The sequence below is a fragment of the Enterococcus sp. HY326 genome, from assembly GCF_026157065.1.
GTDB lineage: Bacteria > Bacillota > Bacilli > Lactobacillales > Enterococcaceae > HY326.
Window position 1 is genome coordinate 288358 of record NZ_JANLGQ010000003.1, and the last position, 57671, is coordinate 346028.

51 protein-coding genes and 1 tRNA gene (2 of these 52 only partly in view) are annotated in these 57671 nt (G+C 40.2%); 41 read left to right on the forward strand and 11 right to left on the reverse strand.

Annotated features, from left to right (window positions below):
• From nagB to ORH16_RS09215, 3 genes are all read left to right on the forward strand, one after another.
• Positions 1 to 426, forward strand: the 3' portion of a protein-coding gene (gene nagB, locus ORH16_RS09205; RefSeq protein ID WP_265458233.1) for a glucosamine-6-phosphate deaminase. The gene continues 276 nt to the left of window position 1, outside the view; the window shows 426 of its 702 coding nt (coding positions 277-702); the start codon falls outside the window, past its left edge; the stop codon is at positions 424 to 426.
• 132 nt (positions 427 to 558) lie between these two features.
• Complete coding sequence (locus ORH16_RS09210; protein WP_265458234.1) at positions 559 to 1269, forward strand: MgtC/SapB family protein; 711 nt, start codon at positions 559 to 561, stop codon at positions 1267 to 1269.
• A 19-nt stretch (positions 1270 to 1288) separates the two neighbouring features.
• The gene (locus ORH16_RS09215) at positions 1289 to 2038 is read left to right on the forward strand and encodes a tyrosine-protein phosphatase (RefSeq protein ID WP_265458236.1); all 750 of its coding nucleotides are present in this window, start codon (positions 1289 to 1291) and stop codon (positions 2036 to 2038) included.
• 155 nt (positions 2039 to 2193) lie between these two features.
• Here ORH16_RS09215 and ORH16_RS09220 read toward each other — a convergent pair whose 3' ends face one another.
• Positions 2194 to 3012, reverse strand: a complete 819-nt coding sequence (locus ORH16_RS09220; protein WP_265458238.1) for a DUF92 domain-containing protein — start codon at positions 3010 to 3012, stop codon at positions 2194 to 2196.
• 97 nt (positions 3013 to 3109) lie between these two features.
• Here ORH16_RS09220 and ORH16_RS09225 point away from each other — a divergent pair, with 97 nt between their 5' ends.
• The 5 genes from ORH16_RS09225 (at position 3110) to ORH16_RS09245 (ending at position 8041) form a co-directional block, all read left to right on the forward strand.
• Positions 3110 to 4234 (forward strand): AI-2E family transporter, encoded by a 1125-nt coding sequence (locus ORH16_RS09225; RefSeq protein WP_265458240.1) that lies wholly within the window; start codon positions 3110 to 3112, stop codon positions 4232 to 4234.
• On the forward strand, positions 4224 to 4790 hold the full coding sequence (locus tag ORH16_RS09230; protein WP_265458242.1) for a glycerol-3-phosphate responsive antiterminator: 567 nt from the start codon (positions 4224 to 4226) through the stop codon (positions 4788 to 4790). The genes ORH16_RS09225 and ORH16_RS09230 overlap by 11 nt, the downstream gene beginning before the upstream one ends.
• Before the next feature lie 191 nt (positions 4791 to 4981).
• Entirely contained in the window at positions 4982 to 6445 is a 1464-nt protein-coding gene (locus ORH16_RS09235; protein WP_265458244.1) for an NAD(P)/FAD-dependent oxidoreductase, read from the forward strand.
• Positions 6438 to 7700 (forward strand): NAD(P)/FAD-dependent oxidoreductase, encoded by a 1263-nt coding sequence (locus ORH16_RS09240; protein ID WP_265458245.1) that lies wholly within the window; start codon positions 6438 to 6440, stop codon positions 7698 to 7700. The genes ORH16_RS09235 and ORH16_RS09240 overlap by 8 nt, the downstream gene beginning before the upstream one ends.
• Entirely contained in the window at positions 7697 to 8041 is a 345-nt protein-coding gene (locus ORH16_RS09245) for a DUF1667 domain-containing protein (RefSeq protein ID WP_265458247.1), read from the forward strand. Before ORH16_RS09240 ends, ORH16_RS09245 begins: the two co-directional genes overlap by 4 nt.
• An 88-nt stretch (positions 8042 to 8129) precedes the next feature.
• Here ORH16_RS09245 and ORH16_RS09250 read toward each other — a convergent pair whose 3' ends face one another.
• Positions 8130 to 8837: a GntR family transcriptional regulator gene (locus ORH16_RS09250; protein ID WP_265458249.1), complete on the reverse strand. Its 708-nt coding sequence runs from the start codon at positions 8835 to 8837 to the stop codon at positions 8130 to 8132.
• Between the two features lie 136 nt (positions 8838 to 8973).
• On the opposite strand from ORH16_RS09250, the gene ORH16_RS09255 reads away from it, so the two are divergent.
• The 3 genes from ORH16_RS09255 to ORH16_RS09265 are packed head-to-tail and all read left to right on the forward strand — an operon-like array spanning position 8974 to position 13166.
• Complete coding sequence (locus ORH16_RS09255; protein WP_265458250.1) at positions 8974 to 10860, forward strand: beta-glucoside-specific PTS transporter subunit IIABC; 1887 nt, start codon at positions 8974 to 8976, stop codon at positions 10858 to 10860.
• A gap of 26 nt (positions 10861 to 10886) precedes the next feature.
• Positions 10887 to 12311, forward strand: a complete 1425-nt coding sequence (locus ORH16_RS09260; RefSeq protein ID WP_416207850.1) for a 6-phospho-beta-glucosidase — start codon at positions 10887 to 10889, stop codon at positions 12309 to 12311.
• Between the two features lie 21 nt (positions 12312 to 12332).
• On the forward strand, positions 12333 to 13166 hold the full coding sequence (locus ORH16_RS09265; RefSeq protein WP_265458252.1) for a Cof-type HAD-IIB family hydrolase: 834 nt from the start codon (positions 12333 to 12335) through the stop codon (positions 13164 to 13166).
• A gap of 72 nt (positions 13167 to 13238) precedes the next feature.
• Here the strand turns inward: ORH16_RS09265 and nrdF are convergent, their stop codons facing one another.
• The 4 genes from nrdF to nrdH all read right to left on the reverse strand — a co-directional run bounded on the left by nrdF (position 13239) and on the right by nrdH (position 17170).
• Entirely contained in the window at positions 13239 to 14204 is a 966-nt protein-coding gene (nrdF, locus tag ORH16_RS09270; RefSeq protein ID WP_265458254.1) for a class 1b ribonucleoside-diphosphate reductase subunit beta, read from the reverse strand.
• A 225-nt stretch (positions 14205 to 14429) separates the two neighbouring features.
• Positions 14430 to 16589, reverse strand: a complete 2160-nt coding sequence (gene nrdE / locus ORH16_RS09275) for a class 1b ribonucleoside-diphosphate reductase subunit alpha (RefSeq protein WP_265458255.1) — start codon at positions 16587 to 16589, stop codon at positions 14430 to 14432.
• Positions 16570 to 16947, reverse strand: a complete 378-nt coding sequence (nrdI, locus tag ORH16_RS09280) for a class Ib ribonucleoside-diphosphate reductase assembly flavoprotein NrdI (RefSeq protein ID WP_265458257.1) — start codon at positions 16945 to 16947, stop codon at positions 16570 to 16572. The genes nrdE and nrdI overlap by 20 nt, the downstream gene beginning before the upstream one ends.
• 1 nt (position 16948) lies before the next feature.
• Positions 16949 to 17170, reverse strand: a complete 222-nt coding sequence (gene nrdH / locus ORH16_RS09285; RefSeq protein ID WP_265458259.1) for a glutaredoxin-like protein NrdH — start codon at positions 17168 to 17170, stop codon at positions 16949 to 16951.
• Positions 17171 to 17612: 442 nt separating this feature from the next.
• On the opposite strand from nrdH, the gene ORH16_RS09290 reads away from it, so the two are divergent.
• The 8 genes from ORH16_RS09290 to ORH16_RS09325 all read left to right on the forward strand — a co-directional run bounded on the left by ORH16_RS09290 (position 17613) and on the right by ORH16_RS09325 (position 26160).
• On the forward strand, positions 17613 to 18086 hold the full coding sequence (locus tag ORH16_RS09290; protein ID WP_265458261.1) for a ferrous iron transport protein A: 474 nt from the start codon (positions 17613 to 17615) through the stop codon (positions 18084 to 18086).
• Positions 18083 to 20230: a ferrous iron transport protein B gene (feoB, locus tag ORH16_RS09295; RefSeq protein WP_265458263.1), complete on the forward strand. Its 2148-nt coding sequence runs from the start codon at positions 18083 to 18085 to the stop codon at positions 20228 to 20230. The genes ORH16_RS09290 and feoB overlap by 4 nt, the downstream gene beginning before the upstream one ends.
• Positions 20230 to 20361, forward strand: a complete 132-nt coding sequence (locus ORH16_RS09300; protein WP_265458265.1) for a FeoB-associated Cys-rich membrane protein — start codon at positions 20230 to 20232, stop codon at positions 20359 to 20361. The genes feoB and ORH16_RS09300 overlap by 1 nt, the downstream gene beginning before the upstream one ends.
• Positions 20362 to 20608: 247 nt before the next feature.
• A complete protein-coding gene (locus ORH16_RS09305) occupies positions 20609 to 21229 on the forward strand; it encodes a DUF5067 domain-containing protein (protein ID WP_265458267.1) in 621 nt (206 codons plus the stop codon).
• Positions 21230 to 21287: 58 nt separating this feature from the next.
• Positions 21288 to 21911: a hypothetical protein gene (locus tag ORH16_RS09310; RefSeq protein ID WP_265458269.1), complete on the forward strand. Its 624-nt coding sequence runs from the start codon at positions 21288 to 21290 to the stop codon at positions 21909 to 21911.
• Positions 21912 to 22214: 303 nt separating this feature from the next.
• Complete coding sequence (locus ORH16_RS09315; RefSeq protein WP_265458271.1) at positions 22215 to 23180, forward strand: serine hydrolase; 966 nt, start codon at positions 22215 to 22217, stop codon at positions 23178 to 23180.
• Between the two features lie 212 nt (positions 23181 to 23392).
• The gene (locus ORH16_RS09320) at positions 23393 to 24703 is read left to right on the forward strand and encodes a PTS sugar transporter subunit IIC (protein WP_265458272.1); all 1311 of its coding nucleotides are present in this window, start codon (positions 23393 to 23395) and stop codon (positions 24701 to 24703) included.
• 14 nt (positions 24704 to 24717) lie between these two features.
• Entirely contained in the window at positions 24718 to 26160 is a 1443-nt protein-coding gene (locus ORH16_RS09325) for a glycoside hydrolase family 1 protein (RefSeq protein ID WP_265458274.1), read from the forward strand.
• An 83-nt stretch (positions 26161 to 26243) separates the two neighbouring features.
• Here the strand turns inward: ORH16_RS09325 and ORH16_RS09330 are convergent, their stop codons facing one another.
• The gene (locus tag ORH16_RS09330) at positions 26244 to 27011 is read right to left on the reverse strand and encodes a MurR/RpiR family transcriptional regulator (RefSeq protein WP_265458276.1); all 768 of its coding nucleotides are present in this window, start codon (positions 27009 to 27011) and stop codon (positions 26244 to 26246) included.
• Between the two features lie 400 nt (positions 27012 to 27411).
• Between ORH16_RS09330 and ORH16_RS09335 the strand changes: the two genes are divergently transcribed.
• Genes ORH16_RS09335 through ORH16_RS09350 form a run of 3 tightly spaced genes read left to right on the forward strand, consistent with a single transcriptional unit; the run spans position 27412 to position 31574 of the window.
• Positions 27412 to 27906 carry a complex I 24 kDa subunit family protein gene (locus ORH16_RS09335; RefSeq protein ID WP_265458751.1) on the forward strand — a complete coding sequence of 165 codons (495 nt, stop codon included), beginning with the start codon at positions 27412 to 27414 and terminating at the stop codon, positions 27904 to 27906.
• A gap of 17 nt (positions 27907 to 27923) precedes the next feature.
• Positions 27924 to 29807, forward strand: a complete 1884-nt coding sequence (locus tag ORH16_RS09345) for an NADH-quinone oxidoreductase subunit NuoF (RefSeq protein ID WP_322597296.1) — start codon at positions 27924 to 27926, stop codon at positions 29805 to 29807.
• A 12-nt stretch (positions 29808 to 29819) separates the two neighbouring features.
• Positions 29820 to 31574: an NADH-dependent [FeFe] hydrogenase, group A6 gene (locus ORH16_RS09350; RefSeq protein WP_265458278.1), complete on the forward strand. Its 1755-nt coding sequence runs from the start codon at positions 29820 to 29822 to the stop codon at positions 31572 to 31574.
• Between the two features lie 47 nt (positions 31575 to 31621).
• Here the strand turns inward: ORH16_RS09350 and ORH16_RS09355 are convergent, their stop codons facing one another.
• Both ORH16_RS09355 and ORH16_RS09360 read right to left on the reverse strand, forming a co-directional pair.
• Positions 31622 to 31849, reverse strand: coding sequence for a hypothetical protein (locus ORH16_RS09355; RefSeq protein ID WP_265458280.1), 228 nt, complete (start codon positions 31847 to 31849; stop codon positions 31622 to 31624).
• A gap of 42 nt (positions 31850 to 31891) precedes the next feature.
• A complete protein-coding gene (locus ORH16_RS09360; protein ID WP_265458281.1) occupies positions 31892 to 32167 on the reverse strand; it encodes a hypothetical protein in 276 nt (91 codons plus the stop codon).
• A 387-nt stretch (positions 32168 to 32554) separates the two neighbouring features.
• On the opposite strand from ORH16_RS09360, the gene ORH16_RS09365 reads away from it, so the two are divergent.
• Both ORH16_RS09365 and nifJ read left to right on the forward strand, forming a co-directional pair.
• Positions 32555 to 33004, forward strand: coding sequence for a flavodoxin (locus tag ORH16_RS09365; RefSeq protein ID WP_265458283.1), 450 nt, complete (start codon positions 32555 to 32557; stop codon positions 33002 to 33004).
• Positions 33005 to 33249: 245 nt separating this feature from the next.
• Complete coding sequence (nifJ, locus tag ORH16_RS09370; protein WP_265458285.1) at positions 33250 to 36780, forward strand: pyruvate:ferredoxin (flavodoxin) oxidoreductase; 3531 nt, start codon at positions 33250 to 33252, stop codon at positions 36778 to 36780.
• Between the two features lie 121 nt (positions 36781 to 36901).
• On the opposite strand, the gene ORH16_RS09375 is transcribed toward nifJ, so the two are convergent.
• Positions 36902 to 37783, reverse strand: a complete 882-nt coding sequence (locus ORH16_RS09375) for an SPL family radical SAM protein (RefSeq protein WP_265458287.1) — start codon at positions 37781 to 37783, stop codon at positions 36902 to 36904.
• A gap of 159 nt (positions 37784 to 37942) precedes the next feature.
• On the opposite strand from ORH16_RS09375, the gene ORH16_RS09380 reads away from it, so the two are divergent.
• The 6 genes from ORH16_RS09380 (at position 37943) to ORH16_RS09405 (ending at position 44437) form a co-directional block, all read left to right on the forward strand.
• On the forward strand, positions 37943 to 38671 hold the full coding sequence (locus ORH16_RS09380) for an ATP-binding cassette domain-containing protein (RefSeq protein WP_265458289.1): 729 nt from the start codon (positions 37943 to 37945) through the stop codon (positions 38669 to 38671).
• Positions 38655 to 40313, forward strand: a complete 1659-nt coding sequence (locus ORH16_RS09385; protein ID WP_265458291.1) for a hypothetical protein — start codon at positions 38655 to 38657, stop codon at positions 40311 to 40313. The genes ORH16_RS09380 and ORH16_RS09385 overlap by 17 nt, the downstream gene beginning before the upstream one ends.
• 124 nt (positions 40314 to 40437) lie before the next feature.
• Positions 40438 to 41292, forward strand: coding sequence for an ROK family protein (locus ORH16_RS09390; RefSeq protein ID WP_265458293.1), 855 nt, complete (start codon positions 40438 to 40440; stop codon positions 41290 to 41292).
• A gap of 70 nt (positions 41293 to 41362) precedes the next feature.
• Positions 41363 to 42472 (forward strand): 5-methyltetrahydropteroyltriglutamate--homocysteine S-methyltransferase, encoded by a 1110-nt coding sequence (locus ORH16_RS09395; RefSeq protein ID WP_265458295.1) that lies wholly within the window; start codon positions 41363 to 41365, stop codon positions 42470 to 42472.
• A 57-nt stretch (positions 42473 to 42529) separates the two neighbouring features.
• The gene (locus ORH16_RS09400) at positions 42530 to 43015 is read left to right on the forward strand and encodes a GNAT family N-acetyltransferase (RefSeq protein WP_265458297.1); all 486 of its coding nucleotides are present in this window, start codon (positions 42530 to 42532) and stop codon (positions 43013 to 43015) included.
• 147 nt (positions 43016 to 43162) lie between these two features.
• On the forward strand, positions 43163 to 44437 hold the full coding sequence (locus ORH16_RS09405) for a diaminobutyrate--2-oxoglutarate transaminase (RefSeq protein WP_265458299.1): 1275 nt from the start codon (positions 43163 to 43165) through the stop codon (positions 44435 to 44437).
• A gap of 102 nt (positions 44438 to 44539) precedes the next feature.
• Here ORH16_RS09405 and ORH16_RS09410 read toward each other — a convergent pair whose 3' ends face one another.
• Complete coding sequence (locus ORH16_RS09410; RefSeq protein WP_265458301.1) at positions 44540 to 45370, reverse strand: C39 family peptidase; 831 nt, start codon at positions 45368 to 45370, stop codon at positions 44540 to 44542.
• 340 nt (positions 45371 to 45710) lie between these two features.
• On the opposite strand from ORH16_RS09410, the gene ORH16_RS09415 reads away from it, so the two are divergent.
• The 11 genes from ORH16_RS09415 to ORH16_RS09465 all read left to right on the forward strand — a co-directional run.
• On the forward strand, positions 45711 to 46091 hold the full coding sequence (locus tag ORH16_RS09415) for a MerR family transcriptional regulator (RefSeq protein ID WP_265458303.1): 381 nt from the start codon (positions 45711 to 45713) through the stop codon (positions 46089 to 46091).
• 414 nt (positions 46092 to 46505) lie between these two features.
• Entirely contained in the window at positions 46506 to 47585 is a 1080-nt protein-coding gene (locus tag ORH16_RS09420) for a helix-turn-helix domain-containing protein (RefSeq protein WP_265458305.1), read from the forward strand.
• A gap of 105 nt (positions 47586 to 47690) precedes the next feature.
• The gene (locus ORH16_RS09425; RefSeq protein ID WP_265458306.1) at positions 47691 to 48923 is read left to right on the forward strand and encodes an MFS transporter; all 1233 of its coding nucleotides are present in this window, start codon (positions 47691 to 47693) and stop codon (positions 48921 to 48923) included.
• Positions 48924 to 48950: 27 nt separating this feature from the next.
• Positions 48951 to 50963 carry a beta-galactosidase gene (locus tag ORH16_RS09430; protein ID WP_265458307.1) on the forward strand — a complete coding sequence of 671 codons (2013 nt, stop codon included), beginning with the start codon at positions 48951 to 48953 and terminating at the stop codon, positions 50961 to 50963.
• A 111-nt stretch (positions 50964 to 51074) separates the two neighbouring features.
• The gene (locus ORH16_RS09435) at positions 51075 to 51983 is read left to right on the forward strand and encodes an ROK family protein (RefSeq protein ID WP_265458309.1); all 909 of its coding nucleotides are present in this window, start codon (positions 51075 to 51077) and stop codon (positions 51981 to 51983) included.
• A gap of 277 nt (positions 51984 to 52260) precedes the next feature.
• Positions 52261 to 52333, forward strand: a tRNA-Lys gene (locus tag ORH16_RS09440).
• A gap of 382 nt (positions 52334 to 52715) precedes the next feature.
• Positions 52716 to 53678, forward strand: coding sequence for an ABC transporter permease (locus ORH16_RS09445; protein WP_265458311.1), 963 nt, complete (start codon positions 52716 to 52718; stop codon positions 53676 to 53678).
• Positions 53679 to 53691: 13 nt separating this feature from the next.
• Complete coding sequence (locus tag ORH16_RS09450) at positions 53692 to 54615, forward strand: carbohydrate ABC transporter permease (protein ID WP_265458313.1); 924 nt, start codon at positions 53692 to 53694, stop codon at positions 54613 to 54615.
• 32 nt (positions 54616 to 54647) lie between these two features.
• The gene (locus ORH16_RS09455; RefSeq protein WP_265458315.1) at positions 54648 to 56114 is read left to right on the forward strand and encodes an ABC transporter substrate-binding protein; all 1467 of its coding nucleotides are present in this window, start codon (positions 54648 to 54650) and stop codon (positions 56112 to 56114) included.
• 324 nt (positions 56115 to 56438) lie between these two features.
• A complete protein-coding gene (locus tag ORH16_RS09460; protein WP_265458317.1) occupies positions 56439 to 57053 on the forward strand; it encodes a YesL family protein in 615 nt (204 codons plus the stop codon).
• Positions 57046 to 57671, forward strand: partial view of a sensor histidine kinase gene (locus ORH16_RS09465; RefSeq protein ID WP_265458319.1) — the 5' portion only. The gene runs 1099 nt beyond the window's last position; 626 of the gene's 1725 nt are visible here — the first part of the coding sequence; it begins with the start codon at positions 57046 to 57048; the stop codon falls past the right edge of the window. The genes ORH16_RS09460 and ORH16_RS09465 overlap by 8 nt, the downstream gene beginning before the upstream one ends.

The window sequence follows — 57671 nt, forward strand, 5'->3', positions numbered from 1 at the left end:
TTTGTACCAAACGGTAAAGCTGAAAATCTGCAAGCTGAATGCACCCGTTACGATCAAATCATTGCAGAACATCCAATTGATTTACAAATTTTAGGGATTGGTCAAAATGGTCATATCGGTTTTAACGAACCGGGAACAGCCTTTGATAGCCAAACTCATCTAGTTGATTTAACGGAATCGACAATTAATGCCAATAAACGTTTCTTTGATAAAGTGGAAGACGTACCAACCCAAGCCTTATCAATGGGAATCGGTTCGATTATGAAGGCTAAAAAAATTATTTTGATGGCCTATGGCGAAAATAAACAGGCTGCGATTAAAGGTATGATTGATGGTGAGGTGACAGAAGCCTTACCAGCGAGCGTTTTACAAAATCATCCTAATGTAGTTGTGATTGTTGATGAGGCTGCAGCAGCAACGCTTTAAATTTTTTAACTAGCTGAATAAATTTTTTAGACTGCGATGAAAGCCAACCAAGCTTTTCTTGCAGTCTTTTTACGACTTTCAGTTTTTCTTTTGCAGGGAAAATGCTATAGTTAAGAAGGAGGCGGTTACTTAATGACAGCAACAGCAGATTTAACAATTGTTGAAATAATTTTTCGTTTGCTTTTAGCAATGGTGATTGGCGGCTCAGTCGGTTATGAGCGACAATATGCCAATCGACCAGCTGGTATGCGCACGCATATCATGGTCTGCATGGGGGCAACGATTATCGCATTAATCCAAGTGGAAATTGCTGCCCAGGCATTAAATGATGCTTTGGCCAATCCAGAATTGTCGGGGGTCATTCGTTCTGATCAGGCCCGCTTGATTGCCCAAGTTGTCAGCGGTATCGGTTTTTTAGGCGCTGGTACGATTATTGTGACCAAACAAAATGTCTTAGGCCTAACCACAGCAGCTTCATTATGGGCTGTCGCCGGTGTCGGGATTGCGGTTGGCATGGGCTATTATGCGATTGCCATCAGTTCTTTTGTGGCAATCATCATTGCGCTGACATTAATTAAACGGATTATCAAAGTGCCAACCCGTAAGAAATTGGAAGTCCGCTACATTCATCGGGAAGAGACCAAGGAATTTATTACCGACTATTTTGATACACACAAAATCGAAATTGAAGATGTCAATTTTACGGTAACGTTTAATGAAGATTACCGCTTGTACACGAACATCTATACGATAGATTTGCCTAGCGGAATGACTTATACAGATGTGATTGAGGATTTATCTATTTATAAAAATATTACTGAATTACGGTTAGTGACAATTTAAAGTAAAAGGAGGAATTTTTGTGGATTTAGCGAATTTTCGTGAACTAGGTGGGTTAAAAAATAAAGAGGGGCAGTTGGTGAGCCACAATCGCCTATTACGCTCTGGCGAATTGTATCAAATTGATGCCGAGGCCAAAAACTTATTAGCTAATCATCAATTAGCGACGATTGTTGACCTGCGGGGAGAAGATGAAATCGCTGGTCATCCGGACGATATTTTTCCAGCCGTTGACTACGTGTGGATTGATATTATGAAGGAGGTTCATAATTCCGGCAGTCTTAATGATTTAACAAAAGTTGGCGATGTCGATGGAGTGGACCAGCATATGTTGGGGATTTATGATAATTTGGCGATGAATGCTGGGGCGCAGGCTGGTTACCAGCGCTATTTCGAAGAGCTGTTGCGAACAGAAGATGGTGCAGTATTGTTCCACTGTTATGCTGGTAAAGATCGAACTGGTGTTGCTGCGGCATTAACTTTAGATTTATTAGATGTTCCGCGGGAGACGATCTACCAAGATTATTTGAAAACCAACGAGCTGAGAAAAGCGCCGAATGAATTGCTTTTTGATGAGATGCGGAAAAAAGGGTTAACGGATGATCAGTTGGCAGGGATGAAGGTTGCCTTAGAAGTGAAGCAAGAATATTTAGAGCGGGTTTATCAGCTATTAGATACAAATTACGGCGGTGTGGCTGGCTACGCCAAAGATGCTTTGAAATTAAGCCAAACAGATTTAGCGGATTTGAAAAAAATGTATTTAGATAAATAAAAAAGTCTGGAGTTGTATGCAGGCTGTCTGGAAGAGTTGATTTTCAACAAGTGAGACAGTCCTGTAATACAGCTTCAGTTTTTTTGCTCTTTATCAATAAAGACTGAAGAATCAAAATTGATTCTTCAGTCCCATAAATTATCGAGCCGTTCTTTTTAGAGTATTGTCAAAAATAGACTGAGGAAGACGGTTAGTAGACCAGTCAGAAAATTAATCATATCGTTATTGGCCCATTGATAGCCTTTGACGAGGTTAGTCGCCTGTTGGTGATGGACTTCTTTTTCAGTGAGCTGTTTGCAAACAACGCAGCGATAAAGAGCCTGAATCGTTGCACCTAAAAAACTGTCAATAACGGAGCCGCTGATGCCAACCAAAAAAGGAATGAGCAGAAATTCCCACGGCGGCAGCTGGAAGCCGTGACTCATACTTAAAAAAAGAAAGAAACTTGCAGCAACTAAAAATGAACCTATGATGGATGCGGCTGTTCCTAGCAAACTGATGGCACCAGATTGTCCATTTAATAATGGTTTTAAAGTTAAAATTGAGCGGGGCGGCTTTGCTGAAAGCATGCCGACTTCTGATGCCCACGTGTCGGCAGTAGCTCCGGCTAGACTGCTGACAAAGGCGATGAGAAAAATAATATCTTTGGTGACAGCATAAAACAGCAACGCAAAAAAAGCTGGCAGTGTATTGGCTAAAACCTGCTGTTGGTCCCGCTGACTGCCTTTTTCAATAATTTGTGATTGTTCATTTTTATGGAAGGCTTGTTTTAAGAATGAAATTATGGCGGAAGTCCCAAAGAGCAAGCCAATCAGAATAATTGCATACCAGGGCCCCATTGCAATCACCAGACTGCCTAAAAGGATGCTGGCAATCATACCTGACAGGGTTAGGAGATTTAATAAATAGGCTAAAAAAGCGATACTGCCGGACAGCAGCAGCCCAATCAGCAATTGATACAAGAAAATGACCATAACAAACACCTCGCAGTTAAATTTTACCATATTTTTCAAAATTAACCCTTTTCAAAATAATCTTTGGTAAAATGAGGAGAGGAAGGGGGAAATTTTTTTGGGAAAAAATTGGAAACAATCTAAATTACTTTATTGGACGATTGAAATCGTTTTAATTATTGTCGGCATTTTTTTCGTATTGCAAATGCCGAATGTCTTCCGACCATTTTTAACGATGCTGTCGGCAATCTTTTTACCGCTTTTAGTCTCGGGTTTCCTCTATTATATGTTGGACCCGCTAGTGTCTAAAATGGCGGCTAAGGGCTTACCACGAATCTTTGGTGCAATTATCTGCTTGGCAATTTTGATTTTATTGCTGGTCTTAGGGGTGATGAATATTATTCCTCAGTTGGCTCATCAAGCAGTTCAGCTATCGCAAAGCTTGCCAACTTATTTGCAGGAAACGGGGCGCTGGTTAGAAAGCATCGCCCGCCATCCAGATTTGCAGGGACTAGATTTAACAAACGAATTGCAATCGGCTAATCTAACCCTCAGTAATTTACTGAATGTGGTCTTGGTCAATGTCACCAACAGTCTGACGACTATTTTTAGTTTTCTGATGCAATTTTTTGTCATTCTGTTCACAGTGCCGTTTATCCTCCTCTTTATGTTTAAAGACGGTGATAAATTTTCCGGTGCTTTAGGCAAGTTTTTTTCGGCCTCGATTCGCAGTGAATTACAGGAAACTGTCAGAGAAATGAATGACACTTTATCGGCGTATATCAGCTCGACGATGATTGATGCGGTAATTATCGGCGTCATGTCCTTTGTGGCGATGACCTTACTAAATCAGCCTTATGCACTTTTATTAGCAGTCGTCTGCGGCGTGACGAATATTATCCCTTATGTGGGACCGTTTATTGGAGCATTGCCGGCGGTGATTGTCGGACTATTTATTTCTCCCTGGCAAGCGTTGTATATCGGCCTTTCCATTTTGGTTATCCAGCAATTGGACGGCAATGTGATTAAGCCGTTATTATTCGGCAAAAATTTAAATATCCATCCATTAACGATTATTTTAGTCTTAATCGCCGCCGGCAGTGTAGCCGGAGTTGTCGGGATGCTAATTTGTATTCCAGTTTACGCTGTAATCAAAACGTTAGTCTTAAATATCCGAAAAATTTGGCAGCTGCGCAATCGCCGCCTCGTCAGTGAAGGTGAGGAGATGTCTGATGAATCGTAAATTATATCAAGCCTTAGAAAATTCACCGATTATCGCTGCTATTAATAACAGCAGCGAACTAACAGCTGCCTTGGCAACTGATGTAGCAGTCGTGTTTGTACTTCATTCTAATTTGATGGAGCTGGCGAAGCTGTCAAAAGCCATTAAAGAAAGCGGAAAATTAGGCTTTTTACACGCTGATTTAGTCAAAGGCTTATCCACCGATGACATGGCGATTGAATACATCAGCCGTCACAGCGGATTTGACGGCATTATTTCGACAAAGCCGGCGATGATACGCTCTGCTAAAAAGCATCAGCTGCTAACTGTTCAGCGCTTCTTTCTTTTAGATTCCACCGCCTTGGCAAATGTTGAACGGCAAATTTCTTTAACCGAGGCTGATTTGGTGGAGGTCTTGCCAAATGTTTCACCCAAAATTATTAAAGGCGTTCAGCAAAAAGCAAAGCGGCCTTTAATCGTTGGTGGGTTAATCAAAGACAAAGAGGATGTTTTTGCCACTTTGGGAGCTGGTGCCTTAGCGATTTCGACAACGAGTCAGCAGGTGTGGAATAGCTGAGTAGCTTCACAAAGAAAACCAAATCTCAAAAGCATGAAAACGCTATTGTAGCTTTTTCTGTGAAATGATATAATAACAATAAGTAAATATCTGCTAGAGAGATGAGAGTATAGCGGCATTCACCAAAAAAACTTGGTGTTTGTTAGCTGTACTCTTTTTTTCGGATATTTTTAAGACAGGGGGAAGGAAAAATGTACGATGTAATAATCATTGGCTGCGGAATTGTCGGCGCTTCAACCGCCTATGAATTAAGTAAGTACCAGTTGAAAACTCTAGTCCTAGAAGCTGAAGATGATATTAGTTTAGGTCAAACGAAGGCCAATAGTGCAATTATGCACGCCGGCTATGACCCAGAGCCGGGAACGTTGATGGCTAAGTTAAATGTTGAAGGTGCTGAGCTTTGTAAAGAGTTGTGTCAAAAATTATCAGTTCACTATCATCAAATCGGTTCTTTAGTTGTTGCCTTTGCAGAAGATGAACTGCCTACCTTACAGGAATTGTTGGAGCGGGGCCAGCAAAATGGTGTCAAAGATTTACGAATTATTGACCAAGCAGAATTGCGGGAAATGGAGCCGAATTTGTCACAGGAAGCATTAGCCGCTTTGTGGGCACCGACTGCAGCCGTGATTAATCCTTGGGAATTGTGTATTGCCTTAGGAGAAACGGCAGTCGTTAATGGCGTCGAGCTGTCCTTAAACCAGCGGGTACAAAATATTGAAGCAATAACTGGTGGCTACCGCATCACAACGGAAACAGATAGCTTTGAAACGCGTTTTGTTTTTAATGCTGCGGGTGTCCATTCTGATTTGATTCATAACTTAGTGGCCGAACCTAGTTTTAAAATCACACCGAATCGCGGGGAATATTTTTTATTGGATAAATCAGAAGGGAATGTCGTCAATACTGTCGTCTTCCAATGTCCTTCAAAGGTCGGCAAAGGCGTGTTGGTTTCTCCGACGGTTTATGGCAATTTAATTGTCGGGCCTAACTCAGAAGCGGTCCCGACGGAAGAATTAGATACTGGCCTAGATACGGCCAATACAGCGGCCGGCATGGAACAAGTAGCGGAGCTGGCAAAACGCTCTGTACCGGATTTAAATCTGCGGCAATCGATTCGCAATTTTTCTGGAGTCAGAGCGAACAGTACCGCCAGCGATTTTATTATTCAAGAAGCGGCACCGGGCTTTATTGATTTGGCCGGTATTAAATCCCCCGGCTTAACTTCGGCTCCAGCGATTGCCAAATATGGCATAAACTTGTTGGAAGAAGCTGTCGGAGAACAATTTGTTGAAAAGGCTGGATTTATCGATGAACGGCAACATGTGATTTTCCAAAATCTGACCTTGGCTGAAAAAAATCAATTGATTAAGGAACAACCAGATTACGGTCGGGTGATTTGTCGCTGTGAAACGATTACCGAAGGAGAGATTAGAGCAGCGGCTCATTCGCCGATTCCCCCGGTTTCTGTTGATGGGATTAAACGCCGCTGTAATACTGGTATGGGGCGCTGTCAGGGTGGATTCTGCGGGCCTCGTGTGGTAGAAATTTTAGCGGATGAATTAGGTGTCTCGCCATTAGATATTTATCAAGATCGAAGGGGCAGCTTTATTTTAGAAGCAGCCACCAAAGAAGCGGAGGTGACTGAGCATGCATGATTTAATCGTGGTTGGCGGCGGGCCCGCTGGGTTAGCAGCAGCTTATGCAGCCTATCATAAAGGATTGAAAGACATTGTAATTATTGAACGGGATAAAGAATTGGGCGGCATTTTGAATCAATGTATTCATAACGGCTTTGGCCTTCACCAGTTTAAAGAAGAATTGACCGGCCCTGAGTACGCCAATCGGTTTATCGAGATGATTGCGGCAACTGAGGTGGAAGTTTTGACGGATACGATGGTTTTAGAAGTCACACCGGAAAAACAAGTCCACATTGTCAATCAAAGCGGTGGCTATCAAATTTTAGAAGCGCAGGCGATTGTGCTCGCGATGGGCTGCCGGGAACGAACTAGAGGTGCCATCGGCATTCCTGGAAGTCGACCAGCCGGCATTTATACCGCCGGTGCCGCTCAACGCTATGTAAATATGGAGGGCTACTTAGTCGGGAAAAAAGTAATGATTCTCGGTTCTGGCGATATCGGTTTGATTATGGCTCGCCGGATGACCTTAGAAGGGGCAGAGGTGTTGGCCTGTGTTGAAGTGATGCCTTATTCCGGCGGCTTAACTCGAAATATTGTTCAATGTCTGGATGACTATGATATTCCGCTCTTTTTATCCCACACAATTACTGATATTCGTGGAAAAAATCGTGTGGAATCTGTTGTAGTGGCGGAAGTCGATGAAAATCGCCAGCCAATTGCTGGCACCGAACAAGTCTTTGAATGTGACACCGTCTTATTGTCAGTTGGCTTAATTCCAGAAAACGAGTTAAGCAAAGGTGCCGGTGTGGTTTTAGATCGCCGAACCAATGGTGCTATCGTCTATGAAAATATGGAAACCTCGATTCCCGGTATTTTTGCCTGCGGAAATGTAGTGCATGTTCATGATTTAGTCGATTTTGTGACAGAGGAAAGTATCAAGGCGGGGGATGCTGCTGCCGATTATGTCTTAAATCAGGGAGACAGCGCTGAAGGCGAATTGCTCACCATTAAAAATGGTGAGCATGTGACCTATGTCGTGCCGCAAAAAGTTCGGGCAGATCAAGTTGATAAGCGGGTGGAGTTGTCCTTTAGAGTCAATAAAGTTTACGATGACAGCCTGATTACGATTCAGTCTGATGGAGAAGTCTTGGCGAAATTCAAACGGACCTATATCGTACCTGGAGAGATGGAGAAGGTTAAATTGAGCCGCAAAGTCATCGACAAAATTCACAACGGCGAAGTTGAGATTTGTGTAGAGGAGGTCCAAGTATGAAACAGTTTATTTGTATCATGTGCCCAAAGGGATGTCATCTTTCCGTCGATGAGCAAAATGATTATGCGGTGACTGGCTATAGCTGTGCCAAGGGCATTAAATATGGCAAGGCGGAGGCGACAAATCCTGTGCGGGTAGTGACGTCAACTGTGGTTGTCGAAGGTGGTCAACGCAACCGTGTACCGGTTAAAACAGCAGATGGCATTCCGAAGACCGAAGTGATTGATGCTATGAAGGTCATCAATCAAGTTCATTTAAAATCGCCGGTTCACATTGGCGATGTCGTGGTCAAGGATTTACTGGGAACTGGCATCGATGTAGTGGCAACTGCAAATATGTAACTAAAAAGTGTCAGAGCCCAGCTTGTAAAGCGCCCCAATAAAATAATTAGGGCGCTGCCTGTTACAAGTTTAGCTACTGACACTTTTTTTATATTTTTCCATTACTCTGCAGGAAAAATTGCGAATGCTCGTAGTGGTAATAATTTTTGGCGAAGTCAAAGGGGTCGCCATTATTGGCATAATAAATTTCTTCAATTAATAACATCGGCGAGTTTTCCGGCAGTTCTAAATGCTGGGAAATTTCGCCTTTTGTTTTGTGAACGCTCAAGTAACGGTCGGAAAAACCGATTTGAATGTTCAAGCCATCCACCAAATATTGAAAAATCGAGCCCTCGGCAATCGACTTACTCATAAAGGTCACGACGCTTTTTTTATAATAGGACTCCTCCACACATAAAATTTGGCCATTAATATATTGGACCCGCTTAATTTGATAGACCTCATCAGCTGTGGTGCAGTGAAGATTATTGGCCACCTCTTCTGGTGCTTTGATAACTTTCACACTTAGAACTTTCGCCTGCATCTCAGCATAATCTAAGTCACCGGAAAAGCCTTGATTTTCTAAAAGAGTCAAGTAGCCAATCCGTTTTTTGCGGCGCACAAAAATGCCGCTGCCTTGGACTTGATAAATAAAGCCTCGAGATTCCAAAACTTTCAGAGTCTGTAAAATGGTGTTTTTGCTGACCTGATACTCTGTGACCAATTCGCCAACGCTCGGTAATTTGGTTCCCTGTTCTAAATCTTTTTCAATAATTTTGGCTTCAATTTGCGAAGCCACTTCTTGATATTTCAACATAATTTTCGCTCCAGATATTCAGTGAATTTATTTTAACAGAAAAAAAGGTCCTTGACAAAGTGTATGGTTACATTTATATTGTACCCATACAATATAAATTGTAAAGGTATAATTTATAAATAAGGGAGTTTTTCGATTGAGTGAGAAGGTTAGAGATTACAACAAACTTGCCAAAGACATCTTAACGATTGTCGGTGCAGAAAATGTCAGCAGCGTTTCCCGCTGTGCGACCCGTTTGCGTTTGGTATTAAAAGAGAGCAGTTCCGAAATGAAAGAGCAGCTGAGTGAATTAACGGGTGTTATCACTGCTGTTGAATCTGGCGGCCAGATGCAGATTGTTATCGGCACCCATGTGGGAGAAGTCTACGATGCGTTTGTCGGACTGGGAAATATGGAAAGTCTCTCCAGCGATGATGATGCGCCGAAGGGTTCGATTTTAAATCGGCTAATTGCTACGATGTCGGCGGTTTTTGCCCCCTTTATTTACGTCTTAGCAGCGGCTGGGATTTTGCAGGGGATTTTAATTTTAGTGACGTTGGCTTTTCCAGAATTTGCAGCGACGGGCACGTATCAGGTCTTTAGTTTTATTTCGTGGGCGCCCTTCACCTTCTTACCAATTTTTATTGCCATTACCGCTTCTCGGCATTTCAAATCCAATATGTATATTGCGATTGCTTGTTGTGCGGCCTTGGTATCGCCAACTTGGGCGGAGATGGCCGCTTCAATTTCAACCGGTGAAGTGATTACCTTCTTTAATATTCCTTTATCTGAAACGGTTTATACATCATCCATTTTACCGCCATTATTATTGGTTTGGCTTTTGTCTTATTTGGAACATTTTATTGAAAAAAGAATTCCAAGTGTGGTCCGTTCTTTGTTTGTTCCATTAATTTGTTTAGTTATTATGGTGCCGTTAACGATTTTAATCATCGGCCCGGTTTCAGCAGGTGCTGCAACAGCGATTGCCAATGGCTATAACTTCTTAGCAGAAACAGTTCCGGCTGTTGCTGCGGCAATTATCGGCGGTGTCTGGTCAGTCTTTGTTATTTTCGGAGTTCACTGGGGCGTGACGCCGATGGTCTTGGCTAATTTTGATATGTATGGCCGAGATTCCTTCCAAGCCTTTCAAACGATTGCGGTTATCGCTCAAGTGGGTGCGGCTTTGGCGGTCTTCTTGAAATCACGGAATAAAGAAATGAAGGGTGTGTCACTGTCAGCTTTTATTACCGGGATTTTTGGGATTACTGAGCCGGCGATTTACGGGGTGACATTGCGCTTGAAGCGGCCGTTTATTTACGGCTGTATCTCTGGGGCAATCGGGGCGATTGTTGCTAGCTTCTTCAATCCTTACTATTATGCTTACGCTGGCTTACCTGGACCATTGACAGTTGTGAATGGAATCAATGCTGACAATCCAAGCTCATTTATCGGTATTTTAATCGGGGCGGCAATTGCGTTAATCGGTCCAGTTGTCTTAGTCCAGCTCTTTGGTTCTGGCGAAAGCTTAGCCGACGACCAAGAACTAAATCAAGAATTAGCAGATAGCGAGCATTTGATTGCTGTTGACGGCTTGAAAACGCCAGTCTTGGCTCCTTTAGCTGGTGAAATTTTACCATTGAGTGCTGTACCTGATCCCGTCTTTTCTTCTGGTGCGATGGGTAGTGGGGTTGCAATTGAACCAAGTGATAATCAAGTCTATGCACCGTTTTCTGGCAAGGTAACGGCTGTCTTTGATTCAAAACATGCGGTCGGCTTAACTTCAAATGATGGCGTAGAACTTTTAATTCATGTGGGCTTAGATACCGTTAATTTGAAAGGGGAAGGCTTTGAATATTTTGTAAAACAGGATCAAGAAATTCAAGCCGGTGACCTGCTCTTGAGCTTTGATAGCGATGTGATCAAAACAGCCGGTTATCCTACCACAACAATTGTAGTGATTCCCAATAGTGCAGAGTTAGACGATGTGCTGGTAACTGAAAAAGCCAGCGTTTTAGCGAATGAACCAATTTTAGAATTTAATTAAAAAAATTTTCAGTGGAGGCTATACAAATGGTACAAAAAGATTTTCTATGGGGTGGCGCCTTAGCTGCCCATCAGTTTGAAGGTGGCTGGGATGCAGCCGGTAAAGGCCCTAGCGTGATTGATGTGATGACAGCAGGTGCCCACGGGGTGGCCAGAGAAATTACGGCCACAATTGAAGAAGATAAATTTTATCCGAATCAAGTGGCGATTGATTTTTATCATCAATACAAAACAGACATCGCTTTGTTTGCAGAAATGGGTTTGAAATGTCTACGGACCTCAATAGCTTGGACGCGGATTTTTCCAAAGGGAGATGAAGCAGAACCCAATGAAGCTGGCTTACAATTTTATGATGATGTTTTTGATGAGTTAATCAAAAACGGCATTGAGCCAGTGATTACCTTATCCCATTTTGAAATGCCTTTACACTTAGCTAGAGAATATGGCGGCTTCCGTAACCGCCAAGTCATCGACTTCTTCGCAAAATTTGCTAAAGTTGTCTTTGAACGCTATCAAGATAAAGTTAAATATTGGATGACCTTTAACGAAATCAATAATCAAATGGATGTTAACAATCCGATTTTCCTTTGGACTAATTCTGGCGTTTTAGTTGAAGAAGGCGAAAATGCCAAAGAAGTTATGTATCAAGTGGCTCATAATGAATTAGTGGCTAGTGCCAAAGCAGTGATGATTGGCAAAGAAATCAATCCAGATTTTCAAATTGGCTGTATGATTTCCCATGTGCCGATTTATCCGTATTCCTGTAATCCAGCTGATATTATGGCTGCCGAAGAAGCTAATCGCCAACGCTTTTTCTTTGCCGATGTCCATGTCAGAGGGAAATATCCGAATTATGCTTTAAAAGAATTTGAAAGAGAAGGCTACAATTTAGATATTCGTTTAGAAGATTTAGCAGTCTTGAAAGCCGGCACAGTCGATTACGTTGGTTTTAGTTACTACATGTCCACAGTGGTTAAAGCTGATGCAGAAAATTCTGTCGATAATAATGTGGTTAACGGCGGCTTGGCAAATGGTGTTGATAATCCTTACATTCAATCAACTGACTGGGGTTGGGCGATTGATCCAGAAGGGTTGCGCTTTACTTTGAATCGCTTATATGACCGCTACCAATTGCCATTATTTATCGTAGAAAATGGCTTTGGTGCAATTGACCAGCTAGAAGACGGTCAAGTTCATGATCCTGAACGGGTGGATTATTTAACTAAACATATTCAAGAACTACAAAAAGCTGTTGATTACGATGGCGTTGAGCTTTTAGGTTATACTCCTTGGGGAATTATCGATTTAGTTTCATTTACTACTGGCGAAATGAAAAAACGCTATGGTATGATTTATGTAGATCGTGACAACGAGGGTAACGGAACAATGAAACGCTATAGAAAGGACTCATTCGACTGGTATCGTCAAGTCATCGAAAATAACGGACTATAATTTTCTGATAAGGAGAAGCGAATGAGTAAAGTAATTTTTCTAGATGTTGACGGCACCTTGGTGGATTATGAAAATAATTTACCGGAATCAGCGGTGGCAGCGATTAAGCAGGCCCAAAAAAATGGCCATAAGGTGTATATTTCCACCGGCCGCAGTAAAGCTGAGATTTACGATGATATCTTAGCCATCGGATTGGATGGGATTATCGGCGGCAACGGTAGCTATGTTGAAGATGGCGGTGAAGTGGTTATGCACCAATTGATTTCAGCCGAGGATAATCGGGCTGTCGTTGATTGGCTGGAGGCCCGCAACTTGGAATTTTATTTAGAAAGTAACAACGGCCTGTTTGCCAGCAAAAATTTTGCCAAGCGGGGTCAACCGGTGATTCAAGAATACAGCAAACGCAAAGGCGGTCCAGCAGATAAAGAAATGACCGTGCATGATGCGTTTCCAGACATGATTTTTGATGGCGACTTGTACCGCGATGATGTTAATAAAATTAGTTTTATTCTAGATAGCTATCAAGATCATCTAGATTCGATTGAGGCCTTTCCTAATTTAAAACCCGGCACTTGGGGTGGCAAAGGGGAAATTGCTTTGTTCGGTGATTTAGGTGTCAAAGATATCACTAAAGCCCACGCCATTGATGTTTTGTTAGACCATATCGGCGCTAAACAAGAGGACACTTTGGCTTTTGGCGATGCCAAAGTCGATATCCCAATGTTAGAATACTGTGCAGTTGGTGTCGCCATGGGCAATGGCGGCGATGAAATCAAAGCGATGACTGATTACATTACTGATGGGGTTAATGAAGACGGCTTGGCCAATGCCTTTAAGCATTTTGGGTTGATTTAGAGTCAGGGCATATATGTAAATTCATACTACAAAAAAACCTTAAAGCGGAAATTTCGCTTTAAGGTTTTTATTTTATTCCAACCCAATCAAATAATCATCATCCTGCATAGCTTCAACTTCACCCAGCAAATAGCCATTTCCGACTTGTGAGAAAAAGTCGTGGTTACTAGTGCCGGTGGAAATGCCGTTCATAACAATCGGATTCACATCGTTGGCTGTGTCAGGGAACATCGGGTCCATTCCAAGATTCATCAAGGCTTTGTTGGCGTTGTAACGCAAGAAAGTTTTGACTTCCTCAGTCCAGCCTAATTCATCATATAATTCTTCTGTATAGCGTTCTTCATTTTCATATAATTCATACAACAAATCGTACATCCAATCCTTTAAGGCTTCTTGTTCGCCTTCTGGCAGCTCGTTGTAGCCTAATTGGAATTTATAGCCGATATAGGTGCCGTGGACAGATTCATCACGAATAATTAATTTAATGATTTCCGCAACATTGGCTAATTTATTGTTGCCTAAATAATAGAGCGGTGTGTAAAAACCTGAGTAAAAAAGGAAAGTTTCTAAAAAGACACTGGCAACTTTTTTCTCAAGGGGTGTGCCGTTTTTATAAATTTCATTGACCCGCTCGGCTTTTTTCTGCAAATAAGGATTGGTATCCGTCCAGTCAAAAATTTCGTCGATTTCCTTTTTGGTATTTAAGGTTGAGAAAATCGAAGAATAACTTTTGGCGTGAACAGATTCCATAAATTGAATATTGTTTAAGACGGCTTCCTCATGAGGGGTTCTGACATCGTTTCTCAGCTGTTCCATGCCGCTCTCAGATTGGACAGTATCTAATAGGGTTAAACCGCCGAAAACGTGGCCTACAGTTAATTTTTCTAAGGGACTTAACGTGCGCCAGTCATCTAAATCATTGGATAAGGGGATACGAGTATCCAGCCAAAATTGTTCTGTCAATTTTTCCCAGGTGGACTTGTCAATCAAATCTTCAATTTCATTCCAGTTAATTGCTTTATAATAAGTTTCTGCCATAATGGGGACCTCCTTTAGTCAATTGCTTAAGAAAGGAGCCTGTGACAGTAGTTTTTAACAGCCGAAATCCCGAACTATATTGTATTTGCTTCTGCGGTCCCGGTAGGTCCGAATCACAAATGAACAATACAACAATACCTAATGATTTTCACTAGATGTCCTTCGTAAAGTTCGGCTTTGTTCTAACTAATGTCACAGCCTCTTCAGTTTGTTTTTTCAAAAAGTCTAAATCACACAGCTTTCACATTGGTTGCTGCCGATTTCTTCAGCATCATCCGTAAAGGTCCGCACATAGTAAATGGACTTGACTTGCTTATTAAAAGCGTAATGACGCAAAATATTTAAATCACGGGTCGTTTGTTTGGTATTGGTTTTCCACTCGTATAAACCACGAGGGATATCAGAGCGCATAAACAAGGTCATGCTCATACCTTGATCGACATGTTGTTGGGCAGTAGCGTAAACATCAATCACCTTGCGCATATCCATATCATAAGCAGAGGTGTAATAAGGTAAGGTATCATTACTCAAATATGGAGCTGGGTAATAAATTTTACCGATTTTCTTTTCTTGACGTTCTTCAATCATGCGGGTGATTGGATGAATGCTGGCACTAGTATCATTAATGTAAGAAATAGAACCATTTGGTGCTACTGCTAATCGATTTTGGTGGTACAAGCCGTCTTTTTGAACGGCTGCCTGTAAATTCTGCCAGTCTTCAGCGCTTGGGATAAAGACTCCTTCAAACAAAGCTTTGACTTTATCAGATTTTGGCTGGAATTCACCAGTTGTATATTTATCGAAATAGCTGCCATCCGCATATTTTGATTTTTCGAAGTTATGGAAAACTTCGCCACGTTCCTTCGCCAACTGATTACTTTCCATCAGAGTCCAGTAATTTAAGAGCATAAAATAAATATTTGTGAAGTCTAAGGAATCCTCAGAGCCATAAACCATTTGATTTTTTGCGAAATAAGTATGCAGACCCATCGCACCTAAACCGATTGTATGGTTCAATTTATTGCCGTTTTGAATGGAAGGAACCGCATCAATATTGGAGGCGTCTGTAACAAAGGTCAACGCTCTGGTCATCGCCCGCACAGATTTACCAAAATCTGGGCTGTCCATCAAATTGACAATATTGGTAGAACCTAGATTACAGCTAATATCAGTTCCCATCACGTCATATTCTTGAGCATCGTTTAATAAAGACGGCTCTTGGACTTGTAAAATTTCAGAACAAAGATTGCTCATGATGATTTTACCAGCGACGGGATTTTGCTTATTGGCGGAATCAATATTAATGATATAAGGATAACCAGATTCCTGCTGTAATTTAGAAATTTCATTTTCTAAATCCCGAGCCTTGATTTTCGTTTTGCGAATATTTGGATTGTTCACCATATTGTCATATTCAGCGGAAATATCAACGTAGGAATAGGGCACGCCGTATTCTTTTTCAACGCTATAAGGACTGAATAGGTACATATCGGCATTTTTACGGGTTAATTCATAAAATTTATCCGGCACTAAAACACCAAGGGACAACGTTTTGACACGAATTTTTTCATCGGCATTTTCTTTTTTTGCAGATAAAAACATTTCGATATCTGGATGGAAGACGTTTAAGTAAACCACGCCGGCTCCTTGCCGCTGACCTAATTGATTGGAGTAGCTGAAGCTATCTTCAAATAATTTCATCACCGGTACAACACCGCTCGCTGCGCCTTCATAGCCTTTAATTGGAGCGCCGGCTTCTCTTAAATTGGATAAAGTGATACCCACGCCGCCGCCGATTCTTGACAATTGCAATGCTGAATTGATTGACCGACCAATACTATTCATATCATCGGTGACTTGGATTAAGAAACAAGAAACCAATTCCCCCCGACGTTTGCGGCCGGCATTTAAAAAGGACGGTGTCGCTGGCTGATAACGCTGATGAATCATTTCATCGGCTAAGGTTAACGCCAATTCTTCATCTCCATCGGCAAAATAGAGGGCGTTGAAGGCAACACGGTCTTCATAGGTTTCCAAATATTCTGTGCCATCATTAGATTTTAAGGCATACTGGGAATAGAATTTGTAGGCTGCCATAAAGGATTTAAATTGGAAATTTTGTTCCGCTAAAAATTGATATAATTTTTCAATAAAGGCTGGTGAATATTTTGCGATAAATTCAGCCTCCAAGTAATCATTGTCAATTAAAAACTGAATTTTTTCATTCGCAGAAGCAAAAGTTCGAGTATTCGGTTCGGCATTTTCTTTGAAGAATGCCGCCAAGGCTTCTTTATCTTTATTTAAAGGGATTTGTCCGTTAACAGGACGATTAATCTCATTATTTAATTTAAAATAGCTGACATCTTTAAGCTCTTTTAGACTCAAGTTCCATCACAACCTTCTGAAAATTTTGGACGTCTTCATTCGTGCCGCTAAACTCAAAGGCGAACACTAAGGGGACGTGGTAATCACGAGCAATATCTTTGGCGGTGTAGACAAATAAATCGGCAAAATTGCGATTGCCTCCGCCGGCAACGCCCAGCATCTGGTGGGCATTGTCTTTAAAATCAAGAAAGTCGTTCACTACCTCTGTCATTTCAATGTCATAGGTAGGAACAACTAATACAAAGGGCTCATTTATCTCAAAAAAAGGATTTGCTGGCTCAATTTCGTAAGCGGGCAAATCCAATTTTTTTATAAAACGCCGAGTTTGACCAGTTATTGAATAGTAGACAATCTTCATCTTAGCTAGCCAATGATTTTAATTGGTCAGGACGGAAACCGATAATAGCTGTGGCATCTTTAAAGGTTACCGGCACACTTTGGAAACCTTGGCCCTTTAAGAAATCAACTGCTTCAGGTTGCAAATCGATATTGATTTCTTCAAAATCAATATGGTTTTCGCTTAAAAAACGCTTAGTCATCTTGCATTGCATGCAATTATTTTTAGAATAAATTTTCACCATTTTGAAAAACCTCCACTCATTTAATGTCATATCTTAGTATAAATTCTTCTGGAAAAAAGTCAATGGAAAAACACTATATATTGTGGTGTGGATAAGTCGGAATACTAAGTTTTGTGGTTTTTCTGTTTTTTAAAGCCCCTTACATTCACGCCAATCAAGGCTTCTTCACTTTTTTCTCTGTTCATTGATTCCCTGAAAAAATTTTTTATCCACAATTTTTACCCACAAGATGTAGAAATGCCGCTTGAAAGGATAAAAAAATTTAAAAGCTGTGCACTTTTAAACTAGTAAGCGCTTTAGTATAATTAAAATCCGCTAAAATCAAGCTTAGAAATTGTACGAAATGCACAAATTAGATTGACAAAGTGAAGAAAAAAGCATAATCTAAAAGTAATTACTGAGAACGATTCTCATTATCGGATTTTGACAGGAGTGATTAATCATGAATGCTTTATTAGATATGAAGGAAAATACTACATGTCGCGTCAAAGAAATTCAGTTGGACGACAATACAACGCGCCATCTCAAAGAGTTAGGAATTGTGAGGGGCAGTAAAATTGTTATCACAAAATTGTCAAAGGATAATGGCATCGTCCTCTCACAAAATGCGCGACTGGCAATGAGTCAGCAAATTTTAGCTGGCATCATGGTGGAGGAAGCACCGACAGAAGAAACTAGCCTGCATTCCTTAGACATGCTGGCAATCGGTGAGAAGGCCAAGGTCGTACGAATTTACGGCAGCGGTGCAGTCAAGCGCCGACTGATGGATATGGGCTTAACTAGAGGCACAGAAATTTTAGTCAGAAATTTAGCACCTTTAGGCGACCCAATCGAAATTACACTACGGGGCTACCAATTGAGCCTGCGGAAAAATGAAGCCGCCCAAGTCTTAGTCGAAAGAGAGATTGGCCAATGAGAGAGATTGCTTTAGTCGGAAATCCTAATTCTGGAAAAACAAGTCTATTTAATTTAGTAACTGGTTCCAATCAAAGAGTCGGCAACTGGCCGGGGGTAACGGTTGACCGTAAAGAAGGCTTTTGGAAGGAAGACAAAGAGCTTAAAATTCAAGATTTGCCGGGAATTTATTCTTTGTCACCTTATACACCGGAAGAAATCATTGCCAGAGATTATTTATTGGCCCGTCAGGCTGATGCCATTCTAAATATTGTCGATGGCACGAATTTAACCCGCAATTTGTATTTAACTACCCAACTTTTAGAAACGGGAATTCCTGTGGTAATTGGGTTAAACATGATGGACCTAGCAGAAAAAAATGGCCAGCAAATCAATGCAGATAAATTGGCGTATGCGTTAAATACACCTGTTGTTCCAATGAGTGCCTTGAAAAATCGTGGTGTCAGTAAGGCGTTGAAAGAAGCCAACCAAGTGGCCTATCACGAGGATGCTTATCCAGTTTATAGTGATCGTCTAGAGGCAGCCTTGGGAGAAATTGCTACCATTTTAGGACAAACGGTAGCTGAGCGACAAGCCCGCTGGTATGCAATTAAATTATTTGAACGGGATATTCGCGTAAGCCAAGAATTATCCCTCAGCCAGTTTCAAACCAAAGAAATTGAAGAAATTATTGCGATTACTGAAAAGATTTTTGATGAAGACAGTGAATCTATTTTAATTAATGAACGCTATAGTTTTATTGAAGGCGTTGTAAAATTATGTTACAGCGAAGAAGCTGACATCAAAGCAACCCTGAGTGATCGGATTGACCGGATTGTTACCAATCGTATTTTAGCACTGCCGATTTTTGCCGGCGTGATGTGGCTAGTTTATTATTTGGCGATTCAAACAGTGGGTGCGATGGGGACGGACTGGGTCAATGAGGTTCTCTTTGGCGATTGGGTGCCCAACTATTTAGCCGCAGGTCTAGAGGCTGTCAATGTAGCACCGTGGCTGCAAAACTTAATTTTAGATGGTATTGTGGCTGGAGTCGGCGCTGTCTTAGGTTTTGTCCCGCAACTATTAGTTTTATTTTTCTGTTTATCAATTTTAGAAGATTGCGGCTATATGTCGCGGATTGCCTTTGTGATGGACCGGATTTTCCGCAAGTTCGGCTTGTCTGGTAAATCCTTTATTCCGATGCTTGTCGCAACTGGCTGCGGAATTCCTGGGGTAATGGCTAGCCGAACGATTGAAAATGAAAAAGATCGGCGAATGACAGTCATGCTGACTACCTTTATGCCTTGTTCGGCAAAACTGCCAATTATTGCCTTGATTGCCGGCGCTTTTTTCCCAACTAGCTCTTGGGTTGCACCTTCTGCTTATTTTATTGGTATGACTGCGATTGTGTTGTCTGGCATTGCTTTGAAGAAAACCCGTTTATTTGCAGGAGATCCGGCACCCTTTATTATGGAATTGCCAGCTTATCATCTACCGATTTTTAAAAATGTGTTGCGGCAGACTTTTGATCGTGGTTGGTCATTTGTTAAAAAAGCCGGCACAATTATCTTTGTCTCTAGTATTTTGATTTGGTTTATGATGACCTATAATTTCCAACTGCAGGAAGTGGCAGAAGGCGATAGTATTTTAGCCAGCTTAGGCCGTGTGATTGCACCGATTTTTGCACCATTAGGTTTTGGTAATTGGCAGGCGGCTGTTGCAACGATTTCTGGTTTAATTGCCAAAGAAAATGTGTTAGGAACTTTTGGAATTCTCTTTAGAAATATCAGCGAGGTCTCTGAAAATGGTCAAGAAGTATGGGGAGCATTACAGGCCGCCTATACACCAGTCGCTGCCTATGCCTTTTTAGTCTTTAATCTGCTTTGCGCCCCATGTTTTGCGGCAATCGGCGCCATTCGCCGAGAAATGGGCGATTTCAAATGGACGATGATTGCAGTTGGCTATCAAACTGGCTTAGCCTATATTGTGAGCTTGATTATTTATCAATATGGCCACATCATCTTTGAAGGCGGCAGTTTCAATCTGATGACAATCGTGGCAACCGGTTTATTCTTAGCCATGCTATATCTGATTTTCCGCAAAGAAAGAAAAGTGCCTCAAGCCATCATGAATATGGAAGACATTATTGTAGGGAGTGAAAAATAGTGGCAACTTTTATCATCGCAGCCGGTATTTTCGGTTTCGCCGGATATGTCGTCTATAAAAAAATTAAAGCTCCGAGCGATTGCGGCGATTGTCACTGCGATTGTGCGGTTAAACCGCAGGAGAAAAAATAGAAAATTGCCAGTAATCCTTGGCAGTTGAAAAAAGGAATTGAGGAGCATTTCCTCGATTCCTTTTTTGTTCTTTTGTTTTGTTTAGGTAAAGAAAGGATATCATCATAGTTAGCTAAGAGGTTGGTTTCTATAAGATAGAAATATCGATTGTTTTTTATCTTTAAAATATAAAAAATTGATTTATTTAGCTTAAAAAATTATAATATAATTTAATGTATTAAACTTATTGGGGAAGGATATATAATTTATGAAAAATAGGTGGTTTGAATTTTACAATAATCATAGAAAAATCTTTTTTTTAGGCTTGCTGATTGTTATTGGTTTGCTAGCTTTTGCTTCGGGCTGGTCGCTTCGTTATCTCCAACCGGCGACACAAGAAAATGAAGTTCAGGCAACGGTGGATGATCAAGATTATTCTCAATATAATTTATCGTTTACTGAGGATGATTTAGTTTTCGAGGACGAGGCGATGAAAATTACGCTGTTAGGTGCTGATATCGATAGCTATAAAGATTTAGATGATAATGAAAAACAAATAGCTGTACTCTTTTTTAAAGTTTTGAACAAAAGCGAGCAAGAAAAAATCAATATGTATAACGAAGTGTTACCACATTTTCGTCTAACTCAGGAGAACGATTCCACTGCGACGGCTTTATCTACGGCCTATTTGACTGCAGATAACCAAGACAAATACAGTGATATGGCGAGTGAATCAACTGAAAGAAAATTGAATCCTAACGGAGAAGGTTCTATCATAATTCCCTATGAATTGATTGACAGCAGCTTGCCACTATTCGTAACAGTTGAGGATGACATTGGAGAAGAAATAGCCTCTAAAGAAATAGACATAGCTGCGGATGATAATTAAGTTGTACTTTTTTTAAAAGGTTGAATTACAATAATGGGAGCGAAAAAGGGAGCGAATTATGAAAAAAAGGATACAAAATTTTTATAAAAATAATAAGAAGGTCAGTCTAATTGGATCTGTGTTGCTTGTGGGAATTATTTTTTTTACTTTAGGTTGGTATTCGTATGGGAATAGTTCAACTGCTGCTTCAGGAATTTCTATAAGAAAAAGCCCAACAGGTTATGAAGATTTAACAATTGATAATGAATATGAGAACTCCTTTGTTGACGATGATTTAGTCTACGAGGATGAAGATATGACGATTACTCTTCTGGGAGCTGATTTGTTTGACAGTCAAAATGAGGAAGGTCAAGCTGGATTAGTGCTGGATTTATATTTCAATGTCGAAAATAAAAGCAGTAGTCAAAACCTTCGCATGAATTCAGAAATTACCAAGCATTTTTTAGTTCAACAGGAAAATGGTGACTATACTGAACCTTTGGAATTTCCAGACTTAGCTACGAATGATGTTCATTTCGATATCTTTTTTGAAGAAGTTTATGCTGATTTGAGCCCAGATTCACAAGGCCAGACTATGGTAAGTTATGGATTAAATGGCACAACATCACCTTTAGAAATAAGCATAAGGGATAACAACTATAAAGAAATGGAGAGCCGGACCATTGATATCATTGGTGAATGATATCAATAGCATAGTGCGGTCTTGCTCAAATTTTCTGGGAAGCTCGGAAGTATGAAGCAAAAAATTCTCTCTGGTTTTGTGAAATACATCAATTTTATACTGATTTTTTACTATTAAATGAGGTTCAACCTGTTGGTAAAATCCAATAATTTTTTGTAGTCCATTTAGATGGAAAGGAGTCGTTATTGGCTCCTTTTTCATTTTGAAACTAGATTGTAATATTTCCTTTATTGAATCTCACAGTAAATTTTGCTAAGGTAAGACAGAATCCATTTTGGATAATGAGTATGAAGGAGAATGACTGTGAAGAATTTTTTAGCTAAATTGAAAAATTATCAGATCGCAATCAGTGTGCTGGCAATTTGTCTACTCACGCTTTTTTTCTGGTATCTCAATGAAATCAATGCTGAAGCAGTCAACACCAATGCTGCCACCGATTCCAGTCAACAGCTTACAGATACTACAAGTGAAGCTACCACTGAAAGCTCTGCGACACCCCTATATTCAAGTGAACAAGCGGCATTTTATCAACAATTAAAAGAAATTTTGACGAATACCGCTGCCGATATTGACGGAGAAATCGGCATTACTTATTTAGACTTAAGTACCAATAGTAAAATTTCTGTTAATGGTAGCCAAGAATTTGTCGGCGCTAGTACGACGAAGGTTCCGCTAGTCATGTTAATCAGCGACCAAGTAGTTGCAGGGGATTTACAGTGGGCCCACTCGCTGACTTATCAAGAAAGCGACTTTGAAACTGGCACTGGCAGTATTCAAAATGATATTCAAGAAAAATATAGTATTGCCCAACTTGCTGAAGTGGCCATTACTAATTCAGATAATATTGCAAAAAATATGTTGTATGATGCATTAGGCGGTAGTGAAACCGGAATTAATCAATGGTACCAAGCTTATCTTGGCAAAAGCGGGAACGGTGAAAATCTGATTTCTTCAGACGGTGCGGCTACTATTTTAGCTTATCTATATCAAAATCAGTCCACCAATGCCGGCTACCAAACATTAATTAAAAATATGACCAACACTATCTATGATGACCGTTTAGTAACTGACACCACTAGCGGCCAAGTTGCCCATAAAATCGGTAGCAATGAAAGTTATCAACATGATATCGGGATTTTCTTCAATGACCATCCCTATATCTTAACTATTTACACCAATACTGATGATATTGACGCTGCTAGAGACTTGATCAGCAGCCTGTCAGATACTGTTTGGAATTTGACCGAGAGTGAGTATCCGGGAGAATAAGTTCTTATTTAAAACCTCTTTACTATTCGCAGTAAAGAGGTTTTATTTGTGCTGTAAAATTTTTAGAAAAAAGACTATCCATGTATAAAACACTACGAAATACCAGCAAATTTTAAAATCTGGAAATTTTTCTTCATTTTGAAATTATCAAAAAAGTGAGAAATTTTTATTTTATAATGAAAGCGCAAACAAAGATGTGAGGAGTGAAGTGCATGGATAAATTAAGTAATGTTGGCGATTTTTTTGGGAAATTTGCTGTAAAGCTAAATCAAAATCGTTATCTATCAGCTATTAAGAATTCTTTTATTGCGATTATTCCCTTTACAATTGTCGGTTCAGTAGCAGTTTTGTTCGGCAGTGTCATTTTTGGCTCTGCAATGCTAGGTGGTGTCTCTGGACTAGAATTTTTGCAAGACCTAGCACCAATGTTTACCTCAATTAATTATGGAACGATGAACATTATGGCTTTAATGGTTGCTTATTACATCGGCAAAAATCTGGCTAGTGAGTTCCAAACTGAAAATACTGTTTATGCTGGTATTGTTTCGCTGGCTAGTTTTGTGATTTTGAGCCCGACCCAGCTTAACACTGAGATTGATGGTGTCAGTCAAGTTATCAGCAATGTAATCTCAGTTGACTCAAGTGGTTCTAAGGGTCTATTTATTGCGTTAGTAGCAGGTTTGATCAGTACGCGAATCTATATTGGATTAATGAATGTAGAGAAACTAAAAATTCGCCTACCGGAGCAAGTTCCACCTAATGTTTCAAAATCTTTTACTTCTTTGATTCCTACTCTTTTCGTTTTATTCATTATGGGTATTTTAGGTTTTGTTTTTGAAAAGATAACTGGTATGACACTTTCAAGTTTCATTACGGCATTTTTACAAATTCCTTTAGAAGCTATGATGCAACATCCGTTGGGAATTGTCGGGGCAACCTTATTTGCCCATTTCCTCTGGTTCTTTGGGATTCATGGTTCTTCAATCGTTAACGGACTAACTGACCCGATGCTTCTATCTGCATTAGCAGTTAATACTGAGCTAGTAGCTCAGGGGTTAGAACCAACAGAAGTAGTTACTCGGCCTTTTTGGAATATGTATGCGACATTGGGAGGTTCAGGGTGTACCATAGCATTATTAGTGGGAATTTTATTAATCAGTAAACGAGCTGACGAAAAGGCGATTACTAAGCTTTCTCTTGGACCAGGCTTATTTGGTATTAATGAGCCAGTCATCTTTGGGATTCCAATCGTTTTGAACCCAATTTATGCAATTCCTTTTATCCTGGCACCGACAGTTTCTGTCATCATCGGTTACGTGGCGACTTCGATTGGTTTTGCCTCGCCAGCGTTTGTTAGTATTCCTTGGAGTATGCCACCGATTGTCAATGGCTTTATTGCTACCGGGGGCGATATTGGCGCTGTTGTGACTCAAATTATCTGTCTAGTTGTGACATTTTTCATCTATTTACCTTTTGTAAAAATAAGCAGCAATCAATATCTAAAATCACTGGAGCAATCCTAGGAGGAGAAACAATCATGAAGTTTCCAAAAGAATTTTTATTTGGTGGAGCTACTGCCGACTTTCAATTTGAAGGAGGATTTGCTGAAGATGGGCGTGGACTAATTACCCATGATTTTGTCACTACTGGTGATGTTTCCACACCTCGAAGAATAACCTATCAAACACCGGATGGTAAGACTGGAGCAGTCGATTGGAAAAAAGAGTCCATGCCACCGGAAGCAGTCGGTTATTTTGATGAAACAGAAAAATATCCAAGTCACTATGGAGTTGACTTCTATCATCGTTATCAGGAAGACATTAAACTTATTGCCGATTTGGGAATGAATGTCTTTCGGTTTTCAATCTGTTGGAGTAGGATTTTTCCAACCGGAGAAGAAACTGTGCCAAATGAGCAGGGCTTATTATTTTATCAAAAGGTGATTGATGAGTGTCAAAAATATGGGATTGAACCTTTGATTACTATTTGCCACGATGAAATTCCAGCAGAGTTGGCCAATAAGTATGATGGCTGGTCTAGCAGAAAAACAATTACAGCATATCTACGTTTATGCCAAGTCTTATTTGAAAGATTTGGTAAACAAGTTAAGTACTGGTTAACTTTTAATGAAGTGAATGTTTTAAGAGGTTATTCAATGTTGGGGACCAGAAGTGTTGATGAGCAAACCTTTTATCAGGCAAGTCATCATATTTTTATCGCTAGTGCTTTGGCAACTAAGATGGCTCATGAAATGTTGCCTGAAGCGATGCTAGGGACGATGTATGCGTTATCTCCAGTTTATCCATTAACTTGTAAACCAGAGGATGTTTTCTCTCAGGTAACAGCACGGCGAAAGACATTATTTTTCAGTGATGTTATGATACGTGGCACTTATCCGAATTATCAAAAGAAATATTTTGAAAAAGAAGGCATTAAAATTGTAATGGAGCCAGGAGATCTTGAGACTTTAAAGAATCATACGCTAGATTATATTGCTTTTAGTTGTTATCGTTCCACAACGGTAAATCAGGAATCACAATATGACATTATGGTGATGGATCCAAATCCGTATTTACCGAAAACTAAGTGGAATTGGACCGTTGATCCAATGAGTATTCGCTATGTTCTAAATGAGGTGTACGACCGGTATCAAGTTCCAGCTTTTATTGTTGAAAACGGTATGGGGGAAATCGATCGCTGGGATGAAAACTTTTATGTTGAAGATGATTACCGAATTGATTACCTCAATAATCACTTCAAAGAAATAGCTAAAGCAATTGAAGAGGATGGGGTGCCAGTCTTAGGCTATACGATGTGGGGAATCATTGATTTAGTTTCCCTATCGACTGGTGAGATGGCAAAACGCTATGGTTTAATCTTTGTAGATATGGATGATTTTGGTAATGGCAGCTTAAACCGTTATCCGAAGAAATCTTATTTTTGGATGAAGGACTTTTTAGAAGCCTTCCATGAAAAATAATTAACAAAAAGAGTATCTGAACTATGACAAGTAAGGCTGTCGCAAGCGCCTGTACTTGAAAACTGTCATAGTCCAGATATTCTTTATTTTCTTTGATAGCAAGCTAATGCAATCAAATTGGTTAAGAGAATAAAAGGAACATGGTCTGTTGAATAGTCATTTTTAGTTCGCAGTTGAATGATTAAATCATAGAGCTCTTTATGGAGAGGCGTTTCGTTGTTGGTTAATAAGACCAGCTTTGTTCCCGCTTGCTTTTGTAGAAATTGTTTATAGTTGTAGCGGGTTAAAAGGATTCCAGAGAGGGAGAAAATCAAAATCAAGCAATTTTCTTGAGGTATCTCAAAAAATTCTTTTTGCTTTTGTGGCGAGGTGATGACTTGGGTGACAATATCAAGTTGTAGCAAGGTTGCCTGCAATAGAATTGCTGGTGTGGTCGATTGCAGGTTCCCCATCAGAACAATCTTTTGGTATTGGCACAGGTATTTGGCTAACCGGTGTACCTGAGCTTCTTGATAATGTTGCTTAAAAGAACCTAATTCCTTCAACTGCAAGTCGATATAATCTTGATGTGAAATGAGCTTGGCATCATATCCTTCAATAGAAAACTTATCCCGTCTTCGATGAATAAATTTATTGATAAGATAGCGTAGCTCAAACATTCCCTCAAGGCCAATTTTTTTGCAAAATCTTGAAATAGCAGATTTTGAAACATTACAGAGACTTGATAGTTCCTCAATAGAGGTGTTTTCCAGCTGGTTTAGCTGGTTGAAAATAGTTTTAGCGATATGACTGTCAGTAGTATTTGTTTCATTATCGATAAAGCTGATGAGGATAGTATGAATATCTTCCATCCTAAATCCCCCTTTACTAAAAATTTAAGATAAGTAGCATCTATTATAGTGAATATTTTTTGAAAATTAAAGGGTTTCAAAAAAAGTATTACTTTCTCCTTGCAAATATGAAGAATTGTCATAAAGTATGAACACAAAAAATTTTCTGATTCACCTAGTTATTTATAATCATTTTAAATAAAATCGTTGAAAACGGATTCTAAAACCAAATTTAGCAATTTTTTTCAATAATTATTGTAAAAAACTTGATTTTAGCCTTCCGAAAACGGAAATTTTTGCTATAATATTTGTAGTTAAGAGGTAAGCGTTACCATTTGATTACATTTGTGAACAATTGAACTTGTCATTTAATGCTTTAAAAATAAATTAAATCAAGAAACGATTAGGAGGCTGCTGGGTGATGGAGACACAATTTGCATTTATTGAAACAGAGAGTCAAGAAGCGGAATTTCAAGCAAGTTTAACCGAGCTGAAGGGACAGCCGGGGGGACAAATGCCGGCTTTGCAGGAAGCTCAAAGAATTTATGGGTATCTGCCAATTGAAATTTTGGAACGGATTTCTGAAGAACTAGAATTTCCTTTGGAGGAGCTTTACAGCACGGCGACATTTTATTCGCAATTTTCTTTTGTTCCGAAAGGAAAATACACAATCAGTGTTTGTATGGGAACTGCCTGCTACGTCAAAGGGGCAGGGGACATTATCGATTCCTATGCAACTGAGTTGAAAATTCAGCCGGGGGAAACGACCACTGACCGTAAATTTAGTTTGGAATCTTGTCGCTGCATCGGAGCTTGTGGGTTAGCGCCAGTTCTGACGGTTAATGAAGAAGTTTATGGACGCTTGACTAAGAAAAAAGCCGACAAAGTGCTAGTAACCTATCAAAAAGGTGAATAGGGGGAAGGAGCAGCTACATGGAGAATTGGACAGAGTTAAGTCAATTAAAAGACCAGTACCGGCAAAAGGTGGCCATTCGTTTAGAAGATGCGCCTGAAGCAGAAAAGACGGATCATTATGAAAAAGAAGTCTTGGTCTGTGCTGGAACAGGTTGTATTTCGTCAAAGAGTGGCGAGTTTGTGACAGCTTTAAAAGAAGAGTTAGCTAAAAATGACTTGACGGATAAAGTGAATATTGTGCAAACTGGTTGTTTTGGCTTATGTGCACAGGGCCCAATTGTGATTATTTATCCTGAAGGTGTCTTTTATCATCAGGTGCAGGCCAAACACGCTAAAAAAATCGTGAGTGAGCACATTATGAAAGGTCAGTTGGTAGAAAAATTATTGTACCATGACCATCAAACCGAAGAAATTATTGACAAGCTGATGGATACACCGTTTTATCACAAACAAAAACGGGTTGCCTTAAGAAACTGCGGACGCATTGATCCAGAAAAAATTGAAGAGTATATCGCATTCGATGGGTATCAAGCGTTAGCTAGAGTGGTCAATGAATACAGCCAGGCAGATGTGTTAAATGTTTTAGAAAAATCCGGCTTAAGAGGACGCGGCGGTGCCGGCTTCCCAACCTTTATGAAATGGTCTTTTGCCAATAAGAGTGTCTCTGATCAGAAATATGTTATCTGTAATGCAGATGAGGGCGATCCCGGGGCATTTATGGACCGGTCAGTTTTAGAAGGTGACCCTCATGCGGTTATTGAAGCGACGGCGATTGCCGGTTATACTATCGGCGCCAATCAAGGCTATATTTATGTGCGGGCGGAATATCCGATTGCCGTAAATCGGTTGCGGATTGCCATTAAGCAAGCCCGTGAAGTTGGCGTATTAGGAAAAAATATTTTCGGTTCAGGCTTTGACTTTGATTTAGATTTAAAACTGGGCGCCGGCGCATTTGTCTGCGGCGAAGAAACAGCTTTACTAGAAAGTATTGAAGGTCATCGGGGCGAACCTCGACCACGGCCACCGTTTCCAGCAGTCAAAGGACTTTTTGGCAAACCAACGATTGTAAATAACGTAGAGACCTATGCCAATATTCCGCAGATTATTTTGAAGGGTCCTGACTGGTTTGCCGGCATGGGGACTGAAAAATCTAAAGGAACCAAAGTATTTGCCCTCGGTGGCAAAATTCAAAATACCGGTTTGGTGGAAATTCCCATGGGGACGACCTTAAGAGAAATCGTCGAAGATATTGGTGGCGGGATTCCTGACGGCAAGAAGTTTAAAGCGGCTCAAACCGGTGGACCTTCTGGTGGTTGTATCCCAATTGAACATTATGATGTAGCAATTGATTATGATAATTTAATTGAGATTGGTTCCATGATGGGTTCTGGTGGTTTAATCGTTATGGATGAAGGCAACTGTATGGTGGATATTGCTAAATTCTTCTTAGAGTTTACGGTGGAGGAAAGCTGTGGCAAATGTATTCCTTGTCGGGTCGGCACCAAACGCCTCTTAGAAATTTTAGAAAAAATCACTTTGGGTAATGGTACTTTGGCTGATTTGGATAAAATGGAAGAACTCTGCCATCACATTTCAGAAAATTCTCTCTGTGGTCTCGGTCAGACGGCACCAAATCCGGTGCTTTCCACCTTACATTATTTCAGAGAAGAATATTTAGCTCATATCGAAGAACGCCGCTGTCCTGCGGGAGTTTGTAAGAACTTGATTCGTTATGAAATTGAAGAGGATGCCTGTACTGGCTGTACAGCCTGCGCCAAGCAATGTCCGGTGGCGGCTATCTCAGGAGAAATCAAAAAACCTCATGAAATCGATCAAGCTGTCTGTATCAAGTGTGGTCTATGTTTGGATACTTGTCGGTTCCATGCCATCACAGTGAGTTAGGAAGGTGTAGTTATGAAAGAATTAACGATTAAGATTAATGGAAAAGTTTGTACTGCACCAGAAGGCTCAACGATTCTGGAGGCAGCAAGGCTCAATAATATTGAAATTCCCACCTTATGTTACTTAAAGGAAATTAACGAAATCGGTGCCTGCCGCATGTGTGTGGTGGAGGTTAAAGGGGCTCGTAATTTAGCCACTTCCTGTGTGCATCCCATTGCAGAAGGGATGGAAATCACCACCGATTCGAAAAAAGTTTTCAAATCGCGTAAAGTCAATTTAGAATTAGTGCTTTCGACCCACGAACGAAAATGTCTTTCTTGTATTCGTAGTGGCAATTGTGAATTGCAGCGCCTATGTAAAGAATTTAACGTTGATGATGAAGACTATTACAACGGCGAAAACTGCGAATATGAATTCGACGATACTGCCGTGCATATGACCCGCAATAATAATAAATTTATCCTATGTCGCCGCTGTGTGGCTGCCTGTTCAAAATGGCAGTCAGTTGGCGTAATTGGCCCTAATAGCCGCGGATTTAAGACCCATATCGGTAGTGCTTACGAGCAAAGTTTAGGGGATGTGCCGTGTATTTCTTGTGGTCAATGTATCGTTGTCTGTCCGACCGGTGCTATCACTGAACGGGATCAAACAAAAGAAGTATGGCAGGCCTTATCTGATCCAAGTAAATATGTTGTCGTTCAAACGGCTCCTTCAACACGGGTGACATTAGGGGAAGCCTTTGGGATGCCAATTGGCTCAAATGTCGAAGGCAAAATGGTCGCAGCATTACGGCGGCTCGGTTTTGACAATGTCTTTGACACTAACGTAGCGGCCGACTTTACGATTATGGAAGAAGCGACTGAATTTTTAGAACGGGTCAAAAATGATGGACCGTTCCCAATGTTTACCTCTTGTTCACCTGGCTGGGTAAAATATTGTGAATCTTATCATCCAGAATTAATTCCAAATTTTTCCAGCTGTAAATCACCACAGCAGATGTTTGGTGCGATTGTTAAGACTTGGTACTCGGAAAAAATTAATGTTCACCCGAAAGATATTTTTGTGGTGGGAATTATGCCATGTACCGCCAAGAAATTTGAAGTAACCAGAGAAGATGAAGCAGCAGCTGGCTATCAAGATGTTGATGTGGCTTTAACAACCCGTGAATTAGCTAGAATGATTGATAAAGCGGGGATTCGCTTTACTGAATTAGAAGATGAAGCCTTTGATAATCCATTAGGTGATGCGACCGGCGCCGGCTATATTTTTGGAGCAACCGGCGGTGTAATGGAAGCAGCCTTGCGGACAGCCAGCGATATCTTATCTGGCGGCGAAGCTAAGACGGTTGACTTTGGTGAAGTCCGCGGCATGAGTGGCATCAAAGAAGCAACTTATGAAATGAGCGGCAATACGATCAAAGTTGCGGTGGCTTCCGGTATCAGCAATGCTAAAAAAGTCATCGAAAAAATTGAGTCTGGTGAAGAATTCTATCACTTTGTAGAAATCATGGGCTGCCCTGGTGGCTGTACCAATGGTGGTGGACAACCAGTTCAGCCAGCATCAGTACGTAACTTTGTTGATTTAAAGGCGAAGCGGGCGGCAGGTCTTTACGCTGAAGATAAAGATCGTGGCCTGCGGAAATCCCACGAAAATCCAATTCTCCAGCATATTTACAAAGAATACATTGGAGAACCTGGTGGCTTGAAGGCCCATCACATGCTGCATACAACTTTCCGTGATCGTGTACATGCAGCAAATCAAAAATAGACCAATGAAAAAGGCGCCGCCTGTGGCGACGCCTTTTCTATTTAGTTTTAATGGGAAGTTAATGGTAAATTGCCTAAAGCTTTTTTCAGCAATGGAATGATGATAGTTGCAATCACGCCTCCCGCTAAAGCTGTAAATAATTGCGGGAATGAAAAAGCGGCAGAAACAACTGCTGATTGTGGTGCTGGAATAGCCAAGACAATCGGCACGACTAATTGCACAACTGAAAGATACAAGAAGCCAAATTTGCCGGCAGCTGCTACGATGGTTGCCACAATGCTGAAGCCGAATTGATTTTTCTTATCAGCAATCAAGTGCTAAATCAGTACCAAGACCGCATTTCCTAAAGCTACACATAAAGTGATTTGCCAAAAGACTGGCCCGATTCCAAAAATTCTGGCGAAAAATGGTGAGACGATTGCAATCGTTAAGCCGCTGGATATGCCTCCGAGGGAAACAGCTACGATTAAAATCAGGTTAACTAAAGTTCCAGTGACAAATTGATTGCCAAGAGCCGAGGTTAATCCTTGAACCGCTACTAGCATCGCTAGTAAAACGGCTGTTTGAGTAATCCAATGAGCTTTTCTGTTCATAATTGTTGGCGTTAAACGCCTGTCACATCCTTCCAAATTTTGTTGGGGGTAATGTAGGTTTAATAATGTGAATAATTACACAAATCCCCTTAAAAGCATTTTACCAGAACTTGGAAGCGTTTTTAAGGGGGAATTTAAAAAAAGTAACATTTTTTAGATTATTAAGTGAAATTAGTAAAATAATTAAGCAAGTTTTTAATCACTTTAAGATAACGAAGTAGGAGTAAAATTCGCAAAACCCCTTTTCTAAAATAGTAAAAAGGAGTATCATAAATACAAGGGTTATTCTTAAAAGTATTAGTTTTTTTAGTAGGTTTTAAAAAATGTAAAGGGTTGCTAATAACGCCTTTAGATTTAATTATTGATAGACAAGGAAGGATTGATAACATGACACTAGCGAAAATTGTTTATGCAAGTGCAACAGGAAACACAGAAGGAATCTCAGAAATCTTGGAAGATGCATTTGAAGAATTAGGAATTGACGTTGAACGCTTAGAAGCTGACGATGCCGATGACGAAACTTTTGAAGATGCGGATATCTGCGTCATTGCAACTTACACAGATGGTGATGGCGAGCGTCCGTTTGACTTTGAAGACTTCTATGAAGAATTACCTGACTTAGATTTATCAGGTAAAGTTTACGGAGTAGTCGGCAGCGGGGACAGTGAATTATACCCTGATTATTTCTGTTTTGCAGCTGTTGATTTTGACAAAGCCTTTGCAAACACTGGTGCCACGAAGGGCCATGATGTTGTAAAAATTGAAAATGACGCCGACGAAGATGATGAAAAAGTCTTAAAAGCTTTCGTTCAAGCGTTGGTGGATGCACAAGCTTAGTTTTGTTCACATTTGAGGAAACATGCGGCTCAGGAATTTTTAATATCTGAACAGGCCATTGTTTCCTCTTTTATAATTGTTGTTGTAAACGTTAACATCGCCCCTGTTAGAGATAAGAGAGTAAGGGCACATCAGGACGTTTACGGTTGTTACTCTCGGATTTTTTGTTCAGATAATCACACTATATCTGGACTCGTAGGTTATAGTATACGAAACAGGAAATTATTTAGTAGAAGGGTGATCAAATGAAAATGATGAAAACTATGGATGGAAATACAGCGGCAGCGTATATTTCTTATGCGTTTACTGAAGTAGCAGCCATCTATCCAATTACTCCTAGCTCCACAATGGCAGAAGTAGTTGATGAATGGTCTGAACAGGGGCGCAAAAATATTTTTGACGAACCAGTTCAGGTGATAGAAATGCAATCAGAGGCTGGTGCAGCCGGCACATTGCATGGCTCAGTTAAAACGGGAGTCTTAACAAGTACCTATACAGCTTCACAAGGTTTGCTGTTAATGATTCCTAATATGTTCAAAATTGCTGGAGAATTACTGCCGACAGTCTTTCACGTGGCAGCCCGGGCGGTGTCTACAAATGCCCTTAGTATCTTCGGTGATCACAGCGATGTAATGGCAGCACGTCAAACTGGTTTTTGTATGTTAGCTGAAAATGGTGTCCAAGAAGTAATGGACTTATCAGCAGTTGCCCATTTAGCTAGCATTGAAGGTAGCCTGCCATTTATGAATTTCTTTGACGGTTTTAGAACCAGTCACGAGTTACAAAAAATTGAAGCGCTGGATTACGATGATTTGAAGGGATTAGTCAATCAAGAAGCGCTGGAAAAATTCCGCAAACGGGGAATGAATCCAAATCATCCTGATGTTTCTGGTACTGCACAAAACCCAGATTTGCATTTCCAACAAAGGGAAACGGTCAATAAATTCTACGATGAAATGCCGGCAATTGTTCAAAAATACATGGGTAAAATCAATGAACTTCGAGGCACAAATTATGATTTGATGAATTATTATGGCGATCCTGAAGCAACGGAAGTGATTATCTCCATGGGTTCAGCTTCACCGACCATTCAACAAACCGTTGATTATTTAAATGCCCAAGGTCGTAAAGTTGGTCATATTGATGTGCATTTGTATCGTCCGTTCCCTGCAGACCATCTATTAGAAAAATTACCAAAGACGGTTGAAAAAGTGGCTGTATTAGACCGGACTAAAGAACCAGGGTCTGATGGCGAGCCATTATTATTAGATGTTCAAAGTGTTTTATACCGTCATGAAAATCGTCCAATCGTTATCGGTGGACGCTATGGTATTGCTTCAAAAGATGTGACACCAGATCAAATTGTTGCGGTCTATGACCATTTAGTATTACCAGTTAATGAGTTAAAACCACGGTTCACCATCGGGATTGTTGATGATGTGACACATTTATCATTACCAGTAACTGAAATTTTAGACTTGACGCCAGATACTACTTTCCAAGCGAAATTCTGGGGCTTAGGTTCTGATGGTACAGTTGGTGCCAACAAACAAGCGATCAAAATTATCGGGAACAACACAGATCAATATGCACAAGCTTATTTTGCCTATGATTCTAAAAAATCAGGCGGTCTAACGGTTTCCCATTTACGTTTTGGGAAAGATCCGATTCGCTCAACCTATAATGTTGAAGCAGCTGATTTCGTTGGCTGTCACAATGCTGCCTATCTGCATAAATATGATTTACTGAAGGGCTTAAAAGATGGCGGTACCTTCTTCTTAAATACTGTTTGGGATGAAGATCGTGTGCGTCGTTTATTACCAAAAGCGATTAAAGAATACATTGTCAATCACAATATTAATTTTTATATTGTCAACGCAATGGAGATTGCTCAAAAAGCCGGTTTAGGCCGTAGAATCAATACTGTCATGTCGACTGCTTTCTTTGAAGTGACCGACATCATGGACCGTGAAACCTTCGTTCCATTACTGAAGGCTGAAATTGAAGCAGCTTACGGTAAAAAATCGAAAGTCATTGTGGAAAGAAACTGGCAGGCTGTTGATGAAACCTTTGATGCTTTGCACAAAGTTGAACTGACAGCGGCAGATTTGGAAAACAATGCCCCTGACTTTGAAACAGTTGATGAAAATCGACCAGCTTATGTCCGCAATATTTTAGACCCAGTGAATCGTCAAGAAGGCAATTCATTATCTGTTGGCGACTTAATGCGCAACGGCATGTTGGGCGGTACGATGCCAATGGGGACCGCAGCCTATGAAAAACGTGGTATTGCGCTAGAAGTACCAGAATGGCTTCCAGAAACTTGTACGATGTGTAATGAATGTGCCTTTATTTGTCCGCACGCTGCCATTCGTCCATTCTTAGCAGACGAAGGGGAAATGGCCCAAGCACCAGAAGGCTTTATTACCAGGGATATGAAGGGGCCAGATGGCTTTAAGTATCGGATTCAAGTTTCCTTAGAAGATTGTACAGGCTGTGGGTTATGTGTCGAAGCTTGTCCGGCAAAAGGCAAGGCTTTAGTCATGGAACCTTATGATGATCAAAAGGCTGAAGCTGTTAATTGGGCATTTGCCATGACATTGAAACAAAAAGCTAATCCTGTGAAGAAATTCTCGGTTAAAGGGTCACAGTTTGAACAACCATTATTAGAATTCTCTGGCGCCTGCTCAGGTTGTGGAGAAACACCTTATGTTAAATTGTTAACGCAGCTGTATGGCGACCGGATGATGATTGCCAATACTACCGGTTGTTCCTCTATCTGGGGTGCTTCTTCTCCTGCAACGCCTTACACGGTTAACGAAGAAGGCAAAGGACCTGCTTGGAGTAACTCACTATTTGAAGACAATGCTGAGTACGGTTATGGTATGTACGTTGCTAACTTGGCCAAACGCAATCGTTTAGCCAGTAAAGTTGCCGCAGCAGTTAAAGCTGGTGTCGGTTCAGAAGACACGCAAGCCCAATTAAAAGATTGGTTAGAGCATAAAGACGAAGGTGAAGGAACACAACAACGGGCTGCCAAGTTAGCCGCTGTCTTAGCTGATGAAAAAGAAGCGAACTTGGCTAGTATCTTAGCCGACCAGGATATGTTTGCCAAACCGAGCCAATGGATTATCGGTGGTGATGGCTGGGCCTACGATATCGGCTTTAGCGGAATCGACCATATCTTATCAACCGGTGCTGATGTAAATATCTTTGTTATGGATAATGAAGTCTACGCTAATACTGGTGGTCAAATGTCTAAAGCAACTCCTCCTTCTGCGATTGCCAAATTTGCGGCTGGTGGTAAGAAAACTAAGAAGAAAGACCTTGGTATGATGGCGATGACGTATCGGGATGTTTATGTAGCATCAATTGCAATTGAAGCTAATCCAGCTCAAACAATTAAAGCCATTGCTGAAGCGGAAAGCTATCCTGGACCATCATTAATTATCGGCTATACTCCTTGTATCAATCATGGTATTAAAGGCGGTATGGGTAAGTCTATCGAGGAATCAGTTAAAGCTGTTGAATCGGGGTACTGGCCATTGTATCGCTTTGATCCACGTCTAGCAGATAAAGGCAAGAATCCGATGAAGATTGACTTTAAGAAAACAGACTTTTCTAAGATGAACGACTTCTTAGAAGGACAAACTCGTTTCTCTGCTTTGTACAATATTAAAGATGAACAAGAAGTAGATGAGATGCTAGATACAACCGTCGAAGACATGGAAGCTCGGCAAGAACAATATGTTGATTTAGCGGATACGAAGAAGTAGAAATAAGGAATTGAGAAGAGAGCTGCAGCTGTGTTAAAAGCTGCAGCTCTTTTTCCAGTGAATTGAAACTTAAACAAATAGTAACTTTATAGCATGATGATTAAGGAACTAAAAAGCACGTTTAAAAAAGACTCAATTGCTCCACTTGATACCGCTGCTGATATTTTTCAATAATGCGAGTCATTGAGTATTCAAGCTGCAACTGACAGCAAAGTTTCTTAAATTTTCGTTTGGTCTCCATCAAATTTTCAATCGGATAATAGTAATTGTCTGCAGAAGCTTGCTGGTATTTTTGCAGTAAGTTAGGCGCAATATTTTTAAGCTGTTGGAAGTAATATTCTTTTTGAATATCCCGTAAAGTGACACCCCAAAAAGGATAGATGTAGGCAGCGCCATTTTCTTTGGCCTGAAGCACTAGCTTTTCAATTGTTGACCAATCATCCGTTAGTGCTGGCAGAATCGGCATCAAGAGAATCCCGCTATAAAGACCGCTAGCAGTCAGTTCTTTAAGGGCAGCCATTCGCTGGCTGGGTAAGCTAACCCGCTTTTCAATTTTACTTGCTAAGGCATCATCAATGGTTGAAAAAGAAAAGCTGATGTTGACCGGAGCATGGCCGCTGATTTTTTTCAGCAGGTCTTGATCCCGTAAAATCAGGTCACTTTTAGTCGCTAAAGAGACACCAAAGTCGAAGGTGTCGAAGAGTTCAAGAGCTTGTCGAGTCAGTTGGTATTTTTTCTCAAAGGCATTATAAGAATCAGACATGGAGCCGTCGCCAATCACGGCTTTCTGTCTTTTTTGCTGTAATTCTAATGCTAGCATCTGCAAGGCGTTTTGTTTGCCTGTGACGCGCTCAAAGTTTTCAATGCCATAGCAGCGACTGCGGGAGTCGCAATAAATACAGCCGTGGTGACAGCCCTTGTATAGATTCATCGTGTAATCTGTACCGAGCCAAGCCTTGTTTTTAGTTTTCATCAAAATTTTTTTCGCTGGCAGTAAGTTCATGTTACTTGCACCTCCTATCTAAAGTTTACCCTTTGACATAGTGTCAAGGTCAAGGTGAAAAATTAGTTTTGCTCTTGCTAAAAAAACTTTTCTAAATTGCCTATTCAAAAGCGGCTGCTTCCAGTACACTTATTCTTAATAGAAAAAGTAGGTGAAGAGATGGAATTAGTAATTGATGGGATTACCAAGAAATTTGAAGAGAAAGTTATTTTTGATGAGGCGAGTTTTCGGTTTGAAAAAGGTAAAATCTATGGCCTTCTAGGGCGAAACGGTGCCGGTAAAACGACCTTGTTTAATTGCATTTCCCGCAATATTTCGATTGACAGTGGGGAAATTTATCTAGAAGATGACGGTCAAAAAAATCTGCATTATGATAATACGGCGATTGGCTTTGTCTATACGACACCACATTTGCCGGGCTTTATGACGGCCTATGAGTTTGTGCGCTTTTTTGTGGATATTAATCGTGACAAAATTAAAGAGGTGCAGCGAACTGAAGATTATCTGCTATCAGTCGGCATCGAGAAAGAAGACCATCATCGCTTGTTAAAGGATTTTTCCCATGGGATGCAAAACAAAGTTCAGATGTTGGTCTCTTTAATGATTCAGCCGCCTGTTTTACTGCTGGACGAGCCCTTGACTTCCTTTGATGTAGTAGCTGCTCATGAGATGAAGGAAATGATTATCCGGATGAAGTCTGAATCCGTGGTGATTTTTTCTACCCATATTTTACAGTTGGCGCAGGATTTATGCGATGAAGTTGTTTTATTGCATCATGGAAAATTGCGGGGTGTGCCGGCTGAACGGATTCATGATCAAGATTTTGAAGAGGAAGTGGTGCAGCTTTTGACGGATAGAGAGGAGCTGCTGGATGAAAGTATTAGCTAGTTTCTTTAAAGAGGATTGGCAGTTTTTTAACTATAAGCTGACTAAAAATCTAAATGGCTTTCTTTATTTTTTAAGGCGAGTGCCGGGGCTTAAAAAAATTATTAGCCCAGGAATTTATTCCGCCTATGAATTAAAAAGGGCTTTAGGGATTCTTCTGACGATTTTGAATGTCCCCTACTCCTTTATCAAGAAAATTTTAGTCTTTGTGCTAGTCTTTGCAATGCAAGTTTTTCTGGTAACATTGTTTGACGGTGGAAATTTTTTTGAGATTTTCATGCAGTTTAGTCAATCACTTATACAGCAGAGCGCTTTTCTTTGGTTTTTACTGGTGGTCATAATTACTGGATTTTATTATCAGTTTTCAGTCTTAGCGGAGAAAAAAATGATTGATTTCTACACAGAATTTGCCCTTTCCCGCAACCAGTTTATCTTAGGTCAAAAGTTTATCGAGATTTTTAAGAGTGCTGTCTTTTATCTATTAACTGGACTGATTTATGGATTATTAGCTGGGAAAATTGCGCTGGCATTGATTTTCCCACTGTCTTATTTAGCGGGAAATTTCTTGTTGTTTGTCTTTTGTCGCTGGTTGTATATGCTGAACTTCAGTAAAGGGACGCGCCGACTGATTGGTGTCATTGCGACAGTTCTCTTTTTAGCTGTCATAGCAGGACTTTATTACTTTGATTTAATTGCACCGTTGACAAGTATCTATACTAGCTGGCTTTCAGTACCAGTGTGGCTGCTGTTAACTGTTGTTGGCTTTAGCGGTGCGTGGCGCTATCCCCGACAAAATGAATTTATCGGCAAGACCATTGTTCAATCTGTTGGCTTTTATGAAGCCAATACTAGCGACTTACAAAAGAACAAAGAGTATATCGGCACAGGCCTGAAGATGCAAAAGCAGCTGGAGGTCAATTTCGATGATAAGGTTGACAAATTAAAGGGCAGTGAATACTTAAATGCCCTACTCTTTAGTCGTTATCGACAGGTCTTTAATAAAAAAATTCGCTATTTGCTAATTGGTTTTGCTGTGGTTGCGGTCCTTTTAATCGGCCTGCGGATTTTCAATATTACCGACTATTTGGATGAAGGCGCAACTCTACAACTATTACCACTCCTGTTCTTTTTGATGTATTTTATCTCATTTGGTAAACAAATTGTTCAGATGCTCTTTGTCAATTGTGATTCTTCGATGCTGTATTATCCTTTTTATCGGGAAGGCAGCACAATTTTAAAGGGATTTACTTATCGTTTGCGTCAGACCTTCAAATATAACAGTCTGATTATTTTAGGGATTTTTCTGTTGTTTATCCTGCTACAGGTCCTAAATGATTTTTATCTAAGCTGGCAATTTTTTGGTGCGCTGTTGCTGCTTTTAGTTGCGCTTGGTTTTCTTTTTTCCTTCCATGAGCTGTTTATTTATTATTTAATTCAGCCCTTCACGGTGGATATGACAGTTAAAAGTCCGTTGTACAAAGTCATCACTTGGGTATTTTATTATTTTGCCTATATGAATACTCAGGTTCGTTTCACCGGTTTTCTATATGTAATAGGAATTTCTGTGATTTGTCTATTGTATGTGGCGATTGGCTTGGTGATTATTTACCGTGTCGCCCCGAGAACCTTTAAAATTAAAAGCTAAAAAGGATTTTCTCAAGGTATCTCCTTGAGAAAATTTTTTTCGTAAAAAATTTGATATGAGCCTTTATTGCAAGCGATTACGTGGTAAAATAACGGGAAAAGAAAATTTTTTTTGAGGTGAGCAGATGAGTTTAGCAGTGTTTGATATTGGTGGTACCTTTGTGAAATTTGGCAAGTGGACTGAGGAGTTAACGACCCTCGGTAAATTCCCCACGCCGAAAAGCTATCCTGAATTAGTTTCCGAAATGCAGAAGGTGGTCGCACAAATCGGCGATGTCACCGGTATTGCCTTGAGTGCGCCGGGAGCAGTTAATGTTAAAGAGCGTCGAATTGACGGCATCAGCGCCGTACCGTTTATCCATGAAGGCCGCTTCTTTGATTTATTAGAGGCAGATTTAAATCTGCCGGTGGCGATTGAAAATGATGCCAACTGTGCCGGGATTTGCGAAATGGAATTGGGCGCTGGTAAAGACAGCCTGAATAGCGTCTTTGTGGTTATTGGAACAGGAATTGGCGGAGCTATTTTTATTGACGGTAAGCTCTATAAAGGGGCTCATTTATTTGGCGGCGAGTTTGGCATGATGAAAAATGCCAACGGTGAAACGCTGAGTATTAACGGGACTGCTGTTAAAATGGCAGCTCGCTATGAAAAAGCGACCGGCGAAAAAATTGATGGCGTTGAGTTATTTGCCCGTTATGATAAAGGCGAAGAGCTGGCGATTGAAATTATCAATAGCATGTACGATAACATCGCCGATAGTTTATATGATATTCAAGTTGTAATGGATCCAGAGAAAGTGATTTTAGGCGGTGGGATTTCTGCCCGCCCAGACTTGGCAGAGCAATTAAGTACTCGTCTTGAAATGCGCTTAAAAGAGCTTGGCGTAGAATATATTTTACCGGAAATTGCTACGGCCCAATATCAAAATGATGCCAATTTAATCGGTGCGGCCCTCAATTATCAACAAATTCACGGATAAAATCTGCAGCAGGTTCATTTTTTCACAAAATATATGCTATAATTAAGAAATTTTCTTAGGAGGCGAGGATATGGAAAAAATTCCTTTTCGGTACGACCAAGTCGGTAGTTTACTGCGACCGGCCGTTTTAAAACAGGCTCGGGCAGATTTTAAGGCCGGCCAAATTTCTGCTGCTGAGCTGGCAGCAGTCGAGGACCAAGAAATCATCAAGATCATTGAAAAACAAAAAGCTATTGGCTTGAAGGCTGTGACGGATGGCGAGTTTCGGCGGCGTTGGTGGCATTTAGATTTTATCGCCGGTCTGCAGGGGATTACGGTCTATGATTTTGAGACGACAGCTTTTGGTATCACAACAGAAGCGCAAGGAACTTTTGTCAGTGGCAAATTGGCCTTTGACTCGACCCATCCTTTTCTAGAACATTTCAAATTTACCAAGAAACAGGCTGGCGATGTGCTGGCGAAACAGACAATTCCCGGACCAAATATGATTTTCTTGGATTCTATGATTTTGTCTAAGCAATATAACGAAGCACCTGTTTATGCTGATTTATCAGAATTTGTTGCCGATTTAACTGTGACCTATCAAGCGGCGATCCAAGCTTTTTATGATGCCGGCTGTCGCTATCTGCAATTGGATGATACTAGCTGGGGTGGATTATTTGATGACCGTTTTAGAGGCATGATTACTCAAAATGGCTATGATCCCGATCAATTAATTCAAGAGTTTGGCGATATCACCGAGGCCGTTCTCGCGAAAAAGCCAGCCGATATGGCCATCACTTTCCATTTTTGTAAAGGAAATTTCCAATCCCACTGGCTCTATAATGGTTCTTACGATAAAATTGCCAAGCGACTTTTGGCAATCAAAAATTTTGATGGCTTCTTTTTAGAATTCGATGACGAACGCTCCGGCAGTTTTGCACCGATGGCTAATTTGCAGGACCAGCGTTTAGTTTTAGGTTTAGTTACCACCAAGACGGCTGCTTTAGAAGATTCGGAAATGCTGAAGGCTCGTATTCAAGAAGCAGCTCAGTTTGTCCCGCTAAATCAGCTTTGTCTCAGTCCTCAATGCGGCTTTTCTTCAACGCAGGAGGGCAATACGATTACTGAAGCAGACCAATGGCAAAAGCTAGCCTTGGTAATTGAAACGGCTCGGGCGGTGTGGCCGGACGCAGAATAAAAATACGGACACTTCAATTCATTCCTGAGTTGAAGTGTTTTTTAGGAGGTCGACTAAATGGCAGAAATTTATCTACGAGATTTTACTGATGGGGATTTGTCTTTAATGTCAGAGTGGTTGATGCAGCCTCATGTGGCCATCTGGTTTGAACATCCACAAAATTGGTTGGCTGAAATTCGCAACCGCCATACAGACTATCATTGGATTCAGCATTTTATTGTAATGCTGGCAGAGCAGCCCATTGGTTTTTGTCAATATTATGACTGCTACTATGCGAATCAGTTGGAGGACTGGTATGAGGTGAATCAGCCGGGAAAAGTGTTCAGTTTGGATTATCTAATTGGCGCTGAACAATTTTTAAAGCAAGGCCATGGTCGTCAAATCATCGCCGCTTTAATTGAAAAAATTGCTCACTTAGGGGCTAAAAAAATTATTGTGGCTCCGGAAAAAGAAAATCAGGCCTCAATCGCTGTTTTATTAGTCAATGGATTTCAATGGGATTCGGTAGCGCAATATTTTGTCTTAGACTTGTCGGTAAGATAAACAAAAATCAGAAAGCTTAGCAAAAAGCTTACTCAAAGTGGGTTTTTCGGTATTTTAAAGAAATGAACCTAAAAATTTGAGAAAAGACTTGACTTAAAGTTGACTCCAAGTCGTAAAGTTAAACTAGTAACAAAAAGGAGGAAGTTGATGGTGATACAGTCTTTAGAAGCAAATGTCGTTTCTTATGCTAAGAGTTTTCCCTTTCAGTTTGACTTTGCGAAAAATGCGACCTTAATGACGACTGACCAACGGGAGTTTATTGATTTTTTTGCCGGCGCTGGGGCTTTGAACTTTGGTCATAACAATCCTTATATCAAAAAACAAATTTTAGCTTATTTAAATGAGGACCGCATTATTCATGGCTTAGATTTAGACACTACCGCTCGAGCAGAATTTTTTGTAACCTTTCACAAAGAGATTCTTCAACCGAAAAATTTGGACTACAAAATTATGTCCTGTGGCCCAACTGGCACAAATGCGGTTGAGGCAGCGTTGAAACTGGCCCGCAAAGCAACTGGTCGTCAAAATATTTTGGCTTTTTCCGGTGGCTTTCATGGGATGAGTTTGGGGGCCTTGGCGTTAACCAGCGATCAAGCAAGCCGCAAAGGTGCTGGTGTCCCCTTAAACTTTGTCACCCATCTGCCCTTTGTTGAATCAGCTGTTGACACACAACTGGCTCTAAAAAATTTGAGAGAATTATTGGCAGATGACCATTCTGGTATGGAACTGCCAGCGGCCATCATGCTGGAAACGGTGCAAGCAGAAGGGGGCGTCCATGTAGCGGATAGCGAGTGGCTGCGGGGGTTAAGAAGTATCTGTGATGAGTTTGGCATATTATTATTGATTGATGAAATTCAAACAGGAGTTGGTCGTACCGGAAGTTTCTTTTCCTTTGAACGAGCTGGAATCGTGCCTGATATGGTCATGCTGTCTAAATCAATCAGTGGTTTTGGTCTGCCGCTTTCCCTAGTGTTGTTCAAACCAGAGTTGGATGTTTTTAATCCGGGAGAACATAATGGTACTTTTCGGGGCAATCAGCTGGGCTTTGTCGGTGCGACGGCAGCCTTGAAGTTTTATGTAGCACAAGAGCTCTCGTTATTGACTGAAACTAAAGGTAAGCTCGTGGAAGAATTTTTAACTCAGCAGCTTATCCCGTTACACCCGCAATTACAAATGCGGGGCTTAGGGCTTCTCTGGGGCATTGATTTTTCTGAAATTGATTCACAACTGGCCAAAAAAGTTCAGCAATTATGCGTATCTCAAGGCCTGATTATCGAACTTGCAGGCCGTAAAGATGCTGTTTTGAAACTTTTACCACCGCTGACGATTCCAAAAGCGCAACTAAGAGCTGGTCTAAAGATAATTTTTTCTGCGGTTGCAACAGTTTTGCAGGAGGAAAGACATATTTGCAAGGTGTCATGATTAAGTAGCGCAGATTAATCAAAAATTTTTCCTGTTTAAACCTAAAAGATAGCCCGCCATCTCGATTAAAGTTTCAATCGGGACAGCTGGGCTATCTTTTTATTAGACTTCAGAAGCTTCAGTGATAACAACGGCTTGGCGGCCCATTTGTTCCCAAGAGGCGATGAAGGCTTGTAAATCGGTGGCATAATCTTTGCTGCCATAGGGGTCATTTAAATAAATTTCATTCTCATCATAACCGGTTAAAACGACACTGTGCTCAGACATGGAAACTGATACCTCGCCAGTTGTAGTCTGCCAAGTAAAATTATCACCCGTCTCGGAAAAAGTTGTGGTGGTAATCACCCAGACGGGGTTGCCGATAGACAACTGCCGCTGGATTTCTGTAAAATCACTACCACTTAAATCAATTGCCTCATAAGAATTGTCAATAAATTGATTGGCTAATTGATAAATCGGTTCATGGTAAACAAAATAACCGGGGCCGGTGTTGGCCGTCATATCACCGACAAAGGCCTCATGGGGATTTCCGTAATTGCCATTTGCATCTTGAACCGGCACGGTTGGCAGCTCTTCAGCCAATTGATTTTTGGTCACGGCAAAGCCATGATAATTTAAGATCATCGCCAAACTGGTGACTTCACAGCCATTGTATAAGCGGGGCTCCGTCATTTGATTCAGCAAAGGGACATCTAAACGAACCGCTGATTTTAGTGGCTGTTCCTCAATTACGGGGGTAGCTTCTACAGCAGTTTCTTCTGTTACAAAATTTCGATTGGCATTGATTTCAATTCTTTTTGGGCCGATAAACTCATCAGGCTGCGCTGCAAAATCGGCTTCACTGAAAAATATTAAGGCTGTTAGACTGATTAGAAGGCCTAATGTTAGAGTAGCTCTTTTTTTATTGATGTATTTTTTTAGAAAATGGGTCATGTCACTCAACTCCTGTTTCATTTATATTTATGCTACAGGTTAGAGTCGGGTCGAAGTCAAGGAGAAAATTTTATTATTTTAGAGTACTTCAATTTTGAGATTTCTTTTGCCTCAGGCCACTCATTGATAGCTTGAAAAAGCTGGTGAGGTAGAAAAATATGAATTTGATTATTGTCTCAGCTGTGGGCTTAAAAATGGGCGTGCTTGATTGATAAAAATTTTATTAGCAGAAAAAATTTAATAAAAGAAAGCAAAAACAGTTGACTTGGAGTGGACTCTAGAGTTTATAATTTAGCTATTATCAAGTTGTTGATTAGGTTAGACAGAAGGAGTAATTGCTATGAATATAAAACAAGTTAGCGAGTTAAAGGACATTTCAGCCGATACTCTGCGCTATTATGAAAGAATCGGCTTAATCCCGCCAGTTAATCGTACACCGGGCGGCATTCGTGACTATAATGAAGAGGATTTGCGTTGGGTGGACTTCACTAAATGCATGCGCAACGCCGGGGTTTCAATTGAAGGGTTAATTGAATACATTCGCTTGTATCAGCTAGGAGACAGCACGGTCTTAGCCAGAAGAGATTTATTACAAGAAGAAAAAAACAGTTTGGAAGTGAAGCTGCTGGATATTCAAACAACGCTACAGCGGATGAACGACAAGATTGCTTTTTATGAAAATAGCTTAAAACCTGATAGCGTAAAGGAAGAAGAAAAATAATTTCGAATGCTTTTTGGTACTACAAGAAATCAAAAATCTGCGAAAATCTTAATAGGATTTCGCAGATTTTTTAGTTTAAACTATTTATCAGTTTTAGGAGATAAAAAGTGAAAGATATAAAGCTTTTGCTTGGTTTCAGTTTAAAGGGATTGTAAAATTTTCAAGACTTGCAAAGTTATGTCAATCAAATGTTCACTTTCTTTTCTAATGGTAAGTGTAGCTCAAATAGTGGGAGTTGGTTTGCAATTTGAAAATATATTTGTTTTACTAAGATGAATTAAGTCAGATTCAGGTTAAGCATAAATGCAATTGCTAGACAGTAGCAAGCTAGAATAATAGCTTGTCAAAATTTTCCTATTGGCTAAAGATGCGTTGACATTCAGGATATAAAATTTTACAGAAGGGATGATTTTTGTGAACTTTGGCTTAGAACAATGGTTAAAAATCACTCCTGCGAGAATTTATTTAATTCAGTGGCAGGCTAAAACTGTTACCGCAATAAACTCCACCGACAGCCATTTAGAATATTTGCAGGCGGTTTTGGATTTTCAAGAATTTCCTTTTTTTATGGTCTTTAAAGATGCGGTTTATGGAGGAACAATCAATTTAAAGGAGCCCAATCAATTGTATGTGATGGTTCAGACGCAAGGAATTGTCAATCCTCATCTTTTTGCCAATGAAATTATCTTTTTAGATTTTTTAATCAATCAGCGGGAATTAACACCGGAGGCCATTACCGTGCAAGGTCTGCCTAATCAGCACAAACCAATTTTATTGAAAACAACAGAAGACTTGTTTCAGCATATTGAGTTAGCTGAGTTTCACAATCCCTACGATCAAGAACTGCGGGAGATGGATAGTATCGAACAAGGTAATGTGGAACTGCTGCAAAAAAGTTTTGAAGAAACATATTCAGGTAAACCAGGAATTTTGGCGAAGGATCAACTACGTAATTTAAAAAATCTTTGTATCTGTGTGATTGCTTTGGCTTCAAGAGCAGCCATTCGTGGTGGCCTGCAACCGGAAGAATCATTTACACTGGTGGACCAAAGCATTATGCAACTGGAAGAATTTCAAAATCAAAATAGTCTGATTCTTTTTTTAAGGGAAATTGAAATTACTTTTGCCAAGATGGTGGCACAGGTTCGTTTGGCGGAAGGGCATCAGCAAAATCCGTTAATTATCAAAACTAAACGGCTGATTAGTCAGCAATTGCATCAAAAAATCAGTGTCCAAGATTTAGCACTGGATTTAAAGGTGACACCGGAATATTTAGTGCACGTCTTTAAAAATGGTGAGGAGCAGACGATTAAGCAATATATTTTAAAGGAAAAAATCCGTTATGCCGAAAATCTCCTGCGCTATTCAGAAAAAAGTTTGGGGGAGATTGCCTCGACGCTGGCTTTTAGTGATCAGAGTCATTTTAGTCAAACCTTCAAAAAAATTAGGGGCCTGACGCCTAAGGATTATCAAAAAAAGTTCCGCCAAGAGTAGTTTAGCTTAGATTTTTCCATTTCAGCTTAGTTTTTTTATATTTCGAAAGCGTGAAACCTTGTATGATAGCGATATCAAAAAACGTTTTCAAAAGGAGAAAACCAGATGAATTTGGAAAAAGCAAAACAACCTACCTTTAAAGTTGCTCTGCTGTCGATTTCTTTATTGCTGACTTCCGGCGGATCTATTGCCTCAGCCGTGAGCCACATGCAGGAAACTTTCAGCAGCCATAGCGCAACTGCCGTTGAAGCTTTGGTAACAGCTTCCAACATCAGCGTCATGATTTTTGTTTTATTAAGTGCTTTTATTGTCAATTTCTTAGGAACCAAGAAAACAGTTTTACTGGGGATTGTCTTAGCGGGAATTGGAGGCGTTTTCCCGTTTTTCTCAGATAACTACACGATGGTTTACATCTCGCGTTTAGTTTTAGGGGCGGGACTAGGCATGTTCAATTCACTGGCAGTGAGTTTAATCAATGAATTTTACACCGGTGATACCCGTAATAAAATGCTGGGTTATCAAGCGGCGGTTCAAAGTTTGGGACAGACCTTTACAACCTTTATTGCCGGAATTTTGGTGAATTATAACTGGCATTATGCCTTTGCGATTTACTTTTTAGCGATTGTTTCCTTCATTTTATTCTTTATCTTTATTCCGGATACTAAACCGGAGACGACAGTGGTCAATGGCCAAATTGAAAAACCAAAACAGCGCTTGAACCGCTTCGTTGTCATTGAATCCTGTGCCATATTATTTACTTTTGTTATTTTGATGGCAACTAGTTTAAAAGCAACTGCTTTAGTTCAAGAGCAAAATATGGCCAATCCAGAATTTTTAGGAACGGCCTTATCAGTTTCTAGTTTAGTCAGTTTTGTCGCGAGTTTCTTTTACGGAAATATTGTGAAATATACTAAACAATATACACTGTTCATCGCCTATTTAATTATTTCCTTAGGCTTTATCGGAATTTCCTTTGCGACTAATATTGTGATGTTCACGGTTATTCTAGCTTTAACAGGCTTGGGCTCTTCCCTCTTTATTCCCTTTGCATTTGGGATTGTTATGGAGCGAGCGCCAAAGAATTCAGCAAATTTAGCAGTCTCTATTTCAATGGTCTTTTGTAATATTGGCTGCTACTTATCACCTTATGTTTTAGCTTTTATCGGCGGACTTTTGGGCAATACTAGTGACAGCTTTACCCTGTTGATTTGTGGCATCATGGCATTGGTTTTAAGCATTATTTATCTTTTTGCTGCCAAGTATCTGAAATCGGATGATTCGGGTGAAACGCCAATGAGTATTGAAGAAGAATTAGAAGTAATCAGTGAGCTTAAATAAAACAAGAGACCTTTGGAGGAAATAACAATGGAAAAAATTATTTATGGCGTTGCCTATTATTATGAATACTTACCTTATGACCGTCTGCAAGAAGATATTGCGATGATGAAGAAAGCTGGTATCAATGTAGTGCGCATCGCAGAATCGACTTGGTCTACTTATGAAAAATCTCCCGGGAAATTTGATTTTTCGACCGTTGATTTAGTGATTGACGAAATGGCTAAAGCTGGTATTGAGGTTATCATTGGTACACCGACATATGCTGTTCCCAGCTGGCTAGTTGAACTAGATTCAAATGTGATGGTGTCCAGAAAAAATAGTGGTCGAGCAATCTACGGACCACGGCAGTCAATGGATATCACCAATGCCACCTATTTACGCTACGCTGAAAGAATTATCCGCAAATTGATTGAACGAACCGCTCGTCACGCCAACGTTATCGGCTTTCAAATTGACAATGAAACGAAGGCCTACGGGTCATCTAGTAAAAATGTCCAAAAAGAATTTGTCGAATATCTAAAAGACGAGTTCGACAATGATTTGGATAAATTAAATGCGGAATTCGGTTTGGATTATTGGAGCAATCGCATTGATTCATGGGAAAATTTTCCCGATGTCAACGGGACGATTAACGGCAGTTTAGGAGCAGAGTTTGAGAAATTTCAACGGCTATTAGTTGATCGTTTTCTCCAGTGGCAAGCAGATATTGTCAGCGAATATAAACGAGAGGACCAATTCGTCACCCAAAACTTTGACTTTGAATGGCGGGGCTATTCATATGGTGTGCAGCCGGAGGTCAATCACTTTAAGGCAGCCAAGGCAACCACCATTGCCAGTTGTGATATTTATCATCCGACACAAGCTCAACTGACTGGTCAAGAAATTGCCTTTTGTGGCGATATCACTCGTAACTTGAAAAAAAATAACTACTTGGTGATGGAAACAGAAGCTCAGGGCTTTCCCCAGTGGACGCCGTACCAAAACCAATTACTATTACAAGCCTATAGTCACGTAGCTTCTGGAGCCAACGGTGTGATGTATTGGCATTGGCATTCGATTCATAATTCAGCCGAGTCCTATTGGCGAGGTCTACTTAGCCATGATTTTAAAGAAAATGCGACCTATACAGAAGCGATTAAAATCGGCAGTGAGTTTCAAAAACTATCGCCAAAACTTGTCAACTTGAAAAAGAAAAACAATGTTGCCTTAGTTGTCAGCAATGAAGCGTTAACCGCATTAAATTGGTTTCCGATAGATTTAAATGCCGCTTTTCAGTCTAGCATTACTTACAATGATATCGTCAAAGCGTTTTATACTCAATTGTATCAAATAAATATCGAAGTCGATATTGTGTCACCAGATGTCGATAACTGGACAGATTATGAGATTTTAGTTGTGCCAGCTTTATATGCTGGTGCTGACGAAATTTTTGAAAAATTGGCTAATTTTGTGGAAAAAGGCGGTAAGCTTTTAACCGGCTTTAAGACGGCTGTGGCAAATGAACATGTGAAAATTTCCAGCGACGGTACGCCTCGTAACCTGCAGGAGACTTTAGGTATGCATTACAATCAATTTGCGATTCCTCAAGATATTTATCTGCAAAGTGAATTTTTTGATTTTACAGAAGCCATCAAAGTTATCGGCTTTATGGAAATGCTGGAGGCTGACCAGGCGCAAGTACTGGCTCAGTATGACAATTCACAATTCACAGAAAAAACTGCTATCACCCTCAATCACAAAGGACAAGGTAAGGCAGTCTATCTCGGTTGCTTATTAGAAGATAGCGGTATGAAGCAGTTGATCCAAAGCATTTTCACTAAAATTTTTGACTATCAGTTAACAGAGCTGACTTTCCCCCTCATTCAAAAGAGCGGCTATAATGACGAGGGTAAAAAGGTCAATTTCTTCTTCAATTATGCAAAAGAAATGGCTGAAGTCACCGCACCAGTTAGTGGAAAGCTACTGCGGACTGACGGCTTAATCGAAGCCGGCAATCCAATCACCATCGCTCCTTGGGATGTTGTCATTATCGAGGAATAACCCAAGCAACGCTTTATTTCAATCAATAAAATCGTTAAAATAAAAGTAAGTTGTGATTTTCTCAGAAGGTGGTGAAATCGCAGCTTACTTTTTAGTGAAGGAGCTGGCAAGATGGCACATGGATATTTAGCAATTGACATTGGCGGGACTTTTGTCAAACACGCGACCATTGATCATTCAGGTAATATTGAAAAAGAAAATAAATTTAAAACGCCCTACAATTTAGAGGATTTATTGATAGCCATTCAAGAGGTCGTTACGCCTCTTCAAGAATCAATCAAAGGCGTGGGAATCAGTTGCCCGGGACGAGTCGATCCGGAAACGGGGATTATTTATAACGGTGGGGCCTTGCCTTTTTTGCATGAATTCTCCTTTAAGAAATTTTTCAGCGATCGCTTTGGTCTAGAATGTGCCGTCAGCAATGACGGTAAGGCTGCCGCTTTAGCTGAATTATGGCTAGGCAATCTAAAAGGCGTGGCTAATGGAGCAGCCATTGTTTTAGGCACAGGCATTGGTGGTGGAATTATTGTCGATGGCAAATTAGTGCAGGGTAATCATTTTCAAGCGGGGGAACTAAGTTTTCTTTTACGGACACCTGCACCTGCTGAAATGGAGAATGTGATTGCTTATACGACTTCAGCGGTCTATTTTATTAAAAGGGCCAGCGGAATTCTACACCTAGCCGATGATAGTGATGGTGTCGCTGTGTTTCAGGCAATTGTTAAAAAAGATAATCCTCAGTTGACGGAATTATTTGAAACCTATTGTCGGGAAATTGCTTGGATGATTTTAAATCTACAGGCAACCTTAGACTCGCAAAGAATTGTAATTGGCGGCGGTATTAGTGCTCAAGAAATTTTGATTGAAGAAATTAATCGCCAATATCATCTGTTGCGGGATGTCTCATATTTTTTCAAAAATTCCTTTTATCCAATGGAAATTCAAAGCTGTGCTTTTAGAAGCCAAGCTAACTTGTTAGGAGCTATTTATCAGTTGTTTTTGGAGAAGGATTTAGCTTGAGGAAAGTTGTTTTGCAAGGATTTGGGTGAAATATAGAGAAATATAGAATTAATGAGAGCCGAATTTTTTTGAACTGTATTGAAAAAATATGAAGAGGTCAATAAAATTGCTGATATTTTATCAGCAGTTTTATTGATAATCACGATTGATTCATACTCACCTGTGAAAGGGAAATCAGGCTTCAAATGACCTAGTAAAAACTAGTTTGTTATTAAAATTTTTAGTTGCTTTTTAAAAAATGAAGTGCTAAGATATTGAAGTACGATTTTTGAATAACGCCTCCTTAGCTCAGTTGGTAGAGCAGTAGACTCTTAATCTATGGGTCGTAGGTTCGAGCCCTACAGGGGGCATTGGGTGCCAAACCCACGGAACAGGCAAATTGTTGGTGCGAAAGCATTTAGAAAACAATTTGTGCTGTTCTATTTTTTTGCCCTCAAAAGTGGCTGTGACATTAATCTTATTAGCAGATGAAATCTCAAGTTATAGTGACTTTGTTCTCTGTGTTTTAATGGGTATTGAGACAGAAAGTAGGTGTGGGACTGTGATCCAATAGGCCTTCATCGCAACTTCTAATGCTTGATGATGCTTATCAGATATTGTTCGGAAAAATCAGTTCTGTTTCAATCAGTCCCACAGCCTCGTAAAAAAATTTCCCGTTAACTTCTTTAATTTGTTTCATGATACCTTAAATTTGTTCATTACTATCTCTTTTAGGAAGCGGTATCATTTCTCATGAAAGGAGCTGGAGGGATGAACAAAAAAAAGAAAAAGGGTTTTTGGCAGAATGTTTGGCGCTATAAGGCGTTGATTTTGATGGCGCTGCCGGGATTTATCTGGTTTATTTTCTTCTTTTATATACCAGTTTTTGCCAATGTGGTTGCATTTAAGGACTTTCATATTTCGCCAAATGGCTTTATTGATAGTTTGCTGAGCAGCCCGTGGGTTGGCTTTGAGAATTTTAAATTCTTATTTGCCTCGAGTGATGCGTGGCTGATTACCCGCAATACGCTATTATACAACATTGTTTTCTTGGCTTTTAACCTGTTTTTTGCGATTACCTTTGCAATCGTTATGAGTGAATTGCGCAATAAAAAATTGGTGAAGGTCTATCATACGATGTCTTTACTGCCTTATTTCTTGTCATGGGTTGTTATTGGCTACTTTGTCTACGCCTTTTTAAGTCCAGACAAAGGGATTATCAATCAATGGCTAACCAATGGCGGTAAGAATCCGATTAATTGGTACAACGATCCAACTTGGTGGCCGTTAATCTTTGTCATTTTAAACGTTTGGAAGAGTCTTGGTTACAACAGTATTATCTACTACGCTTCGGTGATGGGGATTGACCCGACTTACTATGAGGCAGCGATGGTGGACGGTGCCAGCAAGTGGCAACAGATTAAAAATGTAACCATTCCGCAAATTGTTCCGATGATGATGGTCCTATTGATTATGAATATTGGTGGGATTTTCCGTGCCGATTTCGGGATGTTCTATAATGTGCCGCGTAATTCAGGGGCGTTGTATCAAGTAACGTCAGTGCTGGACACCTATATTTATAATGGGTTGACTGCTACTGGAGATTTAGGTATGACAGCCGCAGCTAGTTTATATCAATCGGTTGTTGGGGCAGCACTTTTATTGGTTGCAAACTTTATTGTCCGTCGAATTGAACCGGATTCAGCACTATTTTAAAGGAGGGGCTTCAATGAAAAAGAAAAAAATTAATAAAGTTGAAATCCGTTCCTTTAATCCAACGGCGAATGTGATTTTTAATATTGTAATTGCTTTGTTTGCAATCTCTTGCGTTATGCCCTTTTTCTTCGTGGTGATGATTTCACTAACGCAGGAAGCCTCATTGGCAGAAATGGGTTATCGCTTTTGGCCGAAAGAATTTTCGATTGAGGCTTATAAGTATATCTTTGCCGGAGAGATGAGCAGCAAAATTTTTAGAGCGCTGGGTGTAACAGTTTTTGTGACGGTTTTAGGAACAGTGGTCAATACAAGCATGACTTCTTTATATGCCTATGCGATTTCCCGCTCGAATTTTCCCTTTCGTAAATTTTTCACCGTCTTTGCTCTGATAACGATGTTATTTACACCGGGGATGGTGGCAACGTATCTAGTGGTTAATAACTTGTTATCTTTAAAAGATACGATTTGGGCCTTGATTCTACCTTTGGCCTTAGGACCTTTTAATATACTTGTTATGAGATCCTTCTTTATCAAAACGGTGCCAGATAGTATTATCGAGTCAGCCCGCATTGATGGAGCGACAGAAATGCGGATTTTTCGAAGTATTGTGTTGCCGCTGGCGGTTCCGGGGATTGCAACAATTAGTTTGTTTGCGGCTTTAGGTTATTGGAATGATTGGTTCAATGCATTACTTTATATTCAAAAAGACACGCTGGTTCCGCTACAGTATCTCTTGATGAAGATTCAAAATAATTTAGATTTCCTAGCTCGCAATGCTGGGATGGGGGCGCAGATTCAAGGCGGCTTAGCTGCTTTACCGAGTGAGTCAGCTCGGATGGCGATTGTGGTGGTATCAACATTACCGATTGCTTTAACCTATCCATTTTTCCAAAGATATTTTGTGGGTGGCTTAACGCTCGGTGGTGTCAAAGAATAGTTTTATAAAAATAGAAGGAAGTGGACAAAATAATGAAAACGTGGAAGAAAGCATTAGGGATTACAGCGGCAGCTTCATTGACATTAGGCTTGGCTGCGTGTGGTAACAGCGACACTGAAGGGACTACAGAGGGAGAAAGCAGTTCAACCTCACTTTTAATGTATCAAGTCGGGGACAAACCTGATAATTATGACGAGCTGATGGAAATTGCTAATAAGCGCATTGAAGAAAAAATTGGCGTGACCATTGATTTGCAATATATCAGCTGGGGAGATTGGGAGCAAAAAATGCCGACCATCATCAACTCAGGAGAAAGTTATGATATCGCCTTCGCCTTTCAATATGTCGCAAATGCCCAAAAAGGCGCCTTTGCAGATTTGACGGATTTAGCAGAAACTTATGCCAAAGAGTACATGGATCAGCTGCCGGAAATGTATAAAGTCGGCAATGAAGTCGATGGCAAATTGTATGCGATTCCAGTTTATGGCAATACTTGGGGTCAACAAGTATTAACCTTCAATCAGCAATATGTCGACAAGTATGATTTAGATATCAGCGGAGTTGACGGTTCTTACGAATCTGCAACGGAAGTCTTGAAACAATTCCAAGAAAAAGAGCCGAATATTGCAGCCTTTGCGATTGGTCAAGATTTTAAAGCTTCAGGTGCTTATGATTATCCATTAGGTAAAGATTATCCCTTTGCTGTGAAATTAGATGCAGAGGGCGATCCACAAATTATCAATCAATATGCCGATGCTGATTTCCAAGAAACTTTAAAAGTTTTACATGAATGGTATCAAGAAGGATTGATTCCAACGGATGCCGCAACTAGTACGCAAGCTTATCCATTAGAAGGGAATACTTGGTTTATGCGGGAAGAAACCCAAGGACCATTGGATTACGGTGATACAATTTTAACGCAAGCAGCTAGTCAGCCATTAGTTTCCCGTCCATTGACTACTCAATTGCAAACAACTAGTCAAGCGCAGATGGCGAACTTTGTCGTGTCAAACACTTCAAAAAATAAAGAAAAATCAGTTGAATTTTTAAATCTTTTAAACACTGACCCAGAATTATTAAACGGTTTGGTATGGGGCATTGAAGGTGAGGCTTGGGAAAAAGTTGGCGATGATAAAGTCGAAGTTTTAGATGGTTATCAGCCAAAAACCCACATGGCAGCTTGGAATACCGGGAACAACATGATTTTATACACTGCAGATACAGTGACAGATGAAATGATTGCTGAACGGGACCAAAGTATTGAAAATGCTGAGTCCTCACCAATTCTTGGTTTCAATGTGAAAACGGATGATTTCAAAACAGAATTAACGAATATCATGAACGTAATGAATCGCTACCGGGCGAATTTAAATACCGGTTCAATTGATCCAGAGGAAAATCTACCAAAATTAATTGATGCTTTAGAAGAAGCTGGCTGGAGCGACGTTCAAGAAAAAATGCAAGCGCAATTAGATGAGTTTGTCGCTAGTCAAGACTGATCAGCAATTTAAGTCCTATGCAACATTTATGAATAATCCGACTAATCGGCAGCTGTGGGAAAATTATTAGTAATTTTCCGCAGCAGCCGGTCATTCGGTGGAATAAAAATAATACTAGCTATTTATAAATAGCTAGAGACTATGACATTAGTTAAAGCAGAATTGAGCTTGGTGAGCATGATCAAATAAGAATTGCTAGATTTCTGGATTTATAATGAGAAAGTCTGGAATGTGGAAGCAAATACACTCTAGTTCAAAATTGTATCTGTTGAAAAACTTGTGTCACAGTCTCTGGATATTTCAAAAGATAATGGAGGAACCAAAATGGAAAGCAGCGGTATTCAACGTCTTTTTTATGTACTGTGGATGATTATTAAATTAAATCTGTATTTTGTACTTTTTTCTCTGATGGGAGGGATTCTACTAGGTGTTGGACCAGCCTTTCAAACGATGAACGATTTGTTAGTAGAGCACGGCCTTAATTACCAGGAGATTACCTTTAAGAAATTCTTAGCCGGTTGGAAAATGAATTTTAAGCGAGGCAATCAGCACTTTCTCTTATTTTTTGGAATTATCAGTCTGTTAGGTTATAATTTGTACCTTTCAGTGCAAATTCAAGGACTGATGTGGCTAGTGATTGATTTTGCCTTGTTTTTCACCATTCTTTTAGTCAGCGTGTTATTTATCTATGTGACGCTTTATCAAACCAGCTACGACATTTCCCTTTTAAATGTGGTAAAATTAGCTTTCGTTAGTGTTTTCCTAAACTTCGGTACGTTTCTAAAAATTCTTTTTGGTGTGGTCAGTATCCTTTTTATCACTTGGCTTTTCAAAGGCTTGGTTCTTTTTGCCACCTTTGCCTTACTGATTATTTGGAGCGGCTATGCCACTAAAGAAAGTCGAACATTAGTAGAAAGAAAGTTGGCGGCTCATGGGTAAATGGTGGCCTCGATTTAGTAAAAAAAAATATTTAATGAATCGTTTGATGCAAATTTACAGCCTTCTGTTAGTGGGAATCATCCTGCTGACGGTGGCTGCTTTGTGCGTTTTTACGACCGATTCCAATTATAAAAAGCTGCAGGCTGAAATGGTCATTTTAGAAAATCGGATTAATAGCTATGTGATAGATAAGGACAATACCATGAGCTTTTTATATATGGAATTGGCTAGTTCTAACACAGCAATTGACAATGTCCGTAAATATTTAACGCTGTCTCCCTCTGAGTATTTTACTTACACAGAAAAATTTTGGGAGGAGTATCAAAAAGACACCAGTATTTCTTCGACGGTCAGCGGTTTGTTTACAGCTTTTCCGGATTTAGACGAGCTGTATGTCACTTTAGAGGATTCTGAAGATTATCTGAAGGCTGACCGGATGAATCATAACGGTATTAAAGCGCAGGGGGAAATTAATCCTTCCGGCGGTTTTATTGTCAATCGGCCGATTATCGATCAATATACCTCGCAAATCGTCGGGCAGATTTACGGTGTCTTTTCAGAGGAAGCTGTTTTAGGAACCTTTGCTGAGACGATGGTGACAGAAGGAATTGATGCTTA

What these genes read in the sequence shown, in the direction of transcription:
- ORH16_RS09415 (WP_265458303.1), top strand. Translation starts at nt 45,711, where the DNA reads ATGAATATAAAACAAGTTAGCGAGTTAAAGGACATTTCAGCCGATACT.
- ORH16_RS09250 (WP_265458249.1), bottom strand. Translation starts at nt 8,837, where the DNA reads ATGTTGAAATATCAAGAAGTGGCTTCGCAAATTGAAGCCAAAATTATT.
- ORH16_RS09395 (WP_265458295.1), top strand. Translation starts at nt 41,363, where the DNA reads ATGGAAAAAATTCCTTTTCGGTACGACCAAGTCGGTAGTTTACTGCGA.
- ORH16_RS09335 (WP_265458751.1), top strand. Translation starts at nt 27,412, where the DNA reads ATGGAGACACAATTTGCATTTATTGAAACAGAGAGTCAAGAAGCGGAA.
- nrdI (WP_265458257.1), bottom strand. Translation starts at nt 16,947, where the DNA reads ATGAAGATTGTCTACTATTCAATAACTGGTCAAACTCGGCGTTTTATA.
- ORH16_RS09330 (WP_265458276.1), bottom strand. Translation starts at nt 27,011, where the DNA reads ATGGAAGATATTCATACTATCCTCATCAGCTTTATCGATAATGAAACA.
- ORH16_RS09380 (WP_265458289.1), top strand. Translation starts at nt 37,943, where the DNA reads ATGGAATTAGTAATTGATGGGATTACCAAGAAATTTGAAGAGAAAGTT.
- ORH16_RS09290 (WP_265458261.1), top strand. Translation starts at nt 17,613, where the DNA reads ATGAATGCTTTATTAGATATGAAGGAAAATACTACATGTCGCGTCAAA.
- ORH16_RS09375 (WP_265458287.1), bottom strand. Translation starts at nt 37,783, where the DNA reads ATGAACTTACTGCCAGCGAAAAAAATTTTGATGAAAACTAAAAACAAG.
- ORH16_RS09260 (WP_416207850.1), top strand. Translation starts at nt 10,887, where the DNA reads ATGGTACAAAAAGATTTTCTATGGGGTGGCGCCTTAGCTGCCCATCAG.
- ORH16_RS09435 (WP_265458309.1), top strand. Translation starts at nt 51,075, where the DNA reads ATGGCACATGGATATTTAGCAATTGACATTGGCGGGACTTTTGTCAAA.
- ORH16_RS09400 (WP_265458297.1), top strand. Translation starts at nt 42,530, where the DNA reads ATGGCAGAAATTTATCTACGAGATTTTACTGATGGGGATTTGTCTTTA.
- ORH16_RS09230 (WP_265458242.1), top strand. Translation starts at nt 4,224, where the DNA reads ATGAATCGTAAATTATATCAAGCCTTAGAAAATTCACCGATTATCGCT.
- ORH16_RS09320 (WP_265458272.1), top strand. Translation starts at nt 23,393, where the DNA reads ATGGATAAATTAAGTAATGTTGGCGATTTTTTTGGGAAATTTGCTGTA.
- ORH16_RS09405 (WP_265458299.1), top strand. Translation starts at nt 43,163, where the DNA reads ATGGTGATACAGTCTTTAGAAGCAAATGTCGTTTCTTATGCTAAGAGT.
- ORH16_RS09410 (WP_265458301.1), bottom strand. Translation starts at nt 45,370, where the DNA reads ATGACCCATTTTCTAAAAAAATACATCAATAAAAAAAGAGCTACTCTA.
- ORH16_RS09210 (WP_265458234.1), top strand. Translation starts at nt 559, where the DNA reads ATGACAGCAACAGCAGATTTAACAATTGTTGAAATAATTTTTCGTTTG.
- ORH16_RS09310 (WP_265458269.1), top strand. Translation starts at nt 21,288, where the DNA reads ATGAAAAAAAGGATACAAAATTTTTATAAAAATAATAAGAAGGTCAGT.
- ORH16_RS09385 (WP_265458291.1), top strand. Translation starts at nt 38,655, where the DNA reads ATGAAAGTATTAGCTAGTTTCTTTAAAGAGGATTGGCAGTTTTTTAAC.
- ORH16_RS09220 (WP_265458238.1), bottom strand. Translation starts at nt 3,012, where the DNA reads ATGGTCATTTTCTTGTATCAATTGCTGATTGGGCTGCTGCTGTCCGGC.
- ORH16_RS09235 (WP_265458244.1), top strand. Translation starts at nt 4,982, where the DNA reads ATGTACGATGTAATAATCATTGGCTGCGGAATTGTCGGCGCTTCAACC.
- ORH16_RS09430 (WP_265458307.1), top strand. Translation starts at nt 48,951, where the DNA reads ATGGAAAAAATTATTTATGGCGTTGCCTATTATTATGAATACTTACCT.
- nifJ (WP_265458285.1), top strand. Translation starts at nt 33,250, where the DNA reads ATGAAAATGATGAAAACTATGGATGGAAATACAGCGGCAGCGTATATT.
- ORH16_RS09240 (WP_265458245.1), top strand. Translation starts at nt 6,438, where the DNA reads ATGCATGATTTAATCGTGGTTGGCGGCGGGCCCGCTGGGTTAGCAGCA.
- nrdF (WP_265458254.1), bottom strand. Translation starts at nt 14,204, where the DNA reads ATGGCAGAAACTTATTATAAAGCAATTAACTGGAATGAAATTGAAGAT.
- ORH16_RS09450 (WP_265458313.1), top strand. Translation starts at nt 53,692, where the DNA reads ATGAAAAAGAAAAAAATTAATAAAGTTGAAATCCGTTCCTTTAATCCA.
- feoB (WP_265458263.1), top strand. Translation starts at nt 18,083, where the DNA reads ATGAGAGAGATTGCTTTAGTCGGAAATCCTAATTCTGGAAAAACAAGT.
- ORH16_RS09390 (WP_265458293.1), top strand. Translation starts at nt 40,438, where the DNA reads ATGAGTTTAGCAGTGTTTGATATTGGTGGTACCTTTGTGAAATTTGGC.
- ORH16_RS09265 (WP_265458252.1), top strand. Translation starts at nt 12,333, where the DNA reads ATGAGTAAAGTAATTTTTCTAGATGTTGACGGCACCTTGGTGGATTAT.
- ORH16_RS09445 (WP_265458311.1), top strand. Translation starts at nt 52,716, where the DNA reads ATGAAAGGAGCTGGAGGGATGAACAAAAAAAAGAAAAAGGGTTTTTGG.
- ORH16_RS09350 (WP_265458278.1), top strand. Translation starts at nt 29,820, where the DNA reads ATGAAAGAATTAACGATTAAGATTAATGGAAAAGTTTGTACTGCACCA.
- ORH16_RS09360 (WP_265458281.1), bottom strand. Translation starts at nt 32,167, where the DNA reads ATGAACAGAAAAGCTCATTGGATTACTCAAACAGCCGTTTTACTAGCG.
- ORH16_RS09325 (WP_265458274.1), top strand. Translation starts at nt 24,718, where the DNA reads ATGAAGTTTCCAAAAGAATTTTTATTTGGTGGAGCTACTGCCGACTTT.
- ORH16_RS09455 (WP_265458315.1), top strand. Translation starts at nt 54,648, where the DNA reads ATGAAAACGTGGAAGAAAGCATTAGGGATTACAGCGGCAGCTTCATTG.
- ORH16_RS09365 (WP_265458283.1), top strand. Translation starts at nt 32,555, where the DNA reads ATGACACTAGCGAAAATTGTTTATGCAAGTGCAACAGGAAACACAGAA.
- ORH16_RS09245 (WP_265458247.1), top strand. Translation starts at nt 7,697, where the DNA reads ATGAAACAGTTTATTTGTATCATGTGCCCAAAGGGATGTCATCTTTCC.
- ORH16_RS09305 (WP_265458267.1), top strand. Translation starts at nt 20,609, where the DNA reads ATGAAAAATAGGTGGTTTGAATTTTACAATAATCATAGAAAAATCTTT.
- nrdH (WP_265458259.1), bottom strand. Translation starts at nt 17,170, where the DNA reads ATGGTGAAAATTTATTCTAAAAATAATTGCATGCAATGCAAGATGACT.
- ORH16_RS09345 (WP_322597296.1), top strand. Translation starts at nt 27,924, where the DNA reads ATGGAGAATTGGACAGAGTTAAGTCAATTAAAAGACCAGTACCGGCAA.
- ORH16_RS09425 (WP_265458306.1), top strand. Translation starts at nt 47,691, where the DNA reads ATGAATTTGGAAAAAGCAAAACAACCTACCTTTAAAGTTGCTCTGCTG.
- ORH16_RS09460 (WP_265458317.1), top strand. Translation starts at nt 56,439, where the DNA reads ATGGAAAGCAGCGGTATTCAACGTCTTTTTTATGTACTGTGGATGATT.